The organism is Streptomyces sp. NPDC046197, from assembly GCF_040646295.1.
Lineage (GTDB): Bacteria > Actinomycetota > Actinomycetes > Streptomycetales > Streptomycetaceae > Streptomyces.
This window is the reverse complement of record NZ_JBEYZY010000015.1, coordinates 115344-172537: the sequence shown is the minus strand read 5'-3', so window position 1 is coordinate 172537 and position 57194 is coordinate 115344. Positions and strand designations below refer to the sequence as shown.

Here is a 57194-nt window from a genome sequence, read left to right as displayed (position 1 = left end):
CTGGTGGGTGCCGGGCGTGGTCGCGGCGACCGCCTGGTGGTGGATCCCACTGCTGCTGCTCGGCGTCTACGGCGAGAACTTCCTGCCGTACGTGGAGACCTCCCAGACCACCACCGCCACCATGTCGGCCACGGAGGCGCTGCGCGGCGCCGGGAACTGGGTGGCGTACCTGCACTTCGGGCAGGCCTGGCTGCCCGCGGGCTGGACGGTGGCGTCCTCGGTGCTGGTGATCGTCTGCTCGGCGCTCGCGGCCGGGCTGGGCCTGGCGGGCCTGGCGAGACGGGACATGCCCGAACGCCGCTGGCTGGTACTGACCGTGGTCACGGTCGTACCCGTCCTGCTCGCCGGGTACGGCGGCGCGTTCGGCGGGCCCTTCCACGACGTGGTGCAGGACTGGCTGAACGGCCCGCTCGTCCCGTTCCGGAACATCTACAAGTTCCAGACTGGTCTGGCGCTGGCGCTCGCGCTGGGCCTCGCCCACCTCGTGGCCGTTGCCGCCGAGACGCGCGGGGCCCGCCCGCTGCGCGGCCGCCGCTTCGCCACACTGCTCGCGGCGGTCCTGGTCGTCCCGGGTCTGGCCTGGCCGTATCTCAACGGCTCGATCCTCAACCCGGGTTCCTTCCAGCAGCTCCCCAAGTACTGGACGACCACGGCGGACTGGCTGCACAAGTACTCCCCCGACTCCCGGGCCCTGGTGGTCCCGGCGACCGCGCACGGCCTGTACACCTGGGGCTCCCCCATCGATCAGCCCCTCGACGTCCTCGCCGAGTCCCGCTGGGCGCAGCGCGACTACGTCCCCTTCGGCACGCCGGGCAACCGGCGCGCCACGGACGCCGTGGAGCAGGCGTTGATGAGCGGCGGCGAGGTTCCCGGGCTCGCCGACTACCTCAGCCGGGCCGGCCTCTACTACGTCGTCGTCCGCAACGACCTCGACCCCGACCAGATCGGCTACGTGCCGACCACGACCGTCAAGCGCACCCTGGAGCAGTCCGGCTACCAGCGCGTGACCGGCTTCGGTCCGGTCATGACCGGCGGACGGATCGCCCACGGCACCCCGCTCCAGGTCGAGGGTCTCTACCCGCGCGGGCGCGCGGTGGAGGTGTACGAGCCGGTGAGCCGTGACGTGCCCCGGCCGGGACAGGCCCACCTGCTGCCGCTGGCGGACACCGCCGTGGTCTCCGGCGGGCCGGAGGCGCTGCTGCCGCTGGCCGCCGAGCTGCGCGGCCGGGCGACGGTCCTCACCGGCGACAACCACCCCGGGCTCGGCTCCCCCGGGCTGCAGGTGGCCGGGGACGGACTGCGGCGGGCGGACACCCGGTTCGGGCTGGTCGACGCCAACACCTCGTACACGTACACGAAGAGCGAGCGGAACGCGCCGGGCGCCGTGCAGGACGCCGGTGAACGGCCGCGGCAGATCCTGCCGGTGAAGGGCCTCGAGCACCAGACGCTGGCCGAGCTGCGCGGCGCCCGCTCGGTGACGGCCTCCTCGTACGGCAACTGGCTGTTCCATCTCCCGCAGTACGACCCGGTGAACGCCTTCGACGGCGACCCGGGCACCGCGTGGACCGAGGGAGCCCCGGGCTCGGCGAACGGGCAGTGGCTGCGGATCGCCTTCACCGGCAGCTACGACATGCCGTCGTCGGTCAAGGTCACCCCGCTGCCGCAGGAGAGCGTGCGGTCGGCCGCCACCAAGGTGCGGGTGCAGACGGAGAAGGGGTCGGCGACCAGCCTCCTGCGGCCCGACGGCATGACGCAGACCGTGAGGGCCCCCGCCGGCCGGACGTCGTGGATGAAGCTCACCATCGTCGACTCGGTCGCCCGCCATTCCGGTCTGACCGGCGCCGGCTTCTCCGAGATCGCCCTCCCGCACGTCCAGGTGACCCGGCTGCTGCGGCTGCCCACCGACGCCGACGGCTCCGACGCCGCCACCGAGGTGGTCTCCCTGCACCGCGCCACCGATCCGACCGGCCTGTCCGCGACGGGCAGCGAGCCGGGCCTGCACCGCCGCTTCTCCACCGGCACGGCGGGGACGTACCAGGTGAGGATGAGCGCGGTACCGGTGCCCGGCGAGGACCTCGACCGGCTGCTGTACGAGGTCGCGCCCGGGCAGCGGAACCGGGTCGTCGCCACCGCCGACTCCACGGCGGTTCTCGGCGCCGGCCTGTCGGCGCGCAACCTCACCGACGGCGACCTGACCACCGCGTGGATCGCGGGCGACCGTCCGACGATCCACCTGAGCTGGCAGGGCAAACAGGCCGTGGGGGAGGTGGTCCTGGCGCCGGCGGGCGGGCTGTCGACCCGTGCCACGCAGGTGGACATCAGCTCCCCGGACGGCGCGACGGTCGCGGGGGTGGACGACAACGGCGTGGTCCGCTTCGATCCCATCACCACGGACCGGCTGGACATCACGATCACCAGGACGGCCCCGCTGACCCTGCACAACCCCGTCGCCGACGAGGACCTGCAACTGCCGGTGGGGCTGAGCGAGGCGTACGTCCCGGCGCTCGACCAGTACCGCACCCCGCAGCCCGCCGGCTCCCGACCGTTCTCCCTGCCCTGCGGCCGGGGTCCGGTGGTGGCGGTCGACGGCGAGCTGTACCGGACCGGCGTCAAGGGGACCGTGGGGGACCTGGTGCAGCGGCGGGCGGTCGAGGTGACGCTGTGCCGGAGCGGCCGGCCCAACTCCTCCCTGGAACTGACGTCCGGCACGCACACCGTCGAGAGCGGTGACGCCGGGCCGCTCGCGCCGGCCGAGGTCACGCTGACCCGCGGCACGCTCCCGCAGGCCTCCGCCCCCGGACGCGAATTGCGGATACGGGACTGGCTGGGCGACCGGCGCGAGGTGACGGTCGGCTCGGGCGCGGCCGTCTATCTGACCACGTACGAGAACTACAACGACGGCTGGCGGGCCACCCTGGACGGCAGGACGCTGTCGCCGGTGCGGCTCGACGGCTGGCAGCAGGGCTGGCGGATCCCGGCCGGGGCGGGCGGGGTGGTCAAGCTGTCGTACGAGCCCGCGACGACGTACGAGCGCGGGCTGATCGGCAGCGGGGTGGCGCTGGCCGCTCTGGCCGGCCTGGTCCTCTGGCGGCGGCGCGAACCCAACCCCGACGCGCCGCAGCCGCCCGCGCCACTGCCCGGCCCCTGGCTCGGCACGGTGGCGCTGACCCTGGTGGGTGCGGTGATCGCCGGCTGGTTCGCGCTGCTGGTGCCGGCGCTGGCGCTGCTGGCGCACCGGCGGCACACGCTGCTGGTGCCGATCGCCTTCACCGGCCTCGCCGGTGCGGGCATCGCGGCGGCGACGGGCGCCGGGCAGCCGGTCGGCGCGGACGGGGGCGCCTTCGGGCACCCGGCCCAACTGCTGGCCCTGCTGGGACTGTTCGCGGGCCTGGTGAGCGTACGGGAGCCGGACGGGCGGGACGGGCCGGACGGTCCGGGCACAGCGGAGCGGCCGCCGGACGAGCCCGGGTCGACGGCGGTCCAACCACCGGACGAGCCCGGGTCGACGGCGGTCCAACCACCGGACGAGCCCGGGTCGACGGCGGTCCAACCACCGGACGAGCCCGGGAGGACGGCAGTGCTGCCGCCGGTGGAGACCGGCGCGGCCGGGCCCGCGGCGCCGGCCGCGCCGAAAGCCCCACCCGGCTCCGAGGCGCCGACGCAGGCGCTGCCGCACCGGCGGCGGGGGGCGAGCCTGCCGGGCGCCGAGCCCGACCCGCAGCAGCCCCGCTCCCGGCCGGCGCACCCGGACGCAGTGGTGCCGGACCCCGGCCCAGGGGCCGGGCAGCCCGACCGCGGTGGCTCCGGGCCGACGGTCAGTGCTCGTGGGCCCGGGCGCGAGGAGCCGGTTTCGCCGACCGCGCGTTTCCCGCTGCGCAGGACGGTGTTCCGGGCGGCACCGGTCGAGAGGCCGGACGAAACCAGGGGGAAGGACGTATGACCGCGCTGGAGCACCGCGCCGGCGATCCCGTACGGCGGCCCGGCCGCGTCCCGTTCCCGGTGGTGGACGAGGTGGCCCGGCACTGTCTCCAGGAGCAGGAACCGGAGACGGTCCACATCGAGGTCCACCTCCCGGGCCGGCTGGACCCGCCGCGCCTGCGCACGGCCTTCACCGAGGCACTGCGCCTGCACCCGCGCGTCCTGATGCGGGAGGCCCCCCGGCCCTGGTACGGCCGCCGCTACGAGTGGGAACTGACGTCCGGCCCGGACGTGGAGGTGGTGAGCTTCCCGCCAACGGAGGCGGACGGTCTGCGGCGGGCGCGGGAGCGGGCGCTGGACTTCGTCCCGCCGCTGTCGGCCGCGCCGCCGGTCCGCCTGGAGGTGGTCGACGAGGACGACGGCTCCGGCGGCACGGTCCTGTTCCTCACCATCAACCACACCGCCCTCGACGGACCGGCCTGCCTGCGGGTCCTGGCCACGGCCGCCGAGTCCTACGGCGGGCGGGACAACTCACCGGCCGCACCCCCCACCCGTCCCCCCGACACCTCCCGGGAGCGGCCGGTCACCCCCTCCACCTGGACCCCGCCCGCCCGGGTGGCCCCCGGCACCCCGGAGCTCTCCCCCGGCAACGGCCTGCTCGTCACCGAACTCCCCCTCCCGCACCGCCCCAAGGGCGCCCCCTACACGGTCAACGACCAGCTCATGGTCAGTACGGCCCTGACGATCGCCCACTGGAACCGGGAGCGCGGCGCCCGCCCCCGCCCGTTGCGGATCACGATGCCGGTGGACGACCGTCCCCGGGACCGCACCATGCCCATCGGCAACGGCACCCGCCTCGTCGAAGTCCCCTTCGCCGCGGACGAGTTGGTCACCGACGACCTGCCCGGCCTGTTGCGCCGCACGGCTGTGCGCACCCGCGCCCTCAAGGCCCTCCCGCGCCCCCAGCTGGGTCACGGCGCGGCCCTGCTCACCGCGCCCTGGGCCCCCGTCGGCGTACGGGCCGCGCTGACCCGGGGACTGCGCCGGGCCGCCGCTCCCTGGACGTCGACCACACTGCTCAGCAACATCGGCCGCGTCCCGTACCCGCTGGACTTCGGCGAGGGGGCGGGCCGCGCGCACGCGGTGTGGTTCTCGGCCCCGGCCCGCATGCCCCGGGGCCTGACGGTCACCACCGCCTCCACCGCCGGGCGCCTGCACCTCGCCCTGCGCTGGTCCCGCACCCTGCTGGGCCAGGGGGACGGCGCCCGCCTCCGCGACCTGTTCGAGCACCACCTGCGCCGCACGCAGGAGGGCACGCCATGAGCACCACGGCCCCCGCCCGCACCGGACTCCGCGACTTCTACGAGGATCCCGCCGTCCCCGTCGCCTCCGGCGCCCCCCGCAGTCTCCGCCAGGCCCGCCTGCTCGCCGCCGCCCTGGGCCCGGCCGGCGAGGAGGTCCGGACGGTCCTCGACATCGGCTGCGGCGACGGCACCGCGGCCGCCACCGCCGCTCCGCTGCTGGCCGGCCACCGCATCGTCGGCGTCGACTGGTCCCATGACGCCCTGCGCCGCGCCCACGCCCGGCTGCCGTACGCGGTGCGCGGCGAACTCACCGGCGGCGGGCTGCCGTTCCGGACCGGATCCGCCGACGCGGTGCTGTTCAGCGAGGTGGTCGAGCACCTCGTCGACCCGGACGCGGCCCTGGACGAGATCCGCCGCGTCCTGCGCCCCGGCGGCCATCTGATGCTGTCCACGCCGAACCTGGCCGCCTGGTACAACCGCGCCCTGCTGCTGGCCGGGGTCCAGCCGGTGTTCTCCGAGGTCAGCCTGCGCGCGATCCACGGCCGTCCGGGCACGGAGGTGGTGGGACACCTGCGCCTGTACACCGCCCGCGCACTCCGCGAGTTCGTGGCCGCGGCGGGCTTCGAGGTGGTGGACCTCAGGGGCGCGCCCTTCCACGGCGTACCGCGGCCGCTGCGGCCACTGGACCGGCTCGCCTGTGCCAGACCCTCCCTCGCCTCCATTCTGCTGCTGCACGCGCGAAGGGCGTAGGGCCGTGTGGTGGGGAGTGGCCGCGGCCCTGCTGGCGAACGTCCTGTACAGCACGGGCTTCGTGCTGGAGAAGCGGGCCCTCGGGGCGCTGCCCGAGGTGACCGTGCGGCAGCCCGTGCGCCTGCTGCGCATGGTGCTGGGCAGCCCCTTGTGGCTCGCCGGGTCGCTGGCCCTGGCGTCCGGCTTCGGGGCCCAGCTCGTCGTCTACCGCACCCTGCCGATCGCGGCCGCCCAGGGCATCTTCGTGTCCGGGCTGGTGCTGCTCGTACTGCTGTCCGCGCGGCTGCTCGGCGAGCGGACCAGCGGCCGGGAGCGGTACGCGCTCGGCGCGATCCTGCTCGCGCTGCTGATGGTGGTGCTGTCGCTGGACCAGGACACCGACACCGTGGGCCGGGGTGCCCCGTACCCCCTGGTGCTCCTGGTGTGCGTGCCGTCCCTGTGGGCCGGCGTCACCCTGTACCGGGCCACCGAGCGGCGCGCCCGGCACCGGCACCGGATGCCGACCACCGGCGTGGAGTACGGCGTGGCGGTGGGGCTGCTGTACGGGGTCAGTTCGCTCGCCATCAAGGGTGTCTCCGGCTGCCTGACCGCGGGCGGCCCGGCCGGCGTGGTGGCCGGTGTGGTGCGCTCCCCGTACCCGTACCTGCTGTTGTTCACCGGCGCCTTCGGCCTCGTCATGTCGCAGGCGGCGCTGCAGCGCTGCCGGGCCTCACTGATCGTGCCGGTGTGCACGACCGTCACCTGTCTGTTCACCGCGGTCCTCGGCACGCTGACGTTCGGCGAGGCGCTGCCGCACCAGCCGCTGCGGCTCGTCCTGCGCCTCGCGGGCACGGCGCTGGCGGTGACCGTCCTGCTGACCATGCCGAAGCACGACGCCGCGCCTGGACCCACCGACCGTGCCAAGGAGCTGACACCCCCCATGAACCCCGACGACCCGCTGCTGAAGATCCTGGCGTGCCCGCTCGACAAGGGACCGCTGCACCTGCTCGTCCCCGACGGCAAGGCGTCCGCGCCGGCGTCCGACGAGGCCCTCTACAACCCCCGGCTGCGCCGCCGTTACCCGATCGTCGACGGCATCCCGCAGTTACTGCCGTCGTCCGGGGAACAGGTCTCGGACGACGAGCACGAGGAATTCCTGCGGCGTCTGCCCGGCGGGTACCCGCCGGCACCCGGGATGCTTCCGTGAGCACCCCGCAAGACGCCCCGGTGCCGCCGCGCGGCGGGCGGGCGGGTCCGCCGCGGCGCACGCCGGCCGCCCGGCTGGCCCCGCTGCTGCCCGCGCGTGCGGTGGCCGCGGCCGTCCGGGCGGTGTACCCGCGGTTCGAACCGGAGCTGGCCCGGCTGTGCGAACTGTGCCCGCCCGGCTGCGGCACGGCGGTGGACGTCGGCGGCTGGTACGGACCCTGGACGCACCGTCTGGCCCGGCGCGCCCGCCAGGTGGTGACCGTGGAACCGGTGCCGCACCTGGCCCGGCTGCTCGCCTCGGCGACCCCGGCCAACGTGCGGGTGATCCAGGCCGCCGCCTCCGACCGGCCCGGCACCGCCCGCCTGTGGCTGCCCCCGGACGACGCGGGCGACCGAGGGGTGTCGTCGCTGGTGCGCCGGGACATCCACGCCCGTGCGCTGCGGGTCGACTGCGTGGCCCTGGACGACCTGGGGCTGCGCGAGGTCGGCTTCGTCAAGGTCGACGTGGACGGCGGCGAGCCGGCGGTGCTGCGCGGCGCGAGCGGGCTGCTGGCCCGCGACCGCCCGGCCCTCTTCGTGGAACTGGAGGCCCGCATCCAGCCGGTCGGCCCGGTGGTGCGGTACCTGGAGATGCTGGGCTACACGGGCTGGGTGCTGCCGGACGCCACCTGGGTCCCGCTGGCCTCCTTCCCACTGGAGCAGCACCAGGCGGGCGCGTCGTACGTCGTCTCCCACGGCCTGCTGCGCCGTGTCCTGCCCTTCCGCGGCCCGCGGTACGTCAACTCGGTGCTGTTCCTGCCGGACGGCCGCCGCCCGGGTCCGCACTCCGGCGGCGCCGACCGCGGCTGAGGCGCCCCGCGGGGGAGCACCCCGGCCCACGGCATGCGCGACGATGGTGCCCATGCCTTCCGGAAAGCGCCCTGCCGGCCCGTTCACCCCGCTCGACTTCCAGCTGGTGCTGCTGCGCCGTATGGCCGACCACAACCCGGATCTGGTCGAGGACGCCCGGCGCACGCTGGGCGTGTCCATCGCGGACATGCGCGAGGCCAACAAACGGTGGCAGGCGATGGTCCGCTCGTCGCGGGCGAGGCCGGCCGCCGCCCGGTACCGCTCGGTCCTGGGCGAGCCGGAGTCGACGGCGGCCCGCCGCATCGGCGACCTGGACTGCGAGGCCTGGCAGTGGCCGGTGCCGCTCTGGTCCGACCTGCGCTTCGAGGTGCTGGTCGGCCCGAACGGCCAGGTGTGGAACGAATGGCTGGTCCGGGCCCCCGGTGCCGAAGGCCCCGAACTGCGCACCCTCGCCGACCTCGGCCCCTGGTCCTGCACGGTCGACGAGGCGGCCCGCGCCTTCGCCCCCGCCCGGCCCCTGGAGGGCACGGCCCCCACCCGCTGGGGCCTTGCCTTCACCGCCCCGGACGCGCGGGGCGTACCGCACGAGGTCGTCGCGGAGTTCGCGTGGGGGCTGCTGCAGCGGACCCGGGTCGGCGAGTAGCGGCGGCGGGCCGGACCCGGCACGGGCCGGACCGGACCCGGCACGGCCCACGCCTCCCCATGGCCCACGCCTCCCCAAGGCCCGCGCCCAGGCTCGCTCCGCACGGCCTCGGCCGAAGGGCACCGCGGGGACGGGACCCTGTCGTGGGAACGCGGCATCTGGTGTAGGAACTGGAGTCAGGAACAGGTGTGTTGCGCACCGGGTGTGGTTCCGTCGTCGCCCAGCTCCTGTCGTCCAGCTCTTGAGGAGTCGCCGCGTGTCTTCCCTCTTTCCGGCCCTGGTGGGCAGTCCGGGCGAGCAGGTGGCCCTGCACTTCGGTGCCCGGTCGCTGACGTACCGGGACCTCGCGGGCGCCGCCGGGTCCCTCACCGGACGGATCCGCGCGGCGATGGGGGCCTCGCCCGGTGAAGCACGGACGGGCGCCGGGGGGAGGGTCGCCGTGTGGGCGACGCCCGCCCTGGAGACCGCCGTCGCCGTGGTGGCGGTGCTGGAGGCCGGGATGGCCGCCGTGCCGCTCAACCCCAGGTCCGGGGAGAAGGAGCTGGCGCACATCGTGGCCGACAGCGGTCCCTCGCTGGTGCTGGCCGCTCCGGGCGACGAACTCCCCTCCGCCCTGGGTGGCCTGGCGCGCGTGGACGTCGACGTGGACGACCGGGGACCGCTGCCCGCCGACCGCTCGGGCGGCGACGACCCGGCCCTCGTCGTCTACACCTCCGGCACCACCGGCCCGCCCAAGGGAGCCGTCATCCCGCGCCGGGCCGTCGCCGCCACCCTGGACGCGCTCGCCGACGCCTGGCAGTGGACCGGGGACGACGTGCTGGTGCACGGGCTGCCGCTGTTCCATGTGCACGGTCTGGTGCTGGGCGTCCTGGGTCCGGTGCGGCGCGGCGGGGCCGTGCGGCACCTCGGGAGGTTCGGCACGGACGGCGTGACGCGGGAGCTGAACGGCGGGGCGACCATGCTCTTCGGCGTGCCGACCATGTACCACCGCATCGCGCAGGCGCTGCCCGGCGATCCCGAGCTGGCCAAGGCACTCGCCGGGGCGCGGCTGCTGGTCTCCGGCTCCGCCGCGCTGCCCGTGCACGACCACGAGCGCATCGCGGCCGCGACCGGACGGCGGGTGATCGAACGGTACGGGATGACCGAGACGCTGATGAACACCAGCGTGCGGGCGGACGGCGAGCCGCGCGCCGGGACGGTCGGTGTGCCGCTGCCCGGCGTCGAGCTGCGGCTGGTGGAGGAGGACGGCACGCCGATCACCGCGTACGACGGCGAGACGGTCGGCGAGATCCAGGTGCGCGGGCCGAACCTGTTCACCGAGTACCTCAACCGGCCCGACGCCACGGCCGCCGCGTTCACCGCCGACGGCTGGTTCCGCACCGGGGACATGGCGGTGCGGGACCCCGACGGCTACGTCCGCATCGTCGGCCGCAAGGCCACCGACCTGATCAAGAGCGGCGGTTACAAGATCGGCGCCGGGGAGATCGAGAACGCGCTGCTGGAACATCCCGCGGTGCGCGAGGCCGCGGTCACCGGGGAGCCCGACGCCGACCTCGGCGAGCGGATCGTGGCCTGGATCGTTCCGGCGGATCCGCAGTCCCCGCCGGGCGTGGAGGAGTTGGCCGACCATGTGGCCCGTCGGCTCGCCCCGCACAAGCGGCCCCGTGTCGTCCACCTCCTGGACTCCCTGCCCCGCAACGACATGGGGAAGATCATGAAGCGGGCGCTGACGCATGGCTGAGCGCCTCAGCGCCCGCCAGGCCATCGCCCTCGTCACCGACGACTTCCGCGAGCTTCCGGTCCCTGCGGGTGTCCGGGCGGGCGGGTCCGCGGCCGACGGGCCGCTCGGCTGGCAGGGCTACGACGCGTTGCGCGCCCGCGCCGCCGAGCGGACCGGCGAGCAGGAGTCCGTCGTGTGCGGCACCGCGCATGTCGAGGGGACGCGGGCCGTGCTGATCTCCTTCGAGTTCGGCTTCCTCGGCGGCTCGCTGGGCGAACGCACCGGCGACCGGCTGGCGGCCGCGTACACGTACGCCCGCGAGCACCGTCTGCCGGTCGTGCCGCTGGTCGCCACCGGCGGCAGCCGCATGCAGGAGGGCATGATCGCGCTGACCCAGCTCCAGCGTGTGGCCCGGCAGTCGGCGCTGCTGCGGGCGGCCGGTCTGCCGCAGCCTGCGGTGCTGCGGGACCCGACCACCGGCGGGGGCTGGGCCACCCTCGGCGCGGGCGCCGACGTGATCCTCGCCCTGCCCGGCGCCCAGGTCGGCTTCGCCGGCTCCCGGGTGCGCCCGCCCGAGGCGGACCCGGCGGCCTACACCGCTCGGGCCCAGGTCGCGGTGGGCTCGGCGGACGCGGTCATACGACCGGAGGACCTGCGTCGGACGCTGGGCCTGTGGCTGCGCCTGCTGACCAGGCCGTCCACGGCCCCGGCTCCCGTCCCGCACGCCCTGGGCGTCCCCGGCCTGCCCGCCACCGGCTGGGAGGCCGTCCAGCGGGCGCGCGCGCCGCTGCGCCCGCGCGCCGAGCGGTACCTGGACGCCTACTTCACCCGGCGGGCGGCCCTGCACGGCGACCGGTGCGGCGGCGGGCCCGCCTCCGGCTCGGGCGGGGCCGAGGGCACGGGGCACGACGACGGCATGCTGTGCGGGTTCGGCGAGCACGAGGGGCGCACCATCGCCTACGCCGCCCAGACCGGCACCGCGACCCGCCCCGCCGGCTACCGCACCGCCGTCCGGCTGATCCGCCTCGCGGACCGGCTCGGCATCCCGGTGCTGACCCTGGTGGACACCCCGGGAGCGGCCAACGACGCGGAGGCGGAACGGCAGGGCGTGGGGGCCGCGATCGCCGACCTGTTCGGGGCGGTGGCGGCCGCCCGTACGCCGATCACCACGCTGGTGATCGGCGAGGGCGGCTCGGGCGGCGCGCTCGCGGCGGCCGCGCCCGGCAACACCTGGGCCACGCCGGACAGTTACTTCTCGGTGATCGCTCCGGAGCTCGCCGCGGCCATCCTCAAACGGCCGCCGGAGCAGGCACCGGCCACGGCCGACCAGCTCCGGATCCGCCCCCAGGACCTGGTGGAGCTCGGGGTGATCCGGGGCATCGCGCCCCCACGGGGTGCGCCGGCCGGCTGAGGCGCCATCGGCCCGCAGGCACGGCAGCAGCCCGCAGGCACGGCAATGGCTCGTCCGGTACGACGCCGCCTGCGGGGCAAGGGAGTTGACCCACAGGGGGCGGGTCGCGCGCCCTGGCGGCCTCACCTCCGGGTGGGTGCACGGGTCGCCGGAACCCGGTGTGCGGCACCGCTCCTGCCCCGGACTCCGGCTAGGGCTGTCGCGCCCTTCTTGACCCCCGCGGCCCGTTCGCAATCACCGGCGCGGCCGAATACCCCCGTTCAGCGGCGCCCCGCCCGGCCCCCTCAGAAAGGCGCCCGCCTCCCGGCCCCCGCACGATTCCAAGGAGGACGCCTTCCGGCGGTTCCTCCACGGCCCGCGCTCTCGGGAGGATCCATGACCGCCAGTCTGGAGCACTTGCGCCGCTGCCATTTCGGCGTCGACCTGGGAGCGGCCCGGACCCGTGTGTACGTCAGGGGCGCGGGCCTGGTGGTCGACCAGCCGTCGGTCGCCGCCTTGAACACCCAGTCCGGCGCGCTGATCGCCGTCGGTGAGCTCGCGGAGAAGATGACGGGCCGCACTCCGGACTACATCCGCGTCGTCCGCCCGGTCTCCGGTGGCACCGTCGTCGACATCGAGATGGCGCAGCGCATGCTGCGGCACCTGCTCGGCGACCGGATGCGCCGCTCGCTGCGCCGCAGACCCCGGCTGCGGGCCGCCGCCTGCACCCCGCACGACGCCGACCCGCTCGCCCAGCGGGCCACGATCGAGACCCTCGTCGGACTCGGCGCCCGCCGCGTGGAGCTCGTGGACACCCTCATCGCCGCCGCCGTCGGCTGCGGACTGCCCGTGGAACGGCCCGAGGCCACCATGATCATGGTGTGCGGGGCGGCCGCCACCCAGGTCGCCGTCCTCTCCCTCGGCTCGATCGTCACCGCCGAACGCGTCCCCGTGGGCGGCGAGGCCGTCGACCACGCCATCGTGCAGCACCTGCGCCACGAGCACGAGCTGATGCTGCCCAGCCAGTCGGTACGGCCGCTGCAGCTCGCCCTGTCCGGCAACGGGCTCACCCCGCACGGTCCGGCGTCGACGGAGATCCACGGGCGGGACGTGGCCACGGGGCTCGCACGGTCCGTGCGGGTGGACACCGCCGCCGTACGGGAAGCCATCCAGACACCGCTGACCGCGGTGCTCGACCTCATCGGCAAGGTGTTGCGGGACTGCCCGCCCGACCTGGTCGCCGACCTCGCCGACCGGGGGATCATGATGGTCGGCGGCTCCGCCCTGCTGCCCGGCCTCGACCAGATGCTGCGCGAGGCCACCGGCATTCCCGTCCACATCGCCGAGCGCCCGGACGTGTGCGCCGTGCAGGGCCTGGGCGCCATGATGGAGGGCCGGATCGAGCCGCTGGTACTGGATCCGCTGGGGGCCTGAGCCGTTGTGCGCCGGGGGCGGCCCGGTGGCCGTGCGGGTTCGCGCGGCGGCGGTTCGCGCGGCGGCGGTTCGCGCGGCGGCGGTTCGCGCGGCGGCGGTTCGCGCGGCGGCGGTTCGCGCGGCGGCGGTTCGTGCGGCGGCGGTTCGTGCGTCAGCAGGTGAACCAGCAGCGGACCGTGGTGCCCTCCTCGCCGGTGTGGACGCGGACGAGGTCGGTGACGAGATTGACCAGCAGCAGGCCGCGGCCGCCGCGCTGGTCGCGGTCGGCGGGGCGGCGGCCCGCCAGCGGGTCGTCCAAGGAGCCCGCGTCCCACACCTCGCACAGCACGCGCCCGTCCTCGGCCCACACCCGCAGCACGCCCGCCCCGCCGCCGTGGACCACGCTGTTGGTGGTCAGCTCGGCCACGACCAGGGCCAGGTCCTGCAGCCGGGTGCCGGCCAGCCCGAGCCGCGCACCCTCGGCCGTGGCGATGTGCCTGGCCTGCGACAGCGTCCGCGCCTCGAATGCGAAGGACAGGGCGTCCGGCACGACGGGCAGCGGCTCGTTGTAGCGGGCGACGGCGTGCTCGGGGGCGTAGGCGAGGCTGTGCTCCCCCTCGGTGGCGCCGACGGGGATGACGACGGGGTGGGTGGTGCGGGCGTCGGCGAGGATCCGCTCGTCGAGGCGCCGGGCGTCGTACGGGCACAGGATGGTGACCTCGCGGCCCCGGAACGCCTCGTTGATCAGCGCCTCGTGCTGCACGCACGCCGGATACTCGGACGGGGTGCGGCCGGCCCACACCGGCTCGCCGATGATCCGTACCCGGCGGCCGTCCGGCTGGACGTCGGCGAAGGCGCGCAGCACGCCGGGGATGATCCGGCCGGGATTGCGTCCGGCCTGGCGCATGTCCAGCAGCCGTACGGCGGCCGCGTCGGGGCCCAGTCCGGCCTCGATCAGGCGGAGGTTCTCGCCGGGTACGGCCACCGCCACCGGCTCTCCGGACTCCAGCCCGGCGCGCACGAACGGCAGCGTGCCCGCGAGGTACTCCTGCTCGTCCCGGTAGAACAGGGCGGGGTGGACGAACGGTTCGGCCACGGCGGTCATGACGTCGGCACCTCGCTCCCACCGTCTTCCCGATGTTGCTGGACGTGGAGCAAGTATGCTCCGCGTCGCCCGGTCTCTCTCACCGCGGGTACCCGCCGCACCGGGGAACGCATGCCTCCGCATCCACGGAGTTCCGCATCTCTCCGCCTCTACGGACTTCCGCGTGCTTCTCCGCCTCCCCGGACTCCCGTGCCCGGCAAACGACCCGTCCCCAACCGGAACCGGGATTCCGCGGTGGTGTGTAGTTCGTCGGGCAGTGGGCAGGCGAACGGAGCACAGCCGGGACGCCGCCGAGTTCGGTACGCCCGCTGCTTCGACGGCCGCACCCGGCGACGACAGGAAACGCGACGTCGTGAGGGCAGGCGATGACCTCAGGGAACGGACGAGGCGGGGACATGACCTCAGCGGCACCACACCCTTTGGCGGGGCGGTTGAGCACGCTGCCCGACGCTCTGGTGATCGACATGCGCACGGACGCGGACGGACGGGCGACGCTCATCCCGCGCGGGGAACTGGTCCACGGCTGCGCGGACACCCTGGCCGAGGCGCTGGCCGAGCTCCCGCCGGACACCGGTCGGATAGACCTCGACATGGTCGGGGTGACCTTCATGGACACGGCCGGGCTGGAGTTCCTGGACGCCCTGGACGACCACCGCCGCCGGCACCTGGTCCCGGTGACGGCAACCGGCTGGGCGGGCCAGCCGCGGCGGATACTGGAACTGGCCGGCCTGGACACCACCGACCCCCTGCGCCCGTCGGCCCACCGTCCCGGAGGGCACCCCGGGCCCCGGACCGCCTCCGCGGTGGCCCGGGAGCGGGCGGAGCAGCTGTTCCGGCTGCAGTCGGAGGTCGAGCAGCTCCACCGGGCCATGGCCTCCCGCCCGGTGATCGACCAGGCGCGCGGCATCCTGATGGCCGCTCACGTCTGCACGTCGGAGCAGGCGTGGCAGGTGCTGCGAGAGACGTCCCAACGGTCCAACACCAAGCTGCGCACGGTGGCCGCCGCGGTCACCGCCGGCGCTCAGCCCGACGGTCCGGCGCTGCCGGAGGACATCCGCACGGCCCTGCGCGCAGCCGTCGCCCACTGCTGCATCTGATCTTCGTACCGATGGTTCGTGACTGTTCCTGACGATGAGGCCGGGCCGGGGCGCCCCGCTGCCGGGATCAGGAGGGCAGCGGGGCGCCCGGGCGCCGGCGAGGGATCCCGCCGGGCCTCAGTTAAGCCCGAGGCGCTCCAGTGCCGTGGTCCAGTCGGTGATGATCGCGTCCTGCGCGTCGGCAAGGCTGACCTTGTCGGCGCAGACGGCCTTCTTGAGCTTGTTCTCGACGGTGTCCTTGTTCGCCGCGGTGTCGCTGCCGTACTCGGGCTCCGGCCAGAGGTTCTGCTCACTCCTGGGGGCGCCGCCGAGTTCGAGCGGGACGAAGTGGTCCTCCTCGTAGTCGGAGGTGCTGGTGTCGGTGTAGCCGTACTGGACGATCTGCTTCTTCTTCAGCGCGGTGGTGTACGAGGAGGAGGGCCGTACGGTCGCGGTCCACCCCGAGACGCAGATCGTGGAGTCGATGGTGTTCTGGGTGACGTCGGGGTTGAGTGCGCCCGGCTGACAGGCGGGGTCGGGCAGGGGCAGGTAGTCCTGGCTGCAGCCGGCGGCGTGCGCGGTGCCACCGGTGACGGCCAGGCCCGCGCCCGCGAGGGCGAGCGCGGACAGGCCGGTGATCAGGTGGCGCGGTATTCGGGACATGTGGGGTCTCCCGGTGCGATGCCCGGAACGGTTCCGGGCGGTCGTGGGCATGACAGCACCGGGCGGTCTATGCGGGTAGACGCCTTTGCCGACCCGAGGCCCCACTGATTGAACGTTTGTTCAAGCCATGACAGTCCAAGAGGAAGTCATGGCCGGTTCTTGGTGGCCGATCCGGGGGCGGCCGGCCACCGACGGCTCCTTTCAGTGGTGCGGGACGACGGCCACGGGGCAGCTCACGTGGTGGACCGCGGCGTGGGTGACGGGCCCGGTGCGCGCCGGCACCGGCCGGTCGGCGAGTTGGCGGCCCACGACGAGCAGGCCGGCCCCGGAGGCGGCCCGCACCAGCGCGGTCGCGGCCTTCTCCCGTACGACCGTCTCCAGGACTTCGACCTCGGGATACTTGTCCCGCCACACCTGGAGCACGGCGGACAGGAAGCCCTGCCACTCCTCCGCCCGGTACGGGTCCTTCACCAGGGCGATGTCACCAGGGCCCAGGCCGAACGCGGACGGTGGCTGCCACGCGTGGACGACGCGCAGCCGGGCCTGTCGCAGCCTCGCCGCCGCGAAGGCGAACTCGATCACCTCGTCGGACGGGTCGTTGACGTCGAGACCGAGCACCACATCCCGGTAGCCGGTACGGGTCGAGGCGCTGCCGTCCTCCGCCGGGACGTGTTCGTCCTCGGCCCGCTCCTCCGCCCTGACCAGGACGACGGGGCCGGTGGCCTGCGCCACCACGGCCAGCGCGACGGACCCCACCAGGAATCCGGTGAAGCCGCTCAGGCCACGTGAGCCCAGCACGAGCATCTCCGCCTGCTCGGCGGCCGTCAGCAGGGCCGCGGTCGCCGGACCCTCGACCTGCTCGCCGGCGATGCGTACGCCGGGGACGGCGCCGCGGATGCGTTCCTCGGCCCGGCGCAGGACCCGCCGCGCCGGAGGCCGCTGCGCGGCGACCGGGGTGCCCTGCTGGAAGGAGGCCGGGAGTTCGGGGGAGGGTTCACCGACCTTGTCGCGGGGGTGCCGGTTCCGGGCGTGCAGCAGGCGCAGCGGCCGGTCACGGCGCTCCGCCTCGCGGGCCGCCCACTCGGCGGCGGCGAGACTCTCGGCCGATCCGTCGACTCCGGCAATGACGGGCGCATGCATGGTGCGCACCTCCTGTATTGGTCTGCTCGCTGTATTGGTCTGCTCGCTGTATCGGTCTGCTCGTTGGTGCCGGCCCTATTGCGGCCGCGGCCCTGCGGAATTGCGGCCGCGGAATTGCGGCTGCGGCTGCGGCTGCGGCTGCGGACATGGGCCGCACGTACCGGGTTGCGGCCGAGGGGTCGAGCGGGCCGCCGCTGCCGGACAGCCACGGCATCGCCGGCCGTCTCCCGTCACAGGCTCGCAGCCAGTCGTCGGCGACGCCGTGCAGCGCCTGTCCCCCTAGTCGTGCGCGACAACGGCGACGGGGGCGGTGGCGTGGTGCAGGACGGCGTGGGTGACCGTACCGATGTGGGTGCCGACGGAGGAGCGGCGGACACGTCGGCCGACGACGACCAGAGATGCCTCGCGGGAGGCCTCGATCAGGAGGAGCGAGGGGCTGCCGCAGCGAGACTCCGTGACGACCTCGACGTCGGGGTACTTCCGCCGCCAGGGGCTCAGCGCCTCGGTCAGGGCCGCGGCCTCGCTCCGCGCCACCGTCTCGGTGACCTCGGGGACGGGGGCCATGGCGTAGGCGTAGTAGTACGGTGCGCTCCACCCGTGCACCACCCGCAGCGGTGCCCTGCGGCGCGCGGCGGCCTCGAAGGCGAACTCGATCGGCGCCGCGTCCGGGCCGCCGGTGTCGAGGCCGAGCAGGACGGGACGGAACGGTGTGGCCGCGGAGGGGATGCCGGCCGGGTCCGCCTGGTGCTCGTCCGCCGCCTGCTCGCCGGCCCGGACCAGGACGACGGGCCGTTCGGTGTTCGCGACGACGGCGAGGCCGACCGAGCCGACCAGGAAGCCGCTGATCCCGCTCAGGCCACGCGAGCCGAGGACGAGCAGTTCGGCGTCCTTCGCCACCCGGGGCAGGGCCTCGGCCGGCGGTCCGGTGAGCTGTTCGGTGACGACCTCGAGGCCGGGGTGGCGCAGCCGCAGGCCTTCGGCGGCCTCGCGGGGCACCCTCTCGGTCCAGTGCTGGTGCGTCTCGGGGCCGAGCAGCGGCGCCTGTGCCATGGGTTCGGGTACCGGCTCCCAGACCTGGACCAGCTTGACCGGCAGGGCGCGCAGCTCCGCCTCGCGGGCCGCCCATTCCGCGGCGGCACGGCTCTCGGGCGAGCCGTCGAGGCCCACGGTGATGGTGCGGGACATGATCTCCACCTCCCGAATCGGGGTACGGGGTACCCGATTCCAGCGTCGTTTCGAGGGGTCTTCCGCGGCAGAGGCCGCTGGTCCTGCGTGCGGGACGACGGGCCCCGCACCGGCTGCCGGGACGGGCCGTTCCGGCGTGGGGGTCAGCGCAGCCAGGCGTGGTCACGGACGACGGGGAGCCCCGCCCACCCACGGCCCAGGCCCCACGTGGCGCCCGCACCCGCTGCCGCCACGGCGATCAGTGCCACCGCGTAGATCACGTGGTAGTCGACGAACGGGTTCGTCGACATGCTCGGTGAACCGTCCGACAGGTGCCTGGCCGGCGGCCACTCGGCGAGCCACATCAGCGCCATCATCGCGGTACCCGCCACCGCGGCCGGACGCAACGCCACTCCGGACGTGACGGCCGCACCGATGCCGAGCAGACCGAGCATGAACAGCCAGTCCGCCCAGCCCGCACCGGCCCACGAGTGGAACGTGGACTCCATCGGCCCGGCGGCGACGGAGCCGAGGAAGCCCTTCGTCGGGGACCCGCCGTCGATCCAGCCCTTGCCGGACGCCGTGGCGTACCCGAGACCGAAGGTCTTGTCCAGGAACGCCCACAGGAAGACGAACCCGGTCAGGATGCGCAGGGACGCGAGGGCGTAGGCATGCGTGAGGTGCGTGCCGACGCGTGCCGACACAGCGATCGCGGAGCCGGTCCGGTTCCTGCGGAAGGACAGGTGGAAGCCCGGGCTCCGGTGAGAGTGCTCGTGCACGGCCATAGCGGTGATCCCTTCAGGGATGTTCAGGTCGTGATGCGCTTGACGCCCCTTACTCTCGTCGCGTGCGCGGGGATGTGCCGGATGCCGAAGGTCTTTGTCTGCGGGGCTGAACGTCCCTGCGCGCCGGGCCAGTTGGCCGGAAGGCTGTACGTCGGGCGGGACACGGGCCGAGTCCCGGGTGATCGCAGGCCCGTGGACGCGGGAACCCGGACGGAGAGAGGCGGCACATGACTCAGGGCTCGGGCGGACGGATTTCGTGGTCGCGTCGGCTGATGCCCGGCCTCTACGCCCTCCTCGGCTACCGGCGTTCATGGTGGAGGGGCGACCTGCTCGCCGGCGTGACGGTGGCCGCGTACCTCGTGCCGCAGGTGATGGCGTATGCGGGGCTGGCCGGGTTGCCGCCGGTCGCCGGGCTGTGGGCGATCCTGCCCGCGCTGGCGCTCTACGCGCTGTTCGGCTGCTCCCGGCTGCTGTCGGTCGGCCCCGAGTCGACGACCGCCCTGATGACGGCCACGGTGGTGGGCCCGATCGCCGGCGGGGACGCGGGCCGTTACGCGTCCCTCGCGGCGGCCCTTGCGCTCACGGTCGGCCTGCTGTGCCTGGTCGCCCGGGCGGTGCGGCTGGGTTTCCTCGCGGACCTGCTCTCCCGCCCGGTCCTGATCGGCTACCTGGCCGGGGTGGCCCTGATCATGATGGTGGACCAGCTGCCCAGGCTCACCGGCGTGCGGACGACCGGTTCGGAGTTCTTCCCCCAACTGTGGTCCTTCGCCGGTCACTTGTCCGGCGCCGACCCGGCCACGGTCCTGTTCTCCGCCGCTGCGCTGGTGTTCTTGTTCACGGTGAAGCGGTATGCGCCCGCCCTGCCGGGACCGCTGCTGGCCGTGGTCCTCGGTACCGCGGCCGTCACCGTGTTCGACCTCGACCACCGGCACGGCATCAGGGTGATCGGCAACGTCCCGTCGGGGCTGCCCTCGCTCGCCGTGCCGGACCTGACCGAGCTGCCACGCCTGGTGCTGCCCGCCCTGGGCGTGCTGATCGTCGCCTACACCGACTTCATCCTCACCGCGCGCGCCTTCACCGGCCGCACCGACGACGAGCCCGGACTGGACGCCGACCAGGAGTTCCTGGCCCTCGGCGCGGCCAACGTCGGTGCGGGGGCGGTGCACGGCTTCCCGGTCAGCAGCAGCGCCAGCCGCACCGCGCTCGCGGCCTCCACGGGCGCCCGCAGTCAGGCGTACTCCCTGGTCGCCGGGGCGGTGGTGCTCGCGGTCCTGCTCTTCCTCAGCCCGCTGCTGGCCCGCACACCCTCCGCCGTGCTGGGCGCGCTCGTCGTCTACGCGGCGGTCCGCATGATCGACCTGGCGGGCTTTCGCAGACTGGCCTCCTTCCGCCGCCGCGAACTCCTGCTCGCCCTCGGCTGCCTGGCGGGCGTCCTCGTCCTGGACATCCTCTACGGCGTGATCGTGGCGGTCGGCCTGTCGGTGGCCGAACTGCTGACCCGGGTGGCCCGCCCGCACGACGCGGTCGAGGGGCTGGTGCCGGGCATGGCGGGCATGCACGACGTGGACGACTACCCGCAGGCACGCACGATCCCGGGCCTGCTGGTCTACCGCTACGACTCGCCCCTGTTCTTCGCCAACGCGGAGAACTTCCGCCGCCGTGCCCTGGCCGCCGTCGACGAACAGACCGGCCCGGTGCGCTGGTTCGTCCTCAACACCGAGGCCAACGTCGAGGTCGACATCACGGCCCTCGACGCGGTGGACGAACTGCGCCGCGCACTCACCCACCGCGGCATCGTGTTCGCCCTCGCCCGCGTCAAGCAGGACCTCCTGGACGATCTGAAGGCGTACGGCCTGGCCGACTCCGTCGGCACGAACCTCATCTTCCCGACCCTGCCGACGGCCGTGACGGCGTACCGCAGGTGGAGCGGGGACCAGTAGGCGGACGGCGCCGACCAGTGCCCGATCAGCCGATCGCGAGATCCGGGCGGATCAGGGTGCCGGAACGGCCGTGGACGATCTCGTACGCGGCGTCGGGGGCCCCGATCGCGGCCGGCCCTCCGGTGCGTTCGACGAACCGGGCGGCGGCCTCGGTCTTGGGTCCCATGGAGCCGGCCGGGAAGCCGGCACGGCGCAGGTCGTCGGGCGTGGCGTCGGGGACGGGCCGCTGGTCCGGAGCGCCGTAACGCTCGTACACGCAGGGCACGTCGGTGAGGATGAGCAGGAAGTCCGCCTTGAGCTCCTCGGCGAGCAGGGCGGCGGTGAGGTCCTTGTCGATGAGCTCGACGCCGGTCAGTGCTCCGCTGTCGCGGTCGGCGGTGACGGGGACGCCTCCCCCGCCGGCGCAGACCACCAGGGCACCGCCGGTTTCACGGAGAGCCGGTCGTACATCCAGCAGGAGTTGCCGCGCGGGAAGAGGTGGTTGGGCAGCGGGGTCAGCGCGAAGTCGTCGGCGTCGAGCCCGCTCCACACCAGGCTGTGCGGTGCGGCGAGCGGCAGGTCGCTCATGAGCAGCCCGCCGATGAGGTGGCCCGCGAGGGTCTCGCCGTCGAGCTCGGCGAACAGTTCGCGTACCGGGTCCATGAAGGCGGGGCCGAGGATGGCCGGGGTGACGACCCGGTCCAGGAGCCAGTCGCGGGCCTCGGGAACGTCGAGGGTCTGGGCCGGCAGGTCGGTGAAGCAGTGGACGCGGGCACCGTGGTCGCGCAGCACCCGGGCGAAGGCGTCGTGTTCCTCACGGGCCCGCTTGGCTCACAGGACGTCGTCGAAGAGCAGCGAGTCGACGTTGCGCGGGTCGATCCGCGACCGAGCTTTCTGTGCCCCCGCCGGACAAGGTCAGTGGTCGTACGGCCCCACGACCGGCCCGATGGTCCCGGTGCCGGAGGGCCGCCCCCAGTGCACCCGGGCGACAGGGACGGCCGGCCGCGCGACGGGGCTCTTCGGCCCACGGCATGGGGTCTGTTGGCCGCTTCCGGGCGACGGGTCCGGCTCGAGAATGGGAGGAGGAACTGCAGCCCATCCCTCCAGACACCCCGTCACCGGGCTGCGGTGCCCTGTCCTTCCGGCTCGTTCAAGGTGGGGCCTTCTCCCCCGGGACCCCATGAGCCAGGAGGGCATCCGCGCGGGCCGCGTGTTGGGGAGGCACGACGCCCGTGCCACGGCCGCCGCCCGTGCGGGCACACGGGCGGCGGCCGTCATCGCTCGCCCCGGAGCCCCGACCGCCGGGCCGCACCCGCCGCGCCAGGAGGCCGTTGGCCGCCCGCCCCGGCCTCCGCACTGTGCCCCGGCCTCGCATTGTGTTCCGGCCTCCGCACTGTGTTCCGGCCTCCGCACTGCGCCCCGGCTCCGGGACTTCGCACACCCGGCGATTCCGTTCCGGGCCGGGTGGCCCGCGCTCCGGGGCCGGACGCCTCTCGCCCCTTTCCCGGCCGCCACCCCACCCTGAAGCTGCCAGGTTCCTCGAACCCCCGCACGGGAGGCAGGCCATGAACACCCCGAGCATGCTGCGCGCGCTGCCCGCCGACCACCGGCAACGGCTCATGCGTCTGGCCCGGGAGGTGTCCTTCCCACCGGGAACACGGATCTTCAACGAGGGTGCCCACGCTGACCAGTTCTGGATCATCCGCACCGGCTCCATCGAACTCGACACACACGTGCCGGGCCGGCGCAGCGCCGTCATCGAAACCCTCGGACACAACGAACTCCTCGGCTGCTCCTGGTGCTTCGCACCGCACGTGTGGCACCTGGGTGCCACGGCGACGACGCCGGTACGGGCCTACGAGTTCGACGCCACGGCCGTCCGCTCCATGTGCCGGGACGACCCGGCACTCGGCCAGGCCGTCACCCAGTGGGTCGGCGAGGTACTCGCCCACCGGCTGCGTTCCGCCAGCACCCGGCTGCTGGACCTCTACGCCCCGTACGGCGCCGGCAGCACCGTCTGAGCGTGCCGAAAGGACAAAGGAGTCACCATGCAGGGCACCCCGTACGTCGTCAGCGACGTCATGTCCCACACGGTCGCCGCGGTCGGCCGCCGGGCCGCCTTCAAGGAGATCGTGCAGATGATGCAGGACTGGAAGGTCAGCGCCCTGCCCGTCATCGAGGGCGAGGGCCGCGTGGTCGGCGTCGTCTCCGAGGCCGACCTGCTGCCGAAGGAGGAGTTCCGCGACAGCGACCCCGACCGGGCCACCCAGCTGCGTCGCCTCGGCGACCTGGCGAAGGCGGGCGGGCTCGCCGCCGAGGACCTGATGACCTCCCCCGCCCTCACCGTCCGGGCGAACGCGACCCTCGCCCAGGCCGCACGGATGATGGCGCACGCCAAGGTCAAACGACTGCCCGTCGTCAACGAGGTGGGCATGCTCGAGGGCATCGTCAGCCGCGCCGACCTGCTGAAGGTGTTCCTGCGGGACGACGAGGAGATCGCCGGGGAGGTGCGACGCGAGGTCGTGGCGTACCTCTTCCCCGCGTCGGCGCCGGCCGTGCGGGTGGAGGTACGCAACGGCGTCGTCAAGCTCATCGGCAACGCCCGGGACACATCCCTGGTTCCGGTGGCCGCGCGGCTGGTGCGGGCCGTCGAGGGTGTGGTGGACGTGGAGTTCGAGCTCACCGGATCCGACCGCGCGACACGACCGGCCGCTGTGCCCGCGAAGGGCGAGGAGAGCCTGTCCTCGGCCTGACCGACGGCGCAGGGGCTCCCGAAGGCATGCAGCGGATCATGCGCACGGCCTGCTGCGGGAGTGGTGCGCAGGGCCGGCCGGACACGGAGGAGGGCCGAACGGCCCTGGCGTGCGGAGCTCCGGCGCCGTTCCAATGACCTGACCGGACCCGTCCGCGGCTTCTGCCCCGACTTGCTGCCCGACCCCCTGCCGCGGACGGGCGCCGGTTCACATCCCGGCTCGTCGGCCGGAGACACCACCGCAGTGAGCAACGAATCCTCACGAAAGCCCGCAATGACCATCGACAACGCCCAGACCCTTCCTGCCGGGCCCCGCCAGAGCATCGAGCTGGACCGTGACGAAGCGCTGCGGCTGCTGGGCAGCCTGTCCTTCGGCAGGATCGTCTTCACCCGCCATGCGCTGCCGACCGTGCGCCCGGTGAACCACGTTCTGGACAACGGCGACATCGTCATCCGCACGCACGAGGGCACGGCCCTCACCACACGCGCCCGGGAGGCCGACGGCTCGGGTGTCGTCGTCGCCTACGAGGCCGACGCCATCGACCCGGACACACACCTCGGCTGGAGTGTGGTGGTCACCGGTTACGCCCACCTGGTGACCGATCCGGACGAGCTGGCCCGCTACCAGGCACTGCTCAGCCCCTGGGTGAAGCAGACCATGGACTATGCCGTGCGCATCCGCCCCGACCTGATCACCGGCATCCGCCTCGTCACCGACGACTAGCCGACGACCAGCCGACGACCAGGGGGATGTCGTCCGGATCACCGCGGATCAGGCCGCGGCGGTGGGCTCAGTGGTGCGGAACCACCGCCACCGGTGCCGCGCTGTGACCCAGCACGGCCTGGGCGACCGGGCCGATCGCCGCCCCGAGGGGCAGCCGGCGTTCGGTGCGGCCGATCACGACCAGGGACGCGTCGTGCGAGGCCTCGGTCAGATGCGAACCGGCCAGGCCGATCACGGCCTGCTCCGCCGCCTCGACACCGGGGAACTTGTCCCGCCAGGGACTCAGCACCTCGGAGACTGTGGGCCCTCCCCTGGCCCCGGCCGGCTCGGCCCGCCGTCCGGCATCGGCAGGACCGGCCTTGCCGTGGGGGTGCGGCTTCGGGCTCCAGCCGTGGACGACGCGCAGGCCGGCCGCGCGGCGCAGGGCCGCGTCGAACGCGAACTCGATCACGGCCTCGTGCGGATCCGTCAGATCGAGGCCCAGGACGACATCGCGGAGCGCGGTGTTCTCCGGTGCGGGGTCAAGGGTGCCGGGCTGGTGTTCGTCCCGGGGGCGTCCGTGCCGCACGAGGATGACGGGCCGTCGGCTGCGCGCCACGACCGCGAGGGCAACCGAGCCGCCCAGGAAGCCCGCGGCGCCGCCGCTCGGACCGCGCGTGCCGAGCACCACCAGATCGGCGTCCTCCGCGGCCATGAGCAGGGCGGAGACCGGCTCCGCGGCAACGCGGCCGGAGCTGATCCTCAGGTCCGGGTGGCGGCGCGCGATCCTCGCCTCGGCCTCTCGCAGCACGCGGTCCACGCCACCGCTCGACGAGGGCCGCCGAAGGGCATGGACCAGACGCAGCGGGACGTCGCGGCGCACGGCCTCCCGGGCAGCCCAGTCGGCGGCGGCCAGACTGCCGGGGGAGCCGTCCACGCCTGCGGTGATGGTGCGGGGCATGCCGGATCTCCTTCTCGGACCTCTGCGATCCGAACTCAGTCTGGCCGCAAGCCACTTGAGGCTGGAGGGGCCACTGGTCCCGGTGTCGTGGCCGGGCGGCCCCAGGGGCGGGCGGTCGCGGAGGGGCGGGCGGTCGCGGAGGGACGGGCGGTCACGGAGGGACGGGCGGTCGCGGAGGGACGGGAGAAGGCGCCGAGGCCGTCCACGGCGGACGGGGCGTCGGTCCGGCCGGGGACGAGGACGGGGGCAGAACCTGCCTCCACGCCGTCCGGCCCCTCGCCGGAGGGCCGTTCGGTCCGTGGCGGGGTGGCGGCGCCGCTGGTCAGGCGGGGACGTGCAAGCCGTAGATCGTGTGCCCGCCGGCGAGCTCACGCCCGGTGACCAGATCGGGCTCGATACGCACGAAGACCTGCTGAGGAGAGGGGGCCCAGGAACGGAGGCCAGTCCGTTCCAGGCGTGTGAGTTCGGCCTGGTCGGTGACGAGGGCGGCCCGGCCGGTCACTACGACGCTCCAGCCGGAGTGGGTGTCCGCGTCGACCGTGTCCGCCTCGAAGGCGACGACCGCGCCGTCGACCGCGCGAGCCAGTTCCGAGGCGGCGCAGGTGCGCAGCAGCACCGCCCCGTCCTCGTCCACACGGAAGTTCACGGGCAGCACCGCGGGCAGGGCCTGCCGCGTGAAGACGACACGGCCGACAGGCACCGTGGCCAGCAAGCGCAGGCACTCCTGTCGGCCCAGTTCACGGAAGCCATCGTTCGGGTACATGAGCCGGCCCGCCCTTCGACCAGTGGAGGGGAACACCCTCCATGCTGGGCCGGGCGCCGGCCGTGTGTGAGGGACCACCGGCCCAGCCCTGCCGGAGAGCGGCCCGAGGTGGCGGGGCGTGCGAGGGGCCGGCCGGGCCCGTGCACCGCCGGGGCGGCCGCTGTCCTCCCAGGACGGGGGGACTCGCGTAACAAGTCCCCCTACGGGCAGGCGCTCACCAGTCCTTCCCTACGGGCAGGTGACCACCTGCCCCGCCCAGGACAGCCCGCCGCCGAAGCTGAACAGCAGCACCCGGCCGCCGGACGGTACCTCCAGGCCTTCGACCATCTTGGACAGGGCCAGCGGAATGGACGCGGCCGAGGTGTTGCCGGAGTTCACCACGTCCCGGGCGACCACGACGTTCTCCGGCAGGCCGAGCTGTTGCACCAGCGACTCGATGATGCGGAGATTGGCCTGGTGGGTGACGACGGCCGAGAGGTCGGACGGCTCGATGCCGGCTCGCGCGCAGGCTTCGAGGGCGAGCGGAGCCAGTTCGGTGGTGGCCCAGCGGAAGACCGTCTGGCCGTCCTGGGAAAAACGCGGCTGCCAGTCGTCGACCAGCCGTACGGCGCTGGAGCGGCTGGGGTCCGACCCCCAGACGACGGGACCGATGCCGTCGGCGTCGGCACCGGCGTCCGACGCGCTGACCACGGCGGCACCCGCACCATCGCCGAGCAGGATGCAACTGGCGCGATCGGTCCAGTCGGTCACGTCGGACATCTTCTCGACACCGATCACCAGGGCGTGGCGGGCAGCACCGGCGCGCAGCGAGTGGCTGACGGTGGCCAGGGCCGTGCAGAAGCCCGCACATCCGTTGTTGAGATCGAAGGCGACGGCGGAGGGAATACCCAGGCGGGCCGCCACCTGGGCCGCCGTGGAGGGGCAACGGTCGATCGCCGAGCACGTCGCCACCGTGATCATCCCAATGTCCTGCGGCTCCAGCCCCGAGTCGGCAAGAGCCTTGCCCGCGGCGGCCGCGGCCATGTCGACGACGGACTCGTCGTCGGCGATACGGCGCGTGGCGATCCCCGTGCGCCGACGGATCCAGGCATCGCTGGTGTCCACCATCCTGGCCAGGTCATCGTTGGTCAGGACGCGCGCGGGCTGGTAGTGCCCGAGCGCGGCGATGCGGGCTCCCGGCATGGCGGCTCTCCTCGAGTCGACGGCAGTCCCGGCGAATATAGCATCCGAACGGTCGGACGCTATATTGAGGACGGTCGGCTACCATGGCTGAATGAGTCCACGCAACACCATCGCGGAATCCCGCCGGACCCGGCAGCGGATCATCGATCGCAGTGTCGCGATCGCCTCGGTGGACGGTCTGGCCGGCCTGACGATCGGGCGCCTCGCCATCGATCTGTCCATGAGCAAGGCAGGGGTGCTCGGCCACTTCGGAACGAAGGAGGCACTCCAACTGGCGGCTCTGGAGCGGGCATCGGCGATGTTCACGTCGCTGGTGTGGGAGCCGGCTGCGGCTCTGCCGCCCGGCCTGACCCGGCTTCAGGCCGTGTGCGAAGCGTGGATCGCCTTCCTGGACACCGAGCGCGCCGAGTTCCCCGGAGGATGTCTGTTCACCGCGGCCTCGGTCGAGTTCGACGGCCACACCGGTCCCGTCCGCGACACCGTCGCACGCCTGCTCACCGTCTGGCGACGCCGCCTGGTCAGCGAGTTGAGGTACGCGGTCGAGGCCGGCGAACTCCCGTCGGGCGCCGACCCCGAGCAGATCGTGTTCGAGCTGGTCGGCCTGTACCTGAACCTCAATCAGTCGATCCAGCTGTTCGGTGACACCACCGCACCTGCCCGGACCCGACACGCTCTGGCCAGGCTGCTCGGCACCGACCAGCCGCGCGCGGACTGACCTTCGAGCCCGCCCCGCCCGCGGGAGGTGCGCACCGGTGCTCCGTGGAGCGTGCCGGTGCGCACCGTGTACGGGGGGCTCGGACCCGCCCTCAGAAGTCCAACGCGACCTGCGTGCCGCCCGTGAACGCTGGGGGCAGACGCCCGCCTGGAGCTGCACCACGATCTTCGGCGTGTCGTTCCGCGCGTCGCCGGGCTGGAGGCCGCAGAGTCGGTGCAGGTGAAAACGTTCCTGCACCGACCCACTGTGGTGGGGCGGGTGGGACTCGAACCCACGGCCGACGGATTATGAGTCCTTTCCGGATCTTCCGATCCGTCCCGGCTCTTACCTCGTCTTTCCTACAACCGCAGGTCAGGAGCACTCTGCCGTTCGGGCTCCGCGTCGGCCTTCCTGATTTTTCCGGGTCCTTCCGTCCCCTGCGTGTCCCCTGACGGTCCGCAGAGCCCCCCGTGAGGGGAACTGGGGGACGTCGAGCTGCATCAGCCCAGGTCGAGTAATGGGGTGGCCCCCTTTCACCACCCTCCGGCAGCTGAATTGCCTTCCGACGGGGAGAGCCGGCCCCTGTCCCGGTCGTTCTCCCATCGCCGATGAGGCCTCTGCCGGAGCCCCTTCACAGCCCGTGCCGGTCAAGGATGCTCATCAGCTTCCGCCTGCGCTTCAGTTCCACCCGCAGGTCGGCGAGAAACAGGGTGAACGCGTCCTCGGTCCCCAGCGCGCGATGGCAGTCACGGGCAGCCTGGAGCAGCCGCGCCAGGTGCTCGTAGGCGCGGTCACCCGTCGGCTCCTTCGACCGCTCGACCAGCCGCAGGTACACGCCGAGCGCATCGGCCGGGCGCGTCTCGCGCGACAGATCGGCGAGCTGCGCCCACTGCCGGTCGTCGGCGCGGCCGGCGGCCTCCCGCCAGGCGGCGTCCAGGTCGCCGTCGTCGAGCAACGCGTCGATCAGCAGGGGCCCGCCGTACCGGCCGCCGCGCGCACGACGGGCGTCCTCCTCCAAGGTGGCCAGCGCCGCCGCGCGCTCGGCCTCCCAGCAGTCCGCAGCCCGGGCGGCGGAGCGCAGCTGCCGGTAGGCGGCCAGGGACCGCTCGAGACGGAACGGGTCCCGGCGCACCGCGACCGCGTCGGCCGCCCGCCCCGTCTGCGCGTACCGCGCGCACACGTAGTCGACCAGGCGGCCATCGATGTATGCCTCGGCGGCGCACTCTCGCAGTCCGCGCTCCGCCCAGGCGAGCGCCTCGTCCACACGTCCCGCCGATTCCAGCTCCTCGGCGATACGCAGATGAGTGGCACCGGACGGGTCGAGGTCCTGCGCATGCAGGGCGACCAGCGCGTCGACGTCACCCGCTGCCTTGATCAGACGTTCCATCAGGTACCGCTCCGCCCAGCCGGACGGCCTGCGCCTCAGCGCCTCGGCCGTCAGCTGCCGCGTGCGGGCCAGTCCGCTCGGCCCCAGCACGTCGGCATAGTCGAGCGGATCCAGGTCGGTCACGTCGTTGCTGTCGTCGAGCACCGTGCCGACCAGCCACTCGGCCAACCGATCCGGATCGGGGCGGGCGACCCCGCAGGCCTCCACATGGACCTCGGCCACCGCGGCGGCGGCCTCCCCGACCACGCCATCGGAGTCGTCGATCTCCCCGTAAGCCTCCCCCAACACCCGGATCGCCTCCTCGGCCAGACCGACCGCCTGTGCCGCCTGCCCGTCGGCGGTCAAGGCGCGCAGGGCGCCCGCCGCCTCGGCGACTTGTCGCGCATACCCGGAGGCATCCGCGTACTCGATGTACCCGTACCGGGCGAACGGCCGTGGATCGATCAGGGCGATGATCCGATCCCGGACCGTACCGAGGTCGGAACGAGCAGCGGCTGCCCGCAGCTCCAAACGCCGACGTAGTTCCCGGTCCTCAGCGACCTGCTCCCGCACCAGCGCCAGGAGTTCGTCACCTGACAGCGCCGAAAGCCACACCTCCAGGGCGGAAGACCGCGCCCGTGCCGCGGCTTGCTGATGCGGGATCGCCTTCGCCCGCCGCAGCACGGTCAGCCCGACCGCCACACAGTGCTTGCAGAAGTTGGCCTCCCGTCCGTACGGGCAGTCGCACCATCCCGAGATCCCCTCCTCGCCGCCGAGGGTGAGCTCCACCTCGTAGACATCCGTACCGTGCACCACGGCGGTGACCGAGTCCTCCCCCACCTCCAGACCGCTCACCGCGTCCAGATACCCCAGCCCCCGCTCGAAGGACCGAGCCCCGGCCAGCGCCCTCAGATCGTCCTCGTCGAATCCCACCACTTTCCGTGCCACACCGGTATTCAACCGCGGAAGGCGCGGTGCCGACCGAGCTGAACGACGAGTGGGTGGAGGCCCCCGCTACATGGGACTTGACTTTGCCGGCCAAGGGCCGCCTCTACCCGATCGGGACAGGAAACGGCGAGACAGGCCGCCCTGCCCGCCGAACCCACTGCATAGCCGCAAACGAGACCACCGAGTGGCTTCGATACACCACTCCAGCGGACGCGCCGGGATCTGTGGACACGACCAAGACTCGTACTATATCTTGTACAAGTCGAGAAAGGGGGCAGCAAGCATGTCCATCACCGCCAGCGAGGCGCGTCAGAACCTGTTCCCGCTGATCGAGCAGGTCAACGAGGATCACGCTCCGGTTCACATCACTTCCCGCAAGGGGAACGCCGTGCTCATGTCCGAAGAGGACTTCAGCTCATGGACCGAGACAGTGCACCTCCTGCGCTCCCCCAAGAACGCCCGCCGCCTGCTCGACTCCATCGCCGAGGCAGAGGCCGGCAAGGCCCGGAATCGCGCGCTGATCGACCCCGACGCGGAGCGTGCGTGAAGATCTCGTTCACGTCCCACGCCTGGGAGGACTACACCTACTGGGCCGAGAGTGACCGCAAGATGGTCAAGCGCATCAACAAGCTGATCGACGACACCATGCGCGATCCCTTCAAGGGCATCGGCAAGCCGGAGCCCCTGAAGGGTGACCTGTCGGGCTACCGGTCTCGGAGAATCGACGACACGCACCGACTCGTGTACAAGCCGACCGACGATGAGTTGATCATCGTCCAGGCTCGATACCACTACTGACTCGGTCCCTCGATACCACTACTGACTCGGTCCGAAGAACCATCACCGGCCCGCAAAGCGTGGCGACGCCGCCGACGGAGAGCACCCAACTGCTCGTCCCGTTCGTAGCGGTGGGCCGAGCCGGCAGCGGAGTGCGGGCGCTCCAGTGCGAACGCGCCGACCGCCGATATGCCCGCCCCGGAACTGCGGCGCCCCGGCGTACGGAAGAGGCAGCCCAGAGCCGAGGCCTTCCACCCACGGCGCCAATCAGGCGATACGGCCAATTCCGGCTATGACTCGCATGTCGCCTGACCGTGTCCCCTGCGCGTCCCCTGGATCTTGGTCTGAACGTATGAATGGGGGTCGCCACTCTGAAGTGGTGACCCCCATTCTCACGTTTCCGCAGGTAGAAACGGTTCTCCTGGGAGGAGCCTGGGTGGGGCGGGTGGGACTCGAACCCACGGCCGACGGATTATGAGTCCGCTGCTCTAACCGGCTGAGCTACCGCCCCGTTACGGCGCGTCGCGTACATGTGTGCGCGCCGTCTGCCGCAGCATAGCCGCTCATACGATCTCCTGCTTCGCCATGGTCGGCTTACCGCGGCCCTTCATGACCTTGAGGACTTCGACGCGGGCGCGGCGGTTCCCCGGGACATGAAAAAGGACCCCGAAGGGCCCTTGTTCAGCATGCTCCCCCGACTGGACTCGAACCAGTAACCTGCCGGTTAACAGCCGGCTGCTCTGCCAATTGAGCTACGGAGGACCGAGCTCCCCCGACTGGACTCGAACCAGTAACCTGCCGGTTAACAGCCGGCTGCTCTGCCAATTGAGCTACGGAGGAATGCCTCGTTGCATCGAACGTACCCACCTGGGTATCCGCCAGGGGGCGCGCGCTCGCTGCGACACATACATTAGCGCAAGCAGGGGGGTGCTCCGCCAATCGGTACCCCCCCGCTCCGACCTCGACGCAAGGGAAGGGTGGCCACCATGCGCTACCGGCTCGCGTTCATCGCTGGGCTCGCTCTGGGTTACGTGCTGGGCACGAGGGCCGGACGCGAGCGCTACGAACAGCTGAAGAAGTCCGCGCGCCAGGTCGCGCAGAACCCCGCGGTGCGCAACACCGCCGAGACGGCGGCACAGCAGGGCCGCGAGTTCGCCGGCAAGGCCTACCACGCGGTGAGCGAGAAGGTGGGCGACCACGTGCCCGACTCGGTGAGCCAGCGCGTGCGTTCCCTGCGCGAGCGGACCGGCACCGGCGAGGACGACTGGGGCACCAGCAACACCTAGGTGTGTTCATCACCAGCGTTGCCCAAGCGGCACCGTTGCGGCGGCGATCGCTGTTCCCACCCGGGGGCGCGGGGAGCCGCGCCCCCGCCCACGACGGCCCCGGACCCGCCGGTACCACCAGCAGCCCGACCCCCTTGACCGGCCACGGCCAAAGCAGGCGCGGCGATGCGGCAGAATTTTCGCCATGGGGATAGTCGCCGGGTTGGACAGCTCGCCCGATTTCACTCGCATCGTCGTCTGCGACACGGACACCGGAGCCGTGCTCAGGCAGGGGTATGCGCCGCATCCGGTGGAGAACCCCGAAGGCAAGGGCCGCCCCTCCGATGTCGACCCGCAGGCCTGGCTGCTGTCGCTGGGGGAGGCCGCGGGCGGCGGGCTGCTGGAAGGCGTGCAGGCCATCGGTGTCTCCGCGCAGCAGAACGCGCTGATCCCGCTCGACACCCAGGGCAACACCGTGCGGCCGGCGCTGGTCGGCGGCGACCGGCGCGCCCAGGTCGCCGCAGCCGACCTGATCGACGCGCTCGGCGGACGTGAGGCCTGGGCCCAGGCGGTCGGCAGCGTGCCGCAGGCCGCGCAGCCGGTGACCAAGCTGCGCTGGCTCGCCAAGAGCGAACCCGACGCCGCCCTGCGCGCCGCCGTGCTGATGCAGGCGCACGACTGGCTCGTGTGGCAGCTGCTCGGCCGGCCGGCCAGACGGACCACCGACCGCGGCGGCGCCTCCGGGACCGGGTACTGGTCCGCCGCCACCGGCGCCTACCGGCCCGACCTCGTCGAGCTGGCGCTCGGTCACCAGGCCATGCTGCCCGAGGTGATCGGGCCCGCCGAGGCGGCCGGCACGACTCCGGAGGGGCTGCTGATCTCCGCCGGGACCGGGGAGACCATGGCCGCCGCGTTCGGGCTCGGGCTCGGGTTCGGTGACGCCGTCGTCTCGCTCGGCGCCTCCGGGTCCGTGATGGCCGTCCACCCCGAGGCGCTCGTCGACCAGACCGGGATGATCACCTCGCTCGCCGACGCGACCGGCATGCACCTGCCGGTCGTCACCACGCTGAACGCCGTACGGGCCCTGCGCGGCACCGCCGAACTGCTGGGGCTGTCCGACCTGGAGAGCCTGTCCGACCTGGCGATGAAGTCGACACCGGGGTCGCACGGCCTGGTCCTGCTGCCCTACCTGGAGGGCGAGCGGACCCCCAGCCTGCCGCACACCGCCGGGACGCTCGCCGGTCTGCGGCGCGAGTCGATGAAGCCGGAGCATCTGGCGCGGGCCGCGTTCGAGGGCATGCTGTGCGGGCTCGCGGACGCCCTCGACGTGCTGCGCGGCCGCGGCGTGGAGGTGCGGCGCATCTTCCTGCTCGGGCCGGCCGCGGAGCTGCCCGCCGTGCAGGCCGCTGCGCCCTCGCTGTTCGGCGTGCAGGTCGTCGTGCCGCAGCCGGCGGACTACGCCGCGATCGGTGCGGCCCGCCAGGCGGCCTGGGCGCTCGGCGTCTCCCAGGGCGCCCTCGACCCGCGCACTCCGCCGGCCTGGCAGGGCGCGGTCGCCCAGGTCCTGGAACCCGGCGAGGAACTGGCGGTGGGCCAGGCGGTGCGCCAGCAGTACGTGTCCGTGCGCGAGCAGACCCACCCGGGGGCATTCCGGGCATAACTCCCATTCCGCAAAGGGTGGAGGCGGAACAGTCACCCGTACGGGGGCATTTGGGGGTGACGAGACCTAGGGCCGACGGCTGACGGGCCGTCGGTCGTTGGCCCGCTGTCGGGTTAATCGGTTGAGGTAACACGGGTGGAGTGTTCGACGATAGGGGCCAGGGGACATCGACCGCCCCCACCGCCGACCCCGAGAGACGCAGCGTGCTCATACGACTTCTACGGACCTATCTCAGGCCCTACCGAAAACCCATAGCCCTGCTGGTGCTGCTGCAGTTCCTGCAGACCTGCGCCACCCTCTACCTGCCCACCCTGAACGCGCACATCATCGACAACGGTGTCGTGAAGGGTGACACCGGTTACATCCTCACCTTCGGCGCCCTGATGATCTGCATCTCGCTGGCGCAGGTCGTCTGCAACATCGGCGCCGTGTACTACGGTGCCCGGACCGCCTCCGCCCTCGGACGGGACGTCCGGGCCGCCGTCTTCGACCGCGTGCAGTCCTTCTCGTCCCGCGAGGTCGGCCACTTCGGCGCGCCGTCCCTCATCACCCGGACGACCAACGACGTCCAGCAGGTCCAGATGCTGGCCCTGATGACGTTCACGCTCATGGTGTCGGCGCCCATCATGTGTGTGGGCGGAATCGTCCTGGCCCTCGGCCTGGACGTGCCGCTGTCCGCGGTGCTGGTCGCGGTCGTCCCCGTGCTCGGCATCTGCGTCACCCTGATCGTGCGCCGGCTGCGTCCGCTGTTCCGTTCCATGCAGGTACGCCTGGACACGGTGAACCGCGTGCTGCGCGAGCAGATCACCGGCAACCGCGTGATCCGCGCCTTCGTCCGCGACGACTACGAGAAGGACCGCTTCCGCAAGAGCAACACCGACCTGACCGAGATGGCCCTGGCCACCGGACGGCTGCTCGCGCTGATGTTCCCGATCGTCATGACGGTGGTGAACCTGTCGTCCATCGCGGTGGTCTGGTTCGGCGCCCACCGCATCGACAGCGGCGGGATGCAGATCGGCGACCTGACCGCGTTCCTCGCCTACCTGATGCAGATCGTGATGTCCGTGATGATGGCCACCTTCATGTTCATGATGGTGCCGCGGGCGGAGGTCTGCGCCGAGCGCATCCAGGAGGTCCTCGACACCGACTCCAGCGTCGTACCGCCGCTCGCGCCCGTCACGGAGCTGCGCCGCCACGGTCACCTGGAGATCCGCGGCGCCGGTTTCCGCTATCCGGGGGCGGAGGAGCCGGTGCTCAAGGCCATCGACCTGGTGGCCCGGCCCGGCGAGACGACCGCCGTCATCGGCTCGACCGGCAGCGGCAAGTCCACCCTACTGGGGCTGGTGCCCCGCCTGTTCGACGCCACCGACGGCGAGGTGCTGGTCGACGGCGTGGACGTACAGACCGTCGAGCCGCGGCTGCTGGCCCGGACCGTCGGTCTGGTGCCGCAGAAGCCGTACCTGTTCGCGGGCACGGTGGCGACCAACCTGCGCTACGGCAATCCGGACGCCACCGACGAGGAACTGTGGCACGCGCTGGAGGTGGCGCAGGCCAAGGAGTTCGTGTCGAAGCTGGAGGGCGGCCTCGACGCGCCCATCGCGCAGGGCGGCACCAACGTCTCCGGCGGCCAGCGCCAGCGTCTGGCCATCGCCCGCACCCTGGTGCAGCGCCCGGAGATCTACCTCTTCGACGACTCCTTCTCCGCCCTCGACTACGCCACCGACGCGGCCCTGCGCGCGGCGCTCGCCGACGAGACCGCCGAGGCGACCGTCGTCATCGTCGCCCAGCGCGTGGCGACCATCCGGGACGCAGACCGGATCGTCGTCCTCGACGAGGGGCGGGTCGTCGGCACCGGACGCCATCACGAACTCATGGCGGACAACGAGACCTACCGGGAGATCGTGCTCTCCCAGCTGACGGAAGCGGAGGCCGCCTGATGGCAGGGCCCATGGGGCGCATGATGGCCGGGGGCGGCCCCGAAAACCGCTCGATGGACTTCAAGAACTCGGGCAAGCGGCTGATCGCGCAGTTCCGGCCGGAACGCCTCACCATCGGCGCGCTGCTGCTCTGCGTCGTGGTGAGCGTGGGCCTGTCGGTGCTCGGCCCCAAGATCCTCGGCCGGGCGACCGACCTGGTCTTCGCCGGGCTCATCGGACGGCGGATGCCGTCCGGGCCCACCAAGGACCAGGTCCTGCAGGCCATGCGCGAGCGGGGGCAGGGCTCCGTCGCCGACATGCTGAAGGGCACGGACTTCACGCCGGGCCAGGGCATCGACTTCGGCTCCGTCGGGAACGTCCTGCTCCTGGCGCTCGCCACGTTCATGGCCGCCGGGCTGCTGATGGCGGTGGCGACAAGGCTGGTCAACCGGTCCGTGAACCGCACCATGTTCCGGATGCGCGAGGACGTGCAGACGAAGCTGTCCCGGCTGCCGCTGTCGTACTTCGACAAGCGTCAGCGCGGCGAGGTGCTCAGCCGGGCCACCAACGACATCGACAACATCGGGCAGACGCTCCAGCAGTCGATGGGCCAGCTCATCAACTCGGTGCTGACCATCATCGGCGTGCTGATCATGATGTTCTACGTCTCCTGGCTGCTGGCACTGGTCGCCCTGGTGACCGTGCCACTGTCGTTCGTCGTCGCCACCCGCGTCGGCAAGCGGTCGCAGCCGCACTTCGTGCAGCAGTGGCGCTCCACCGGCAAACTCAACGCGCACATCGAGGAGATGTACACCGGGCACACCCTGGTGAAGGTGTTCGGGCGGCAGCAGGAGTCGGCGCAGCAGTTCGCCGAGCAGAACGAGTCGCTGTACGAGGCCGGGTTCCGGGCGCAGTTCAACAGCGGGGTCATGCAGCCGCTGATGATGTTCGTGTCGAACATCAACTATGTGCTGGTGGCGGTCGTCGGCGGCCTGCGGGTCGCGTCCGGCGCGCTGTCCATCGGTGATGTGCAGGCCTTCATCCAGTACTCGCGGCAGTTCTCGATGCCGCTGACCCAGGTCGCCTCGATGGCGAACCTGGTGCAGTCGGGCGTCGCCTCGGCCGAGCGGATCTTCGAACTCCTGGACGCGGAGGAGCAGGAGGCCGATCCGGTGCCGGGCGAGCGGCCGGAGGAACTGCGTGGGCGGGTCGCGCTGGAGCACGTGTCGTTCCGCTACGACCCCGACAAGCCGCTGATCGAGGACCTGTCGCTGAAGGCCGAGCCCGGCCACACGGTCGCGATCGTGGGTCCGACGGGCGCGGGCAAGACCACGCTGGTCAACCTGCTCATGCGGTTCTACGACGTCTCGGGCGGGCGCATCACGCTCGACGGTGTGGACATCGCGAGGATGTCGCGGGACGAACTCCGGTCCGCCATCGGCATGGTGCTGCAGGACACCTGGCTGTTCGGCGGCACGATCGCGGAGAACATCGCCTACGGCGCCTCGCGCGAGGTCACCCGCGGTGAGATCGAGGAGGCGGCGCGGGCCGCGCACGCCGACCGGTTCATCCGCACGCTGCCCGACGGCTACGACACCGTGATCGACGACGAGGGTTCCGGGGTCAGCGCCGGTGAGAAGCAGCTCGTCACCATCGCGCGGGCGTTCCTGTCGGACCCGGTGATCCTCGTCCTCGACGAGGCGACGAGCTCGGTGGACACCCGTACCGAGGTGCTGATCCAGAAGGCGATGGCCAAACTCCAGCACGGCAGGACGTCGTTCGTCATCGCGCACCGGCTCTCCACGATCCGGGACGCGGACACGATCCTCGTCATGGAGAACGGATCCATCGTCGAGCAGGGCGCCCACGACGAGCTGCTCGCGGCCGACGGGGCGTACGCGCGCCTGTACAAGGCGCAGTTCGCGCAGGCGGTCGCCGAGGTCGACTAGGGCTGCGGGCAACGGTCGCAGGCACGGCCGGCCGCACGGGGGGCCGCTCGCCCGGGGTGAGCGGCCCCCCGTTCAGTCCAGGTAGCCCCTGAGCTGGTCGGCGAAGGCGTGGTCGCGCAGCTTGCTGAGGGTCTTGGACTCGATCTGCCGGATCCGCTCGCGGGTCACGCCGAAGATGCGCCCTATCTCCTCCAGCGTGCGCGGACGGCCGTCCACCAGCCCGTACCGCAGCTGGACGACCTTCCGTTCCCGTTCGCCCAGTGTCGACAGCACCGCTTCCAGGTGCTCCCGGAGCAGCAGGAACGCCGCCGACTCCACCGGCGAGGCCGCGTCGCCGTCCTCGATCAGGTCGCCGAGGGCGACATCGTCCTCCTCCCCCACCGGGGCGTGCAGCGAGACCGGCTCCTGGGCCAGGCGCAGCACCTCGCTGACCCGCTCGGGGGGCAGCTCGAGGTGGGCGGCGACCTCATCGGGGGTCGGCTCGTAGCCGCGTTCCTGCAGCATCCGGCGCTGCACGCGCACGACCCGGTTGATGAGTTCGACGACGTGGACCGGCACCCGGATGGTGCGGGCCTGGTCGGCGAGGGCACGGGACATGGCCTGGCGGATCCACCAGGTGGCGTAGGTGGAGAACTTGTAGCCGCGGGCGTAGTCGAACTTCTCCACCGCCCGGATGAGGCCGAGGTTGCCCTCCTGCACCAGGTCCAGCATGGTCAGCCCGCGTCCGACGTACCGCTTGGCGACGGACACCACGAGCCGGAGGTTCGCCTCGATGAGCCGGCGCTTGGCCATCCGCCCCATGACGACGAGCTTGTCGAGGTCGCCGGCGAGCAGGCTGTCCAGGTCCGGGGTGGAGCTCAGCTTGTCCTCGGCGAACAGGCCGGCCTCGACCCGGCGGGCGAGTTCGACCTCCTCGGCGGCGGTGAGCAGCGGGATGCGGCCGATCTCCCGCAGATACTGACGGAACAGGTCCGAGGAGGGGCCGCTGGACTCGGTACGGGCGGGGGCGGGTTCGACGGGTACGGGCGCGTCCGCGGGGTCGGCGGGGTCGGCGCTCTCCGGCGCGCCGGCCGACGGGTCCCCGGGATCGGGCGCGCCGTGCGGCTCCGTCTCGGGGTGGTGCGCGACCCGGATCTGCGGGGGTACGGCCGCGATGACGTCGTTCTCCGCGTCCGGTCCGGCGATGCCGAGGTCGGTGGTGATGTCGGTCTGGGTGAGGGTCTGGGTCTGCACGGGGGCGACCTCCAGGATGATCGCTGCTGAGGTGTGCGGCAGCGGTACTCGGGGGGCGGAGTCGGCGGCCACGCCGCTGTCCGTCCTGTACGCGATGAGCGGAACCGCGGGGATGTCGGACCCGTGGGGGACGGATCGGCCGCGCTCCGAGGACTCAGGCACCGGACCCAGTGTGGAGTACGACACATCACCGCCACGAGGGGCGTGCGGTGACTTTTTGCGATCGTTCCGTGACCGGGCGGTTACTCAGATCGTTTGACCGTCGGACTGGCGGACGGGGACAGGGAGAGACGGAGGAGCTGCGGCGGCGTCTTGAGGCGCTCGAAGCGCGGATGGACGAGGTCGCTGAGCAGCAGGCCGCCACGCGGCACCTCGCCGTGAACTCCGACCGGGCCGTGGCAGCGCTCCAGGAGCAGCGGCCCGAGCAGCGGCCGCAGGGCTGAGGACCCCCCAGGGCCTCGGCCCCTACAGCGCCGCCGTGCCGCGCTCCCGCAGAGCCTGGTCGTACTGCTGAAGGATCCACAACTCGTTCTGCACGGCGGCCAGTTGGGCCGGGTCTCCGCCCATGCCGAGCCGGGCGACGGTGCTCTGGAGGTCGCGGATGCGGCGTTCCACGGCACGGCGGCGGACCGTCACCAGCTGGGCGCCCGCGTATGCCTCGTCGACTTCCCTGCGGAGCAGGATCGCCTCGACGGCCAGCTCCGTGACCATCGCGCGGACCGTGTCGTCGGGGGCCGCCTCCCGGACCCGGACCAGGTATTCCTGGGCGTCCTGGACGCCGTACTCCGCGCCGCCCGCGTCGAGGACCGCCTGGCGTACGGCGGCGTAGGGCGGGGCGGTGAACTCGTCGACGCCGTACGCGTCGAAGGCCGGGGAGACCAGTTCGGGCCGCTGGAGGGCGAGTTTGAGCAGCTCCCGCTCGGTGGCGTAGACCGGGTTGCGCAGGTTGAGCGCCGGGCCGCGGGCCGGGGTCCGCACGGCGGCGTAACCCGGCTGCGGCGGCCGCTGCTGCCGGTCGGGCGCCGGGCCCCGCCCGCCGCGCTCGCGCGCCCAACGGGCCAGCTGCGCCACCCGCTTGACCACGAACTGGGTGTCGAGGATGCCGAGCAGCCCGGCCAGCTGCACCGCGACCTCGTGCTGCGCTCCGCTGTTCTTGATCCGGGCGACGATGGGCGCCGCCTCGTCCAGCGCGGCCGCGCGGCCCGCCGGGGTGTCGAGGTCGTACCGGGCCACGATCTGGCGCAGCGCGAACTCGAAGAGCGGCGTGCGGGGTTCGACCAGGTCGGCGACCGCCTCGTCCCCCTTGGCCAGGCGCAGCTCGCAGGGGTCCATGCCGTCCGGGGCGATCGCGATGTAGGTCTCGGCGGCGAACTTCTGGTCGTCCTCGAAGGCGCGCAGGGCCGCCTTCTGGCCGGCCGCGTCGCCGTCGAAGGTGAAGATCACGCGGGCCGAGCCGTTGTCCATCAGCAGGCGCCGGAGGATCTTGATGTGGTCGCCGCCGAAGGCGGTGCCGCAGGTCGCGATCGCCGTGGTCACGCCGGCCAGGTGGCAGGCCATGACGTCCGTGTAGCCCTCGACGACGACGGCACGGGAGGCCTTGGCGATGTCCTTCTTGGCCAGGTCGATGCCGTACAGGACCTGGGACTTCTTGTAGAGCGCGGTCTCGGGGGTGTTGAGGTACTTCGGGCCCGTGTCGGCGTCGTACAGCTTGCGGGCGCCGAAGCCCACCACCTCGCCGCCGATGTCCCGGATCGGCCACATCAGGCGGCCGCGGAAGCGGTCGATGGGGCCGCGGCGGCCCTCCTGGGAGAGACCGGAGAGGACGAGCTCCTTGTCGGTGAAGCCCTTGCCGCGCAGGAAGCGGGTGAGGTGGTCCCAGCCCTGGGGGCTGTAGCCGACCCCGAAGTGGACGGCCGCGGCCTGGTCGAAACCGCGCTCGGCGAGGAAGACCCGCCCGGTCTCCGCCTCGCTGCCGGAGGCGAGCTGCTCGGCGTACCACTCGGCGGCCAGCTTGTGCGCCTCGACCAGACGGATGCGCTCGCCGCGCTGGTGGGCGGGGTTGTACCCGCCCTCCTCGTAGCGCAGGGTGATGCCGGCCTGGGCGGCCAGCCGCTCGACCGCCTCCGAGAAGGAGAGGTGGTCGATCTTCATCACGAACGTGATGGTGTCGCCGCCCTCCTGGCAGCCGAAGCAGTGGAAGAGTCCCTTGCTGGGGCTGACCTGGAAGGACGGGGACTTCTCGTCGTGGAACGGGCACAGGCCCTTGAGGTTGCCCCCGCCCGCGCCGCGCAGCTGGAGGTACTCGGACACCACGGCGTCGATCGGGACCGCGTCCCGTACCGCCTTCACGTCCTCGTCGTTGATCCGTCCTGCCACGCGTGAATTCTACGGGGGCACTGTGACAGCGGACGTCGGCCGAGAAGTGCCCTGCTTCACGTCGCCAGGCTCTCCAGCGGCACGGAAGGATCGGCCAGCGCGTTCGTGTCGACGGGGACCCCCGACCGGATCAGCCGCTGGACCGGCTCCGTGACGTCCCACACATTCACGTTCATCCCGGCCAGAATCCGCCCCTCCTTCGTCCAGAACGCGATGAACTCCCTCTTCCCGGCGTCCCCCCGGATCACCACTTCGTCGTACGCCCCCGGCGGCGCCCACCCGCTGTACTCCATCCCCAGGTCGTACTGGTCGGAGAAGAAGTAGGGCAGGCGGTCGTAGGTGACGTCCCGGCCCAGCATCGCCCGCGCCGCGGCCGGTCCGCCGTTCAGCGCGTTGGCCCAGTGCTCGACGCGCAGCCGCGTGTCGAACAGCCCGTGCGGGAAGGACGCCACGTCGCCGGCCGCGTAGATGTCGGGGTCGGAGGTGCGCAGCTGTTCGTCCACCGCGATGCCGCCGCCGTGCGCGCGGTCGGCCAGTTCCAGCCCGGCCGACTCCGCGAGGGAGATCCTCGGCGCGGCGCCGATCGCGGCGAGTACGTCGTGGCAGGGGTGTTCCTCGCCGTCGTCGGTGCGGGCGGCGAGCACCACGCCGTCCTGCCCGACGATCTCGGTCAGCCGGGCGCCGAAGTGGAAGCGGACGCCGTGGTCGCGGTGCAGCTCGGTGAAGAGCTGGCCGAGCTCCGGGCCGAGGACGGCGTGCAGCGGGGTCGGGTGGGGCTCGACGATGGTGACCTCGGCGCCGTACTCGCGGGCCGCGGCCGCGACCTCCAGGCCGATCCATCCGCCGCCCGCGATGACGATGTGGCCGTTGTCGCGGCCGAGGTGGGTCAGGACGCCCTTGAGGCGCTCGGCGTGGGCGAGGCGGCGCAGATGGTGGACGCCCGCGAGGCCGGTGCCCGGGATGTCCAGGCGGCGTGGTTCGGCGCCGGTGGCCAGCAGCAGCTTGTCGTAGCGGACGAGGGTGCCGTCGTCGCCGTAGCGGACGGTCTTCGCGGCGCGGTCGATCGACACGACCGTCTGGCCGAGGTGCAGTTCGACGTCATTCTGCGCGTACCAGGCGGGCTCGTGCACGAAGACGCTGTCGCGCTCCTCCTTGCCCAGCAGGTAGCCCTTGGACAGCGGCGGGCGCTCGTAGGGGTGGTCGCGCTCGTCGCAGATGAGGATCACGCGGCCGCTGAAGCCCTCCGCGCGGAGGGTCTCGGCCGCCTTGGCGCCGGCCAGGCCTCCTCCGACGATGACGAATGTCTGATCCGCGTCGACCACTTGATGCCTCCTCGTAAGGGTGCCGCCACATGCGAGCGTCCCGCACGCAGCGTGATGGGGGAAGAGGGAGTGGCCCGATCAGGCCACGGAGGGTCACCTTGAGTTCCGCTCGGGTTTACCTGGGTCCCACCGGTATCACGGGTGTCGGTAAGAGCGGTGTCCGTGTCATGCGTGTTCGGTCATGGGTGCTCCGTCATCAGCGCATCGTCAGGCGGGCGTGCAGCGAGCGGGCCGCGCCGTCGGTGAGGGAGGCGATCTGGTCGACGATCACGCGTTTGCGGGCGCGGTCGTCCGGCGCCTGGTCGAACAGGGCACGGAACTGCGGGTCCAGACCGTCCGGGGCCCGGAGGGTGAGCGCCTCGGCGAGTTCGGCGACCACGATCCGCTGGTCGGCCCGCAGCCGCTCCTGCTCGGCGCGCTGCATGACGTACCGGTCCGCGACCGCCTTGAGCACCGCGCACTCCATTCGGGTGCTTCTGGGCACGACGAGTTCGGCGCCGTAGCGGGTGAGCGGGCCGCCGCCGTACGCCTGCCGGGTGGCGCCCTCGGCGGCGAGGCAGAAGCGGCCGATGAGCTGGCTGGTGGCGTCCTTCAGGCGGGCCTGGGCGACGGCCGAGCCGTCGTAGCCGTGCGGCCACCACTCCTGGTCCAGGAGCCGGTCGAGGGCCTCCGCCAGCTCCTGCGGGTCGGTGCCGGCGGGGACGTAGCGGCCGACGGCCACGGCGAACACCGTCTGCCGTTCGGGTTCGGAGTGCAGGCAGCCGGGGTCGATGTGGCCGGCGTGCAGGCCGTCCTCGACGTCGTGCACCGAATAGGCCACGTCGTCCGACCAGTCCATGACCTGGGCCTCGAAGCAGGAACGGGTGCCGGGCGCCTCCTTGCGGACCCAGTCGAAGACGGGCCGGTCGTCCTCGTAGACCCCGAACTTCCGTGACGCCGGGTCGGTGGGGTGGGCGCCGCGCGGCCAGGGGTACTTGGTGGCGGCGTCGAGGGCGGCGCGGGTGAGGTTGAGGCCGACGCTGACGAGGGCGTCCGAGGCGGGCTCGGGGACGAAGCGTTTGGGTTCGATGCGGGTGAGCAGCCGCAGGGACTGGGCGTTGCCCTCGAAGCCGCCGCAGTCCTCCGCGAACTCGTTCAGCGCCTGTTCGCCGTTGTGGCCGAAGGGCGGGTGGCCCAGGTCGTGGGAGAGGCAGGCCGCCTCCACCAGGTCGGGGTCGCAGCCGAGGGCGGCGCCCAGCTCCCGGCCGACCTGGGCGCATTCGAGCGAATGGGTGAGCCGGGTGCGGGGGCTGGCGTCCCAGGCCTGGATGGGGGTCCCCCCTGTTCGAGCGGGGCCGGGTACCTGGGGGAGCTCGTCCGGCGTGACCACCTGGGTCTTTCCGGCCAGCCTCCTGAGGGCCGCGGAGTGCAGCACGCGCGCGCGGTCGCGCTGGAAGGCGGTACGCCCGGGGCGTTTGTCGGGCTCGGCGGCCCATCGCTCCACGGCCGCCTCCTCGTAGCCGACGGGCGGCACGTGGTTCTCGTGTGCCTGGGGAGCGTCCTCGTAGGTCCGCCGTGCCTCGGGTGCGATGCCGTCCATGTCTCGACAGTAAGGGCAGGCGGTGACATTCGGGTGGCTGCTGTGCGCTTGCGCGTCTGCCGGGCCGCAGACCCGCCGTATCCCAACGCGTCCGCCGGGCCACAGACCCGCCCTGTCTCAGCGGGTCCGCCGAGCCACAGAGCCGCCGTGTCCCAACGCGTCCGCCGGGCCGTGCCGCTCCCGCGGGTGCGCGCTCGCCGTGGCCTGTCGCGCGGTTGCCCGCAGCCGGGGCGGCGTCGCGGTCGCCGTCGCGGGCGCTCCATGACCGGCCCTAGGCCGACGCGAGTGCCGGTCCCGCGGCCGTCGCCGGGGTCGTCAGAGCCTCGTCGTAGCGGTGCAGGACCAGGCGGGCCAGCGCCGGGTGGTCGCCGAGGGGGGCGGAGGCGATCCAGGGCGCGCACTGGACGGACTGGGTGGCGAAACGGCCGGGGGCGGTGAAGCAGGAGGCGATCGCGACCCGGTGGCGGCCGCGGGCGGCGAGGGCGCGGAGGGCGGCCGGGACGGTGGGCCTGGCGGCGGAGGCGTAGGCGGAGACGACGGGGACGCCGAGCCGCTCGGCGAGGAGCTGTGCGATACGGCGGGTGTCGGCCCGGGAGTCGGGGTCGCGGGAGCCGGCGGAGGCGAGGACCACGCCGTCGGCACGGCGGGCGGCGTCCCCCGGACGGGTGCGCCAGCCCGCCTCGACCAGACGGGCGTACAGGGTCTCCACGAGCAGCGGGTGCGGGCCGAGTGGAGCGGCCACGCGCGTGCGTGCCGGTGCGGCGGCCGCCGCCTCGGGGATGTCCCGCTTGACGTGGTGTCCACGGCCGAGCAGCAGCGGCACGAGGACGGCCTCGGCGCCGTCCAGGCCCGCGAGGGTGTCCGTCAGCAGCGGTTCGCTGAGCTCGATGTGGCCGAGGTGCACGGACAGCCGGGGACGCAGTTCGCGGATCCGCTCCCTGAGCGCCCCTACCGTGCTCAACGCGCGCGGGTCGCGGCTGCCGTGCGCCACGAGGACCAGCGCGGGCGGGGTGGGCCGCCGCCTGCCGCCCAGCGAGACCAGGCTGAGCTGGTCGGCGAGCCGGCTGCCGATGCTGCCCATGAGGTCGGCCGTGCTGTCCAGGTGGGCGCCGCTCGGCGGTGGGCCGTCGGGGCGCTGCATGGACTCGTCGCTGAGGGGTTTCGACGCCGTCATGGAAGGATCCTCGCGGGTCGGGATTGCGCCGCCGTTGCATGCCCGTGACAGGCGTTTTCCATGGCTTCACCCGGGCGCGCCGTCCAGTGTGAGGCGCCTGCCGTGCGCCGTGCGAGCGCTGTTGCGAGGGCGATACACGCCGGGCGGACCGGCTCGCCGGGCGAACCGGTCCGCCGCGCGCCGCGTCCTGCATGGTCGAGGCCCGCCGGGCCGCCTGGGGAGGGGACCGTCCAATGCGTCGACCGAAGCGGATACGACCGCGACTGCCGCGCACCCGCGCGGGGCAGCGGCGGCTGGTGCAGGCCGTGATGGCCGTGTGCGTGCCGGCGCTGCTTCCGGCGACCTGGATGTACGTCGTGACCGCGGACCGGCTGCGGACCACCGCCGATGCCCCGCGCACCGAGGTCGCCGTCGTCTTCGGCGCCGGGCTGTGGGCCGGAGAGCCGTCGCCGTACCTGGCGCACCGCCTGGACGCGGCGGCCGAGCTGTACCGGGCGGGCCGGGTCGAGGTCGTCCTGGTCACCGGCGACAACAGCCGCGAGGACTACGACGAGCCGGACGCGATGCGCGCGTACCTGACCAGGCACGGCGTGCCCGGCGGGCGGATCGTCAGCGATTACGCCGGTTTCGACACCTGGGACTCCTGCGTACGCGCGAAGAAGATCTTCGGGGTGGACCGGGCGGTCCTCATCAGCCAGGGCTTCCACATCCGGCGGGCCGTCGCCCTGTGCGACGCGGCGGGCGTCGACTCCTACGGCGTCGGCGTCGACGACAAGCACGACACCACCTGGTACTACGGCGGCACCCGTGAGGTGTTCGCGGCCGGCAAGGCGGCCCTGGACGCGGTCTTCCAGCCGGATCCGACCTTCCTCGGACCGCGGGAGCACGGGGTGGCCCGGGCGCTGGCCAGTGCCCGCTGAGCGCACCTCACGGTGCGCGGACCCGGGCGGGGAGGTCACCGTCCCGGCCGCGTAACAGCGGACGGCCCGGCCGTGTAACACGGTCGCAGCACGCTGGGCGGCATGCAGACCTCCGCGACGCCCACGCACTGCCCCTACTGCGCCCTGCAGTGCGGGATGAATCTGACGCCCGTCCCGGACGGGGGCGTGGAGGTGACCGAGCGCCCGGACTTCCCGGTGAACCGGGGCGCGCTGTGCGGCAAGGGACGTACGGCACCGGCGGTGCTGTCGTCGCGGGTGCGGCTGACCTCCCCGCTGGTGCGCTCCGCCGACGGCGCGCTCGTGCCCGCGGGCTGGGACGAGGCCCTGGACCGGGTCGCGGGCGCGCTGACCCGGGTGAGCGCGGTGCACGGGCCGGACGCCTGCGGGGTGTTCGGCGGGGGCGGGCTGACGAACGAGAAGGCGTACGCGCTGGGGAAGTTCGCCCGGGTGGCGCTGGGCACCTCGCAGATCGACTACAACGGCCGCTTCTGCATGTCGTCCGCGGCCGCGGCCGGGACGCGGGCGTTCGGGCTGGACCGCGGGCTGCCGTTCCCGCTGGCGGACATCCCGAGGACCGGGTGTGTGATCCTCGTCGGCTCCAACCTCGCGGAGACGATGCCGCCCTCGCTGCGGTACTTCGACGAACTGCGGGAGAACGGCGGGAAGCTGATCGTCGTGGACCCGCGGCGCACGCGCACGGCCGAGCAGGCCGACCTGCACCTGGCGCCCCGCCCGGGGACCGACCTCGCGCTGGCGCTCGGGCTGCTGCACCTGGTGGTCGCCGAGGGCCGTACCGACGAGGCGTACATACGGGCGCGGACCACCGGCTGGGAGGAGGCGCGGGCGGTGGCCATGGCGCACTGGCCGGAGTACGTGGAGCGGATCACCGGGGTGTCCGTTCCGCAACTCCGCGAGGCGGTACGGCTGTTCTGCGACCCGGAGGCCGCCATGGTGCTCACCGCCCGCGGACCCGAGCAGCAGTCCAAGGGCACCGACACGGTCGGCGCGTGGATCAACCTGTGCCTGGCGACCGGCCGCGCGGGACGCCCGCTGTCGGGTTACGGCTGTCTGACCGGGCAGGGCAACGGGCAGGGCGGACGCGAACACGGCCAGAAGGCCGACCAGTTGCCCGGCTACCGCAAGCTGACGGATCCGGCGGCCCGGCGGCACGTGGCCGAGGTGTGGGGTGTGGACCCGGACGCGCTGCCGGGGCCCGGGCGCAGCGCCTACGAACTGCTGGACGCCCTCGGGACGGACGTCCGCGCCCTGCTGCTGATGGGCTCCAACCCGGTGGTCTCCGCACCGCGTGCCGCGCACGTCGAGGAGCGGCTGCGGTCGCTCGACCTGCTCGCGGTGTGCGATGTGGTGCTGTCGGAGACGGCGGCGCTCGCGGACGTCGTCCTGCCGGTCACGCAGTGGGCGGAGGAGACGGGCACGACGACCAGCCTGGAGGGCCGGGTGCTGCTGCGGCGGCGGGCGATCAGCCCGCCGGAAGGGGTGCGCAGCGACCTGGAGGTGCTGCACGAACTGGCCGCCCGGCTGGGCCTGGAGAAGGGCTTTCCGACCGACCCGGAGGAGGTCTTCGACGAGCTGCGCCGGGCGTCCGCGGGCGGCCCCGCGGACTACTCCGGTATCACCTACCGAAGGCTCGCGGAGGAGAACGGGGTCTTCTGGCCGTGTCCGGCGGGCGGGGACGACACCGAGGACACCGAGGACACCGAGGACACGGTCACGGGGTCCGTGGACTTGCGGGTTTCCGAGGATCCCCGGGGCTCCCAGGATCCCCAGGACGCCCGAGGCTCCCAGGGCCCGCGAGGCTCCCAGGACTCCCGAGGCTCCGAGGACTCCCGAGGCTCCGAGGACTCCCGAGGGGACGCCCCCGCGGACATGCCGGCCGGTGACACGGCGCGCGTCGGTCCGGCCGGTGACACACCGTATGCCGGCCTCGCCGGCGACGCGGCGGACGCCGGCCTCCCCGGCGACACACCGTACGACGGCCTCCCCGGCGACGCGGCGGACGCCGGCCTCGCCGGTGGATCCGCGCCCGGTCCCCACCCCGGCACCCCGCGCCTGTTCCTGGACCGCTTCGCCACCGAGGACGGGCGGGCCCGGTTCGCCGCCGTCGCGCACCGGGCGGTCGCCGAGGAACCGGACGACGAGTACCCGGTGCTGCTGACCACCGGCCGGGTCGTGGCCCAGTACCAGTCCGGCGCCCAGACCCGGCGCGTCGACGAGCTGAACGCCGCCGCGCCCGGCCCGTTCGTGGAGATGCATCCGCGGCTCGCGGCGCGGCTGGGGGCGGCGGAGGGCGATCCGGTCGCGGTGGTGTCCCGGCGCGGGCGTGCGGTGGCCCCCGCGCGCATCACCCCGGGCATCCGCCCCGACACCGTGTTCATGCCGTTCCACTGGCCCGGCGAGGGACGTGCCAACACCCTGACCAACCCGGCCCTGGACCCGACCTCGCGGATGCCGGAGTTCAAGGTGTGCGCGGTGCGCGTGGAGGCCGTGAAGTCCTGACCCGGGTCGGCCAGTTGCCGCCCTCGATCAGCCGCCCCACGGACCGCAGCCGCGCCGCGGCAGCCGGCCCGGCGACGTACACCCAGGCCCGCACGGCCACGCCGTCGGCATCTCGCACCACGTCCCGCGCCACCCGCTCGTACAGGCTGCGCGGATCCCCCGGCACGTAACCCTCCAGCCGGTCCAGGGCCACCAGCAACTCCCCGTACTCCTCGGGCAGCGCGGTCACCAGTTCCCCGTGCACCACTCCCCCGGGCTCCTCCAGCACGTAGGGGTAGCCGGGCCCGTCGTACAGCACCGCCCCGGGCAGCCGGGCCGGTTCCTCGGACTGCGTACGGCCGTGCAGGAACGCGTCGTGGTTGCCCTCGCCGGGGCGGAGGGTGCCGTAGACGAAGAACGGAAGCGTCACAGAAACGATTCTCTCCCCTCACACATCCCCACGTGGCGGCTATGGACATGACATGTCATGGCCTTTTAAATCTCAGTCAACATTCAGCGCTACCCCACGCGCCCGAGGGCGCCCGCGCTCAAGGAGACCGATGAGTCGGACACGGCACATACGCGGTTCCCGCCTGGTCACGGCCGGTATCGCCGCCACCAGCGCCACCCTCCTGGCCGCCGCACTCCCCCCAGCCGCACACGCGGAGGGCAGACCGACCCGGACCATCGCGATCAAGAACGCCGCGTCGGCGCTCCTGGACCACGCAGCCGCCCTGGGCCTCACCTCCGCCCAGGACACCGCCGTCCGGGACGTGATCGTCGACAAGGACGGTACGCAGCACGTCCGCTACGACCGCACCTATCACCAACTCCCCGTTCTCGGCGGCGACTTCGTGGTTCACCTCGCGCCGAACGGCGCGTACCGCAGCGCCGACCGCGCCACGCGCGGCGCCATCTCGCTGAAGAGCGTCACGCCCGCGGTGCCGGCCCCGAAGGCCGCCGACCTCGCGGTGAACGCGCTGCGGGCCGTGAACCTCGGGGAGAGCCTGAAGAGGGTCACGGCCAAGCCCCAGTTGGTCGTCGACGCCCTGCACGGCGCTCCGCGCCTGGCCTGGCGCACCAACGCGGTGGCGCAGGACTCGCTCGGCAACCCGGTCGCGCGCACGGTGCTGACCGACGCCCGCACGGGGGCGCAGATCGACGCCTGGGACAGCATCGAGACGGCGACGGGCGACGGGAAGTCGCTGTACAGCGGCACGGTGCCGCTGGAGACGACGCCGTCGGGCTCGGCGTACCAGCTGAAGGACCCCACGCGTGGCAACACCTACACGGGTGACGCGGCGAACAAGACCGACCTGTGTTTCTTCGGCATCTGCTTCCAGCGTGCTCCCGCGACGCTGTTCACGGACGCCGACAACCACTGGGGCACGGGTACGTCGGCGGACCGGTCGTCGGCGGCGGTCGACGCGCAGTACGGCACGAACGAGACCTGGGACTACTACAAGAAGGTCCACGGGCGCAACGGGATCGGGGGCGACGGCAAGGGCTCGTACAACCGCGTCCACTACGGGAACAGCTACGACAACGCCTTCTGGGACGACGGCTGCTTCTGCATGACGTACGGCGACGGTGACGGCACGACGTTCGGCCCGCTGGTGGCCCTGGACGTGGCCGGCCACGAGATGACGCACGGCGTGACGTCGAAGACGGCGGCGCTGACGTACTCGGGTGAGTCGGGCGGCCTGAACGAGGCGACCTCGGACATCATGGGCACGCTGGTGGAGTGGTACGCCAACAACGCCTCCGACTCCGGCGACTACCTCATCGGCGAGAAGATCGTCCGCCCGGGCTTCGGCAAGCCGGCCCTGCGCTACATGGACAAGCCGTCCAAGGACGGCAACTCGGCGGACTGCTGGAGCAGTTCGGTGGGCAACCTCGACGTCCACTACTCGTCGGGCGTCGCCAACCACTTCGCCTACCTCCTGGCGGAGGGCAGCGGCGCCAAGACCATCAACGGGGTCGCCTACGACTCCCCGACGTGCAACGGGGCCACGGTCAGCGGCATCGGCCGGGACAAGCTCGGTGCGATCTGGTACCGCGCGCTGACGGTCTACATGACGTCGTCGACGAACTACGCGGGCGCGCGGGCGGCGACCCTGAACGCCGCGAAGGACCTCTACGGCTCGGGCAGCGCGGAGTACAACGCGGTCGCGGCGGCCTGGAGCGCGGTGAACGTCGGCTGAGCCGAACGGTTGTGGTCGTGCACCGGCGGGACCTGGTCCCGCCGGTGCGGTCGGCGCCGCCGCGCCCGGGGCTCACAGGCCCGGGGTCGCCACGCGCTGGTACGTGACCGTGCCCGAGGTTCCTGCCGCGGTCATCACCTGCACGGAGGCGGCCCCCACCGGTCCGGCCGGAACCGTCGCGGTGAGCCTGGTGTCCGAGAGCACCACGAAGCCCACGCCGACGCCCCCGATACGAACGGACGTCGTGGTGGTCAGACCGGTGCCGGTCAGCGTCACCACCGTGCCCGGCGTCGTGGGCCCGCTGGAGGGCGACACACCGGTGAGTGTGGCAACGCCCACGTAGGCGTAGGCCAACGGGTTGCTCGCCCCACCCGGCGTCGTCACCGTCACGTCCACCGTTCCGGTCCCGGCCGGGGCCACGGCCGTGACGGCCGTGGCCGTGGCGGTGAAGGTCGCGGCGGTGCCGCCGAACCGTACGTCCGTGGCGTTCGCCAGGTTCTGTCCCGTCACCGTGACGGTGTTGTTCCCGCTCTCCGGGCCCTGACCGGGCGAGAGGGCCAGCAGGAGGGGAATCGGCGCGTAGAAGAAATACGCGTCCGGCGAGGCGGCGCTCGTTCCCGACGGGGTGGTCACCGTCACGGGCACGGCGCCGGCGGCGCCGGCCGGGGACACGGCGGTGATGGAGGTCGAGGAGGTGACGGTGAAGGACGTGGCGTTGACGGACCCGAAACGCACGGCGGTGGCGCCGGAGAAGTTGGTGCCGGTCAGGACGACGGTGGTGCCGCCGCCGGTGGGGCCGGTGGCGGGGGACAGACCGGTCACCGAGGGGAGGGCGGCGGTGTAGGTGTAGAACACCGTCGCATTGCTCGTCCCGGTGGGGGACACCACGGTCACCGCCACGGACCCGGGGCTTCCCGCCGGGGTCACGGCGGTGATGGAGGTCGAGGAGGTGACGGTGAAGGTGGTGGCGTTGGCGGAGCCGAAACGCACGGCCGTGGCGCCCGTGAGACCGCTCCCGGTGATGGTGACGGTCGTACCACCGGAGGCAGGTCCCTGCGCGGGACTGATCGAACTGACCACAGGGGGCATGCAGTTTCCTGGAGCTCGGAAGGATGGCGGAGGTGGCGTGGCAAACCGGCGCGGCCGGTGCCCGGCACTGCCCGGGAGGCACCCGCCGCGCCGATCGTCCCCGGGTCAGATACCGGGGGATGCGACGTAGGTGAACCCGCCGGCGTCGGTGGCGGATCCGGCCGGGTTGGTGACCACGACGTCCACCGCTCCCGCGGTGCCCGGAGGCGTCACCGCGGACAGGGTGGTGGTGTTGATCACCGAGAACGGCGCGGCGTTGCCGGCGAAGGTGACCGAGCCGGTGGAGTCGAGGTTGGTTCCGGTGATGGTCACCGCGGTGCCTCCGGACGTCGACCCGGACGTCGGAGCGAGCGCGGTGATGGTGGGCAGGGCGACGTAGGTGTAGGACAGACCGTTGTTGGTGCCGCCCGCCGTGGTGACGCTGACCGCCACCGGACCCGCGACGGCGCCGGCCGGAACGGTGACGCTGAGCAGGCTGTCGGAGGTCACGGTGGGGGTGGCGGTGACGCCTCCGAAGGAGACGCTGGTCGCCGTGGACAGGCCCGTGCCCGAGATGGTGATGGAGTTTCCTCCCGCGAGCGGGCCGGAGGTGGCGCCCAGTGAGGACTTGAACGGCGCCCCGACGTAGAAGAAGGGGATGGGGTTGCTGGTGCCGCCCGGCGTGGTCACGGTGACCCCGACCGTGCCGGTTCCGGAGGGCGACACCGCGGTCACCTGCGTCGCCGAGACGTTGGTGACGTTCGTCGCCGACTTGGTGCCGAACTTGACGGCACTGGTGTTGCTGAGGTTGGTGCCGGTGATCGTGACCAGCGTTCCGCCGCCGGTCGAACCCTGATTCGGTGAGATAGGCATGACAACGCTCCTCGCGTGCACTCTGACGATGCCGAGAACCGGTCAGTGCTGCGGCGCTGCCGACTCGCATACCTCAGTCGGGCGTTCGGAAGGATGCGGTGCTGCGCGACGTCGTGTCCGCCACATCGGACGCTGAAAGGCGGCTGGTCGGGGACGTTCCGCGCGTACGGGCACCGGCGAACGCCGCCATACCGTCTGCATCCGGTACGGGAAGGGCGGCCCGCCGGTTCTGTACCACCAGTGACCCACGCGGGCGTGCAGGCAACAAGGGTGTTGACATCAACCTCACTCGGACGGAGTAATGCAGACGCGCACCCCGACGAACAACCAGTCGGTGCCACGGATGTGACACCGACCGGCGATCCGAGTTCCCCCTCAAGGGTGCCCACCGTGACCACGGCGGGTGTGCGGGTCAGCCCGTTGCACGGCTCGACGGTGTGGCCGACCCTCGTCCGCCGCTCACCCGAGGATGGCGCCGAGGACCCCGGGCCTCCATCCGATTGGGCAGCCACCCCCGGCCAGAAGGCTCACCAGTCCTCCGCAGTTCCACCAGCCGGGCCTCTGGTAGGGCGGCGGGACGGGCGACGGCGAGACCGAGACCGACGTGGTGCCGTTGGACGCGCCACAGACGCCGTTGCCGTTGTAGGCGGCGGTGATGGTGTGGGTGCCCGGCACGCCGAAGGCGACCCGGTACGTCGCCGCACCGGCGGTCGTCACCGGCACCGTGTCAAGGACCTGACTTCCGTCGAAGAAGGTGACGCCCAGACCGCCCGACGGATCGGAGGCGCAGGTGACCGTCGCGGTCAGCGTCACCGGGCTGCCCACCGTGGTCGCCGACGGCGAGGCGGTGACGTGTGTGGACGAGCCGGCCGCAGCGGCAGGGGAGGCAGCGATCAGCACAGTGGTCAGGGCCGCCGCACTCACACCGGCCCACACATGAGGGGAATGCACACGTCTCACGAGACAGCTCCTTGGTCGTGCGGTTCGTCGGCTGTTTCCGACAGGCTCAACGTAGGCGGCCGCGCACGGTCGTGCCGGGCGGGAGCCCGGCGGCTGAGCCGGCTCGGGGAGCGCTGTAGTGCAACTGTGTGACGGGTCGTCGCCCCGCGGCGCCGCCTGCCGTCCCGGCTCCTTCCGGCCGGTCCCGGCCCGCCGTTCCCGACCCGATCACCCGTTCACCCCCGCGCCCCGCGTCCATCCGGTGGTTTCCGACGAGCCGTCAGCAACACGCCTCTGACCTGCCGGAACACCGTTCGCCACGGGGCCCGTGCCGGGTGCTTCGACACCCGTTCACCCCAATTCTGACGATCCATCAGAAAGCGAGCGGGCCCATGTGCCACTTACCTCGGAAGGGCAGGGCGCGACCGACGGCGGCACATGGGGGTGTCGCGGGCCGTGCCCCACCACAGCTCGGAGGAGCACCGATGCGACGTACCGCCCGTCTGCTGACCGGCACCGCGCTCGCCGTCGCCGCCGCGGGCGGCCCGGCCGCGCCCGCGTACGCCGCGGACACCGGCACCCTGGAGGTGTATCCGTTCTCGGTCGTGCCCGGCGGCCAGGTCAGCGTGAACACCAAGGCGTGCGGCGACAAGGCCACCGCGGCGGGCGACGCCAGCGCGGTCGGCGCCGGGACCTTCACCCTGGCGCCCAGCGCGCACGAGGGCGACGCGATCGGCCAGTTCCGGGTGCCGGAGAGCGCTCAGCCCGGTACGTACGAGATCGTCGCGCAGTGTGCCGAGGGTGGCCGGCAGGCCAAGGGCGATCTGGTGGTCACCATGACCGCCGTGCACGAGCAGGTGCAGCCCCGAGGAAGTGTCAAGACGGGGGTCGGTGGCGCGCTGGGCCCCGACCCCGTGCAGACCGCGGCCGGTGTGGCGGCTCTTGCCGTCGCCGCCGCGGGCGGTACCTGGCTCCTGCATCGCCGGGCGAGAGGCGACGGGATCTGACGGACACCCTCCGCTGTCCGTCCGCCGGTACCGCATGTCCCTCCCCCTCCGGGTCCGACGCCCCTCGCGGCCCGGAGGGGGCAGGGGGCACCGATTCCGGGAGAGGGTTTCGTATGCGAAGGATCGGCAACACCGCGATAGCGACCGTCACCGTGGTCGCCCTGTGCTCCGGTGCCTGGCTGCTGCACGGCGGCGCGGTGATGCACGCCCCGCCCCAGCCCGCCGCCGCCGAGGGCCTGCCCGAGCCGGGCGAGGAACGGCTCGCGGCCCGCGCGCTGCCGCCATCCCCGCCGAACCGCATCCGCATCCCCTCGATCCGGGTGAACGCCCCGCTGATGGGGCTCGGCCTGACGAAGTCCGGCAGCCTGGACGTCCCGCCCGCCGGCCAGAAGAACCTCGCCGGCTGGTACGAGGCCGGCACCACCCCCGGAGAGACCGGCACCGCCATCGTCGCCGGCCATGTCGACAACACCGAGGGCCCCGCGGTCTTCTACGACCTCGGCGCCCTGAAGAAGGGCAGCAGCATCGAGGTGGACCGGCGGGACGGCACCGTCGCGGAGTTCACCGTGGACGCGGTCGAGGTCTACCAGGCCAGGAACTTCCCCGACGAGAAGGTGTACGGGGCGGCGAAACGCCCCGAGTTGCGCGTGATCACCTGCGGCGGCGGCTACTCGCGCACGTCCGGCTACCAGGGCAACGTGGTCGTCTTCGCCCACCTGACCGGCGCCCGCTGACACCGGGCCCGCCCGCACACCGGCCCGGGACCGCTTTCTAGTGCCCCGGCAGGCAACGTTCGCCCGTCAAGGAGTGACGTCATGGGGGTCCCCCCTGCTCGAGCGAAGCCGAGAGCCTGGGGAGCGTGCTCTCGGCGTGCCGGCCGGAAGTCCTCGTACTGGACGTACTTGGGCTTTCGGCCGGTGCGGCGAGTGAGGGTCCCCCCTGCTCGAAGAGCTTGGGGGAGTGCCGGGCGCCGCGACGGGGCGAACGCTGCCTGCCGGGGCACTAGGCCACCCACTGCTCGTAGGCCAGGTTCGCCACCAGCGCGAACACCACCGTCAGCAGCACGACGCGGACGAAGCCACTGCCCTTCTTCAGCGCGGTGCGCGCGCCCAGGGTGCCGCCCGCGAGGTTGAACACGGCCATGAGGGCCGCCAGTTGCCACAGCACCGTGCCCTGCCAGGCGAAGGTGGCCAGGGCGCCCGCGTTGGTGCAGCAGTTGACGATCTTGGCGGTGGCGGAGGCGGTCACCAGGTCGAGGTGGAGGACGCCGGTGAGCGCCAGGACGAGGAAGGTCCCGGTGCCGGGACCGATGAAGCCGTCGTAGAAGCCGATGCCGAGGCCCGCGAGGACGATCGCGGCGAGGACCTGGCGGCGGGTGACCGGGCCGGGCGCCGGAGCGGTGCCGAAGGCCGGCCGCAGGATCACGAAGGCCGCCACGCCCAGCAGCACCACCATGATCACCGGCTTGAGCACCTCGGTGCTCATCCCGGCCGCGAAGAAGGCGCCCGAGCAGGATCCGGCGAGCGCCGCCAGGCCGATGCGGACGGCCGTGCGGACGTCCACCGGGGCCCGGCGGACGTAGGTCACGGCCGCGCCGGTGGTGCCGACGATGCCCACCGCCTTGGTGGTGCCGAGCGCGTACGCGGCCGGGGTGCCGCCCGGCAGTCCGAGCAGCATCGACGGCAGCAGCAGGAGCCCGCCGCCACCGACCAGGGCGTCGATCCAGCCCGCCGCCAGCGAGGCCAGGCACAACAGGACGACCGTGGTCAGCGATATGTCGGGCATGATCGTCAAACTACGGCCGGGATGCGTGTGCCGTCCACGTACTTGAGGGAGTCCAGAGCATCGAAGACCGGCCGGGCGGTCCCTGGGGCGCCGGCTCGGCCTTCCGTGCCGACCGCCCGCGTACGAGCGGTCCGCACGGAGACCGGTGGTTCGGTCCACCCCGCCTCCCCGCCCTCGCCCACGGCCCTCACACCCGGCCCTCACATCCCCTCCGGGCTTCCGCTGAGGGCAGCGTTC

At 72.8% G+C, this 57194-nt stretch carries 46 protein-coding genes, 3 tRNA genes and 2 pseudogenes (1 of these 51 only partly in view); 27 read left to right on the top strand and 24 right to left on the bottom strand.

The features are described 5' to 3' along the window. From AB0A61_RS22390 to AB0A61_RS22345, 10 genes and pseudogenes are all read left to right on the top strand, one after another. Window positions 1–3940: the 3' portion of an alpha-(1->3)-arabinofuranosyltransferase family protein gene (locus AB0A61_RS22390; protein WP_361294771.1), read on the top strand. The gene continues 698 nt to the left of window position 1, outside the view; 3940 of the gene's 4638 nt are visible here — the last part of the coding sequence; its start codon lies beyond the left edge, outside the window; its stop codon occupies window positions 3938–3940. Next, the gene (locus tag AB0A61_RS22385) at window positions 3937–5241 is read left to right on the top strand and encodes a condensation protein (RefSeq protein ID WP_361294768.1); all 1305 of its coding nucleotides are present in this window, start codon (window positions 3937–3939) and stop codon (window positions 5239–5241) included. Before AB0A61_RS22390 ends, AB0A61_RS22385 begins: the two co-directional genes overlap by 4 nt. Further along, on the top strand, window positions 5238–5972 hold the full coding sequence (locus tag AB0A61_RS22380; protein ID WP_361294765.1) for a class I SAM-dependent methyltransferase: 735 nt from the start codon (window positions 5238–5240) through the stop codon (window positions 5970–5972). The genes AB0A61_RS22385 and AB0A61_RS22380 overlap by 4 nt, the downstream gene beginning before the upstream one ends. A 16-nt stretch (window positions 5973–5988) precedes the next feature. Beyond that, window positions 5989–6891, top strand: a pseudogene (locus tag AB0A61_RS22375) (hypothetical protein); the annotation flags it as partial. Next, window positions 6892–7158, top strand: coding sequence for a Trm112 family protein (locus AB0A61_RS22370; protein ID WP_361294875.1), 267 nt, complete (start codon window positions 6892–6894; stop codon window positions 7156–7158). It begins immediately after the preceding pseudogene. Then, window positions 7155–8006 (top strand): FkbM family methyltransferase, encoded by an 852-nt coding sequence (locus AB0A61_RS22365; RefSeq protein WP_361294762.1) that lies wholly within the window; start codon window positions 7155–7157, stop codon window positions 8004–8006. Before AB0A61_RS22370 ends, AB0A61_RS22365 begins: the two co-directional genes overlap by 4 nt. 43 nt (window positions 8007–8049) lie before the next feature. Next, window positions 8050–8649, top strand: coding sequence for a hypothetical protein (locus tag AB0A61_RS22360; protein WP_361294759.1), 600 nt, complete (start codon window positions 8050–8052; stop codon window positions 8647–8649). Window positions 8650–8905: 256 nt separating this feature from the next. Continuing rightward, complete coding sequence (locus tag AB0A61_RS22355; protein ID WP_361294756.1) at window positions 8906–10390, top strand: acyl-CoA synthetase; 1485 nt, start codon at window positions 8906–8908, stop codon at window positions 10388–10390. Further along, window positions 10383–11780, top strand: a complete 1398-nt coding sequence (locus tag AB0A61_RS22350; protein WP_361294753.1) for a carboxyl transferase domain-containing protein — start codon at window positions 10383–10385, stop codon at window positions 11778–11780. The genes AB0A61_RS22355 and AB0A61_RS22350 overlap by 8 nt, the downstream gene beginning before the upstream one ends. 375 nt (window positions 11781–12155) lie before the next feature. Beyond that, window positions 12156–13193: a rod shape-determining protein gene (locus AB0A61_RS22345; protein ID WP_361294750.1), complete on the top strand. Its 1038-nt coding sequence runs from the start codon at window positions 12156–12158 to the stop codon at window positions 13191–13193. Window positions 13194–13344: 151 nt separating this feature from the next. On the opposite strand, the gene AB0A61_RS22340 is transcribed toward AB0A61_RS22345, so the two are convergent. Further along, window positions 13345–14277, bottom strand: a complete 933-nt coding sequence (locus tag AB0A61_RS22340) for a sensor histidine kinase (protein WP_361294747.1) — start codon at window positions 14275–14277, stop codon at window positions 13345–13347. Window positions 14278–14672: 395 nt separating this feature from the next. Between AB0A61_RS22340 and AB0A61_RS22335 the strand changes: the two genes are divergently transcribed. After that, entirely contained in the window at window positions 14673–15374 is a 702-nt protein-coding gene (locus AB0A61_RS22335) for an ANTAR domain-containing protein (RefSeq protein ID WP_361294744.1), read from the top strand. Between the two features lie 117 nt (window positions 15375–15491). Here the strand turns inward: AB0A61_RS22335 and AB0A61_RS22330 are convergent, their stop codons facing one another. The 4 genes from AB0A61_RS22330 to AB0A61_RS22315 form a co-directional block, all read right to left on the bottom strand. Then, complete coding sequence (locus AB0A61_RS22330) at window positions 15492–16016, bottom strand: hypothetical protein (RefSeq protein ID WP_361294741.1); 525 nt, start codon at window positions 16014–16016, stop codon at window positions 15492–15494. Window positions 16017–16217: 201 nt separating this feature from the next. Beyond that, the gene (locus AB0A61_RS22325) at window positions 16218–17156 is read right to left on the bottom strand and encodes a universal stress protein (RefSeq protein ID WP_361294738.1); all 939 of its coding nucleotides are present in this window, start codon (window positions 17154–17156) and stop codon (window positions 16218–16220) included. A gap of 279 nt (window positions 17157–17435) precedes the next feature. Beyond that, a complete protein-coding gene (locus tag AB0A61_RS22320) occupies window positions 17436–18341 on the bottom strand; it encodes a universal stress protein (RefSeq protein ID WP_361294735.1) in 906 nt (301 codons plus the stop codon). A gap of 143 nt (window positions 18342–18484) precedes the next feature. Next, window positions 18485–19105: a hypothetical protein gene (locus AB0A61_RS22315; protein WP_361294732.1), complete on the bottom strand. Its 621-nt coding sequence runs from the start codon at window positions 19103–19105 to the stop codon at window positions 18485–18487. A gap of 227 nt (window positions 19106–19332) precedes the next feature. On the opposite strand from AB0A61_RS22315, the gene sulP reads away from it, so the two are divergent. Beyond that, the gene (gene sulP, locus AB0A61_RS22310; protein ID WP_361294729.1) at window positions 19333–21045 is read left to right on the top strand and encodes a sulfate permease; all 1713 of its coding nucleotides are present in this window, start codon (window positions 19333–19335) and stop codon (window positions 21043–21045) included. A 25-nt stretch (window positions 21046–21070) separates the two neighbouring features. On the opposite strand, the pseudogene AB0A61_RS22305 reads toward sulP, so the two are convergent. Together AB0A61_RS22305 and AB0A61_RS22300 are read right to left on the bottom strand one after the other, a co-directional pair. Next, window positions 21071–21463 (bottom strand): annotated as a pseudogene (locus AB0A61_RS22305) (carbamate kinase); the annotation flags it as partial. After that, the gene (locus AB0A61_RS22300; protein WP_361294726.1) at window positions 21397–21816 is read right to left on the bottom strand and encodes an arginine deiminase family protein; all 420 of its coding nucleotides are present in this window, start codon (window positions 21814–21816) and stop codon (window positions 21397–21399) included. The pseudogene AB0A61_RS22305 and the gene AB0A61_RS22300, both read right to left, overlap by 67 nt. 773 nt (window positions 21817–22589) lie before the next feature. Here AB0A61_RS22300 and AB0A61_RS22295 point away from each other — a divergent pair. The 3 genes from AB0A61_RS22295 (at window position 22590) to AB0A61_RS22285 (ending at window position 24500) form a co-directional block, all read left to right on the top strand. Next, window positions 22590–23045: a cyclic nucleotide-binding domain-containing protein gene (locus AB0A61_RS22295; protein ID WP_361294723.1), complete on the top strand. Its 456-nt coding sequence runs from the start codon at window positions 22590–22592 to the stop codon at window positions 23043–23045. Between the two features lie 27 nt (window positions 23046–23072). Next, window positions 23073–23777, top strand: a complete 705-nt coding sequence (locus AB0A61_RS22290) for a CBS domain-containing protein (protein WP_361294720.1) — start codon at window positions 23073–23075, stop codon at window positions 23775–23777. 273 nt (window positions 23778–24050) lie between these two features. Next, window positions 24051–24500: a pyridoxamine 5'-phosphate oxidase family protein gene (locus AB0A61_RS22285; RefSeq protein ID WP_361294717.1), complete on the top strand. Its 450-nt coding sequence runs from the start codon at window positions 24051–24053 to the stop codon at window positions 24498–24500. A gap of 67 nt (window positions 24501–24567) precedes the next feature. Here AB0A61_RS22285 and AB0A61_RS22280 read toward each other — a convergent pair whose 3' ends face one another. From AB0A61_RS22280 to AB0A61_RS22270, 3 genes are all read right to left on the bottom strand, one after another. Next, window positions 24568–25440 carry a universal stress protein gene (locus tag AB0A61_RS22280; protein ID WP_361294714.1) on the bottom strand — a complete coding sequence of 291 codons (873 nt, stop codon included), beginning with the start codon at window positions 25438–25440 and terminating at the stop codon, window positions 24568–24570. 322 nt (window positions 25441–25762) lie between these two features. Next, on the bottom strand, window positions 25763–26203 hold the full coding sequence (locus AB0A61_RS22275; RefSeq protein ID WP_361294711.1) for a pyridoxamine 5'-phosphate oxidase family protein: 441 nt from the start codon (window positions 26201–26203) through the stop codon (window positions 25763–25765). Window positions 26204–26431: 228 nt separating this feature from the next. Then, window positions 26432–27385: a beta-ketoacyl-ACP synthase III gene (locus AB0A61_RS22270; RefSeq protein ID WP_361294708.1), complete on the bottom strand. Its 954-nt coding sequence runs from the start codon at window positions 27383–27385 to the stop codon at window positions 26432–26434. Window positions 27386–27476: 91 nt separating this feature from the next. Between AB0A61_RS22270 and AB0A61_RS22265 the strand changes: the two genes are divergently transcribed. Then, window positions 27477–28100 (top strand): TetR/AcrR family transcriptional regulator, encoded by a 624-nt coding sequence (locus AB0A61_RS22265; RefSeq protein ID WP_361294705.1) that lies wholly within the window; start codon window positions 27477–27479, stop codon window positions 28098–28100. Window positions 28101–28710: 610 nt separating this feature from the next. Here AB0A61_RS22265 and AB0A61_RS22260 read toward each other — a convergent pair. Next, on the bottom strand, window positions 28711–30393 hold the full coding sequence (locus AB0A61_RS22260) for a hypothetical protein (protein ID WP_361294702.1): 1683 nt from the start codon (window positions 30391–30393) through the stop codon (window positions 28711–28713). A gap of 283 nt (window positions 30394–30676) precedes the next feature. On the opposite strand from AB0A61_RS22260, the gene AB0A61_RS22255 reads away from it, so the two are divergent. Both AB0A61_RS22255 and AB0A61_RS22250 read left to right on the top strand, forming a co-directional pair. After that, the gene (locus tag AB0A61_RS22255; RefSeq protein ID WP_361294699.1) at window positions 30677–30940 is read left to right on the top strand and encodes a type II toxin-antitoxin system prevent-host-death family antitoxin; all 264 of its coding nucleotides are present in this window, start codon (window positions 30677–30679) and stop codon (window positions 30938–30940) included. Further along, window positions 30937–31191 (top strand): Txe/YoeB family addiction module toxin, encoded by a 255-nt coding sequence (locus AB0A61_RS22250; protein ID WP_361294696.1) that lies wholly within the window; start codon window positions 30937–30939, stop codon window positions 31189–31191. Before AB0A61_RS22255 ends, AB0A61_RS22250 begins: the two co-directional genes overlap by 4 nt. Before the next feature lie 416 nt (window positions 31192–31607). Here AB0A61_RS22250 and AB0A61_RS22245 read toward each other — a convergent pair. The 3 genes from AB0A61_RS22245 to AB0A61_RS22235 form a co-directional block, all read right to left on the bottom strand. After that, window positions 31608–31681 (bottom strand) — tRNA-Ile (locus tag AB0A61_RS22245). Between the two features lie 178 nt (window positions 31682–31859). Next, a tRNA-Asn gene (locus AB0A61_RS22240) sits at window positions 31860–31932 on the bottom strand. A 5-nt stretch (window positions 31933–31937) separates the two neighbouring features. Further along, a tRNA-Asn gene (locus AB0A61_RS22235) sits at window positions 31938–32010 on the bottom strand. 146 nt (window positions 32011–32156) lie between these two features. On the opposite strand from AB0A61_RS22235, the gene AB0A61_RS22230 reads away from it, so the two are divergent. From AB0A61_RS22230 to AB0A61_RS22215, 4 genes are all read left to right on the top strand, one after another. Further along, on the top strand, window positions 32157–32456 hold the full coding sequence (locus AB0A61_RS22230; RefSeq protein ID WP_361294693.1) for a YtxH domain-containing protein: 300 nt from the start codon (window positions 32157–32159) through the stop codon (window positions 32454–32456). 184 nt (window positions 32457–32640) lie between these two features. Further along, complete coding sequence (locus AB0A61_RS22225; protein WP_361294690.1) at window positions 32641–34095, top strand: FGGY family carbohydrate kinase; 1455 nt, start codon at window positions 32641–32643, stop codon at window positions 34093–34095. 203 nt (window positions 34096–34298) lie between these two features. After that, window positions 34299–36032 (top strand): ABC transporter ATP-binding protein, encoded by a 1734-nt coding sequence (locus AB0A61_RS22220; protein ID WP_361294872.1) that lies wholly within the window; start codon window positions 34299–34301, stop codon window positions 36030–36032. Beyond that, entirely contained in the window at window positions 36032–37960 is a 1929-nt protein-coding gene (locus AB0A61_RS22215) for an ABC transporter ATP-binding protein (RefSeq protein WP_361294687.1), read from the top strand. Before AB0A61_RS22220 ends, AB0A61_RS22215 begins: the two co-directional genes overlap by 1 nt. A gap of 72 nt (window positions 37961–38032) precedes the next feature. On the opposite strand, the gene AB0A61_RS22210 is transcribed toward AB0A61_RS22215, so the two are convergent. The 5 genes from AB0A61_RS22210 to AB0A61_RS22190 all read right to left on the bottom strand — a co-directional run bounded on the left by AB0A61_RS22210 (window position 38033) and on the right by AB0A61_RS22190 (window position 45644). Beyond that, window positions 38033–39355 carry an RNA polymerase sigma factor gene (locus tag AB0A61_RS22210; RefSeq protein WP_361294684.1) on the bottom strand — a complete coding sequence of 441 codons (1323 nt, stop codon included), beginning with the start codon at window positions 39353–39355 and terminating at the stop codon, window positions 38033–38035. A gap of 303 nt (window positions 39356–39658) precedes the next feature. Further along, the gene (dnaG, locus tag AB0A61_RS22205) at window positions 39659–41569 is read right to left on the bottom strand and encodes a DNA primase (protein ID WP_361294681.1); all 1911 of its coding nucleotides are present in this window, start codon (window positions 41567–41569) and stop codon (window positions 39659–39661) included. A gap of 56 nt (window positions 41570–41625) precedes the next feature. After that, window positions 41626–42891 carry an FAD-dependent oxidoreductase gene (locus tag AB0A61_RS22200; RefSeq protein WP_361294678.1) on the bottom strand — a complete coding sequence of 422 codons (1266 nt, stop codon included), beginning with the start codon at window positions 42889–42891 and terminating at the stop codon, window positions 41626–41628. 196 nt (window positions 42892–43087) lie between these two features. Further along, window positions 43088–44470, bottom strand: coding sequence for a deoxyguanosinetriphosphate triphosphohydrolase (locus tag AB0A61_RS22195; protein ID WP_361294675.1), 1383 nt, complete (start codon window positions 44468–44470; stop codon window positions 43088–43090). 271 nt (window positions 44471–44741) lie between these two features. Continuing rightward, window positions 44742–45644, bottom strand: a complete 903-nt coding sequence (locus tag AB0A61_RS22190) for a sirohydrochlorin chelatase (protein WP_361294672.1) — start codon at window positions 45642–45644, stop codon at window positions 44742–44744. A 233-nt stretch (window positions 45645–45877) separates the two neighbouring features. On the opposite strand from AB0A61_RS22190, the gene AB0A61_RS22185 reads away from it, so the two are divergent. Next, window positions 45878–46564, top strand: coding sequence for an ElyC/SanA/YdcF family protein (locus tag AB0A61_RS22185; RefSeq protein ID WP_361294669.1), 687 nt, complete (start codon window positions 45878–45880; stop codon window positions 46562–46564). A 102-nt stretch (window positions 46565–46666) separates the two neighbouring features. Continuing rightward, window positions 46667–49102 carry a molybdopterin-dependent oxidoreductase gene (locus AB0A61_RS22180; protein ID WP_361294666.1) on the top strand — a complete coding sequence of 812 codons (2436 nt, stop codon included), beginning with the start codon at window positions 46667–46669 and terminating at the stop codon, window positions 49100–49102. Here the strand turns inward: AB0A61_RS22180 and AB0A61_RS22175 are convergent. Beyond that, window positions 49062–49511 carry a gamma-glutamylcyclotransferase family protein gene (locus AB0A61_RS22175; RefSeq protein WP_361294663.1) on the bottom strand — a complete coding sequence of 150 codons (450 nt, stop codon included), beginning with the start codon at window positions 49509–49511 and terminating at the stop codon, window positions 49062–49064. The genes AB0A61_RS22180 and AB0A61_RS22175 overlap by 41 nt on opposite strands. Before the next feature lie 130 nt (window positions 49512–49641). On the opposite strand from AB0A61_RS22175, the gene AB0A61_RS22170 reads away from it, so the two are divergent. After that, window positions 49642–51285, top strand: a complete 1644-nt coding sequence (locus AB0A61_RS22170; protein WP_361294660.1) for a M4 family metallopeptidase — start codon at window positions 49642–49644, stop codon at window positions 51283–51285. Window positions 51286–51357: 72 nt separating this feature from the next. Here AB0A61_RS22170 and AB0A61_RS22165 read toward each other — a convergent pair whose 3' ends face one another. From AB0A61_RS22165 to AB0A61_RS22155, 3 genes are all read right to left on the bottom strand, one after another. Beyond that, window positions 51358–52374 carry an IPT/TIG domain-containing protein gene (locus AB0A61_RS22165; protein ID WP_361294657.1) on the bottom strand — a complete coding sequence of 339 codons (1017 nt, stop codon included), beginning with the start codon at window positions 52372–52374 and terminating at the stop codon, window positions 51358–51360. 105 nt (window positions 52375–52479) lie between these two features. Continuing rightward, complete coding sequence (locus AB0A61_RS22160) at window positions 52480–53226, bottom strand: IPT/TIG domain-containing protein (RefSeq protein WP_361294654.1); 747 nt, start codon at window positions 53224–53226, stop codon at window positions 52480–52482. A gap of 459 nt (window positions 53227–53685) precedes the next feature. Next, window positions 53686–54186 (bottom strand): Ig-like domain-containing protein, encoded by a 501-nt coding sequence (locus AB0A61_RS22155; RefSeq protein ID WP_361294651.1) that lies wholly within the window; start codon window positions 54184–54186, stop codon window positions 53686–53688. Between the two features lie 464 nt (window positions 54187–54650). Between AB0A61_RS22155 and AB0A61_RS22150 the strand changes: the two genes are divergently transcribed. Further along, on the top strand, window positions 54651–55172 hold the full coding sequence (locus AB0A61_RS22150) for a hypothetical protein (RefSeq protein ID WP_361294648.1): 522 nt from the start codon (window positions 54651–54653) through the stop codon (window positions 55170–55172). Window positions 55173–55285: 113 nt separating this feature from the next. Further along, on the top strand, window positions 55286–55906 hold the full coding sequence (locus tag AB0A61_RS22145) for a class F sortase (protein ID WP_361294645.1): 621 nt from the start codon (window positions 55286–55288) through the stop codon (window positions 55904–55906). Between the two features lie 268 nt (window positions 55907–56174). Here AB0A61_RS22145 and AB0A61_RS22140 read toward each other — a convergent pair whose 3' ends face one another. After that, window positions 56175–56957, bottom strand: a complete 783-nt coding sequence (locus AB0A61_RS22140; RefSeq protein WP_361294642.1) for a TSUP family transporter — start codon at window positions 56955–56957, stop codon at window positions 56175–56177. Window positions 56958–57194: the final 237 nt, after the last annotated feature.

What these genes read in the sequence shown, in the direction of transcription:
- AB0A61_RS22190 (WP_361294672.1), bottom strand. Translation starts at nt 45,644, where the DNA reads ATGACGGCGTCGAAACCCCTCAGCGACGAGTCCATGCAGCGCCCCGAC.
- AB0A61_RS22380 (WP_361294765.1), top strand. Translation starts at nt 5,238, where the DNA reads ATGAGCACCACGGCCCCCGCCCGCACCGGACTCCGCGACTTCTACGAG.
- AB0A61_RS22185 (WP_361294669.1), top strand. Translation starts at nt 45,878, where the DNA reads ATGCGTCGACCGAAGCGGATACGACCGCGACTGCCGCGCACCCGCGCG.
- AB0A61_RS22295 (WP_361294723.1), top strand. Translation starts at nt 22,590, where the DNA reads ATGAACACCCCGAGCATGCTGCGCGCGCTGCCCGCCGACCACCGGCAA.
- AB0A61_RS22370 (WP_361294875.1), top strand. Translation starts at nt 6,892, where the DNA reads ATGAACCCCGACGACCCGCTGCTGAAGATCCTGGCGTGCCCGCTCGAC.
- AB0A61_RS22215 (WP_361294687.1), top strand. Translation starts at nt 36,032, where the DNA reads ATGGCAGGGCCCATGGGGCGCATGATGGCCGGGGGCGGCCCCGAAAAC.
- AB0A61_RS22170 (WP_361294660.1), top strand. Translation starts at nt 49,642, where the DNA reads ATGAGTCGGACACGGCACATACGCGGTTCCCGCCTGGTCACGGCCGGT.
- AB0A61_RS22140 (WP_361294642.1), bottom strand. Translation starts at nt 56,957, where the DNA reads ATGCCCGACATATCGCTGACCACGGTCGTCCTGTTGTGCCTGGCCTCG.
- AB0A61_RS22225 (WP_361294690.1), top strand. Translation starts at nt 32,641, where the DNA reads ATGGGGATAGTCGCCGGGTTGGACAGCTCGCCCGATTTCACTCGCATC.
- AB0A61_RS22230 (WP_361294693.1), top strand. Translation starts at nt 32,157, where the DNA reads ATGCGCTACCGGCTCGCGTTCATCGCTGGGCTCGCTCTGGGTTACGTG.
- AB0A61_RS22160 (WP_361294654.1), bottom strand. Translation starts at nt 53,226, where the DNA reads ATGCCTATCTCACCGAATCAGGGTTCGACCGGCGGCGGAACGCTGGTC.
- AB0A61_RS22270 (WP_361294708.1), bottom strand. Translation starts at nt 27,385, where the DNA reads ATGCCGGGAGCCCGCATCGCCGCGCTCGGGCACTACCAGCCCGCGCGC.
- AB0A61_RS22335 (WP_361294744.1), top strand. Translation starts at nt 14,673, where the DNA reads ATGACCTCAGCGGCACCACACCCTTTGGCGGGGCGGTTGAGCACGCTG.
- AB0A61_RS22280 (WP_361294714.1), bottom strand. Translation starts at nt 25,440, where the DNA reads ATGCCCCGCACCATCACCGCAGGCGTGGACGGCTCCCCCGGCAGTCTG.
- AB0A61_RS22255 (WP_361294699.1), top strand. Translation starts at nt 30,677, where the DNA reads ATGTCCATCACCGCCAGCGAGGCGCGTCAGAACCTGTTCCCGCTGATC.
- AB0A61_RS22340 (WP_361294747.1), bottom strand. Translation starts at nt 14,277, where the DNA reads ATGACCGCCGTGGCCGAACCGTTCGTCCACCCCGCCCTGTTCTACCGG.
- sulP (WP_361294729.1), top strand. Translation starts at nt 19,333, where the DNA reads ATGACTCAGGGCTCGGGCGGACGGATTTCGTGGTCGCGTCGGCTGATG.
- AB0A61_RS22285 (WP_361294717.1), top strand. Translation starts at nt 24,051, where the DNA reads ATGACCATCGACAACGCCCAGACCCTTCCTGCCGGGCCCCGCCAGAGC.
- AB0A61_RS22290 (WP_361294720.1), top strand. Translation starts at nt 23,073, where the DNA reads ATGCAGGGCACCCCGTACGTCGTCAGCGACGTCATGTCCCACACGGTC.
- AB0A61_RS22360 (WP_361294759.1), top strand. Translation starts at nt 8,050, where the DNA reads ATGGTGCCCATGCCTTCCGGAAAGCGCCCTGCCGGCCCGTTCACCCCG.
- AB0A61_RS22195 (WP_361294675.1), bottom strand. Translation starts at nt 44,470, where the DNA reads ATGGACGGCATCGCACCCGAGGCACGGCGGACCTACGAGGACGCTCCC.
- AB0A61_RS22275 (WP_361294711.1), bottom strand. Translation starts at nt 26,203, where the DNA reads ATGTACCCGAACGATGGCTTCCGTGAACTGGGCCGACAGGAGTGCCTG.
- AB0A61_RS22345 (WP_361294750.1), top strand. Translation starts at nt 12,156, where the DNA reads ATGACCGCCAGTCTGGAGCACTTGCGCCGCTGCCATTTCGGCGTCGAC.
- AB0A61_RS22320 (WP_361294735.1), bottom strand. Translation starts at nt 18,341, where the DNA reads ATGTCCCGCACCATCACCGTGGGCCTCGACGGCTCGCCCGAGAGCCGT.
- AB0A61_RS22350 (WP_361294753.1), top strand. Translation starts at nt 10,383, where the DNA reads ATGGCTGAGCGCCTCAGCGCCCGCCAGGCCATCGCCCTCGTCACCGAC.
- AB0A61_RS22315 (WP_361294732.1), bottom strand. Translation starts at nt 19,105, where the DNA reads ATGGCCGTGCACGAGCACTCTCACCGGAGCCCGGGCTTCCACCTGTCC.
- AB0A61_RS22145 (WP_361294645.1), top strand. Translation starts at nt 55,286, where the DNA reads ATGCGAAGGATCGGCAACACCGCGATAGCGACCGTCACCGTGGTCGCC.
- AB0A61_RS22150 (WP_361294648.1), top strand. Translation starts at nt 54,651, where the DNA reads ATGCGACGTACCGCCCGTCTGCTGACCGGCACCGCGCTCGCCGTCGCC.
- AB0A61_RS22330 (WP_361294741.1), bottom strand. Translation starts at nt 16,016, where the DNA reads ATGTCCCGAATACCGCGCCACCTGATCACCGGCCTGTCCGCGCTCGCC.
- AB0A61_RS22165 (WP_361294657.1), bottom strand. Translation starts at nt 52,374, where the DNA reads ATGCCCCCTGTGGTCAGTTCGATCAGTCCCGCGCAGGGACCTGCCTCC.
- AB0A61_RS22180 (WP_361294666.1), top strand. Translation starts at nt 46,667, where the DNA reads ATGCAGACCTCCGCGACGCCCACGCACTGCCCCTACTGCGCCCTGCAG.
- AB0A61_RS22385 (WP_361294768.1), top strand. Translation starts at nt 3,937, where the DNA reads ATGACCGCGCTGGAGCACCGCGCCGGCGATCCCGTACGGCGGCCCGGC.
- AB0A61_RS22325 (WP_361294738.1), bottom strand. Translation starts at nt 17,156, where the DNA reads ATGCATGCGCCCGTCATTGCCGGAGTCGACGGATCGGCCGAGAGTCTC.
- AB0A61_RS22265 (WP_361294705.1), top strand. Translation starts at nt 27,477, where the DNA reads ATGAGTCCACGCAACACCATCGCGGAATCCCGCCGGACCCGGCAGCGG.